This window comes from Kitasatospora sp. NPDC058190, from assembly GCF_042883685.1.
GTDB lineage: Bacteria > Actinomycetota > Actinomycetes > Streptomycetales > Streptomycetaceae > Kitasatospora.
Genome location: NZ_JBHVVI010000052.1, coordinates 1 through 54,657 on the forward strand (window position 1 = coordinate 1; position 54,657 = coordinate 54,657).

At 73.4% G+C, this 54,657-nt stretch carries 54 protein-coding genes (1 of these 54 only partly in view); 32 read left to right on the forward strand and 22 right to left on the reverse strand.

Translation table 11 applies throughout. The features are described 5' to 3' along the window. The first annotated feature begins 238 nt into the window (after window positions 1-238). Together ACFVWU_RS23200 and ACFVWU_RS23205 are read left to right on the forward strand one after the other, a co-directional pair. A complete protein-coding gene (locus ACFVWU_RS23200) occupies window positions 239-628 on the forward strand; it encodes a peptidoglycan-binding protein (RefSeq protein ID WP_387624072.1) in 390 nt (129 codons plus the stop codon). Between the two features lie 103 nt (window positions 629-731). Next, window positions 732-926, forward strand: coding sequence for a peptidoglycan-binding protein (locus ACFVWU_RS23205; protein WP_387624075.1), 195 nt, complete (start codon window positions 732-734; stop codon window positions 924-926). Window positions 927-1,001: 75 nt separating this feature from the next. Here the strand turns inward: ACFVWU_RS23205 and ACFVWU_RS23210 are convergent, their stop codons facing one another. After that, entirely contained in the window at window positions 1,002-1,439 is a 438-nt protein-coding gene (locus tag ACFVWU_RS23210) for a helix-turn-helix domain-containing protein (RefSeq protein WP_387624078.1), read from the reverse strand. Between the two features lie 274 nt (window positions 1,440-1,713). Here ACFVWU_RS23210 and ACFVWU_RS23215 point away from each other — a divergent pair, with 274 nt between their 5' ends. Then, on the forward strand, window positions 1,714-2,709 hold the full coding sequence (locus ACFVWU_RS23215) for a DUF2690 domain-containing protein (protein WP_387624081.1): 996 nt from the start codon (window positions 1,714-1,716) through the stop codon (window positions 2,707-2,709). 84 nt (window positions 2,710-2,793) lie between these two features. Here the strand turns inward: ACFVWU_RS23215 and ACFVWU_RS23220 are convergent, their stop codons facing one another. From ACFVWU_RS23220 to ACFVWU_RS23230, 3 genes are all read right to left on the reverse strand, one after another. Next, entirely contained in the window at window positions 2,794-4,266 is a 1,473-nt protein-coding gene (locus ACFVWU_RS23220) for a SulP family inorganic anion transporter (protein WP_387624083.1), read from the reverse strand. Window positions 4,267-4,371: 105 nt separating this feature from the next. After that, a complete protein-coding gene (locus ACFVWU_RS23225; RefSeq protein WP_387624085.1) occupies window positions 4,372-5,001 on the reverse strand; it encodes a carbonic anhydrase in 630 nt (209 codons plus the stop codon). A gap of 206 nt (window positions 5,002-5,207) precedes the next feature. Further along, on the reverse strand, window positions 5,208-5,609 hold the full coding sequence (locus tag ACFVWU_RS23230) for a hypothetical protein (RefSeq protein WP_387624087.1): 402 nt from the start codon (window positions 5,607-5,609) through the stop codon (window positions 5,208-5,210). Between the two features lie 398 nt (window positions 5,610-6,007). Here ACFVWU_RS23230 and ACFVWU_RS23235 point away from each other — a divergent pair, with 398 nt between their 5' ends. Then, window positions 6,008-6,661 carry a TetR/AcrR family transcriptional regulator gene (locus tag ACFVWU_RS23235; RefSeq protein WP_387624090.1) on the forward strand — a complete coding sequence of 218 codons (654 nt, stop codon included), beginning with the start codon at window positions 6,008-6,010 and terminating at the stop codon, window positions 6,659-6,661. A gap of 206 nt (window positions 6,662-6,867) precedes the next feature. On the opposite strand, the gene ACFVWU_RS23240 is transcribed toward ACFVWU_RS23235, so the two are convergent. Beyond that, window positions 6,868-7,110 carry a hypothetical protein gene (locus ACFVWU_RS23240; RefSeq protein ID WP_387624093.1) on the reverse strand — a complete coding sequence of 81 codons (243 nt, stop codon included), beginning with the start codon at window positions 7,108-7,110 and terminating at the stop codon, window positions 6,868-6,870. A gap of 197 nt (window positions 7,111-7,307) precedes the next feature. Between ACFVWU_RS23240 and ACFVWU_RS23245 the strand changes: the two genes are divergently transcribed. Both ACFVWU_RS23245 and ACFVWU_RS23250 read left to right on the forward strand, forming a co-directional pair. After that, window positions 7,308-8,963, forward strand: a complete 1,656-nt coding sequence (locus ACFVWU_RS23245; protein ID WP_387624096.1) for a serine/threonine-protein kinase — start codon at window positions 7,308-7,310, stop codon at window positions 8,961-8,963. Window positions 8,964-8,977: 14 nt separating this feature from the next. Continuing rightward, on the forward strand, window positions 8,978-10,558 hold the full coding sequence (locus tag ACFVWU_RS23250; protein ID WP_387624099.1) for a protein kinase: 1,581 nt from the start codon (window positions 8,978-8,980) through the stop codon (window positions 10,556-10,558). Window positions 10,559-10,649: 91 nt separating this feature from the next. On the opposite strand, the gene ACFVWU_RS23255 is transcribed toward ACFVWU_RS23250, so the two are convergent. Continuing rightward, on the reverse strand, window positions 10,650-11,204 hold the full coding sequence (locus ACFVWU_RS23255) for a hypothetical protein (RefSeq protein WP_387624102.1): 555 nt from the start codon (window positions 11,202-11,204) through the stop codon (window positions 10,650-10,652). Window positions 11,205-11,380: 176 nt separating this feature from the next. On the opposite strand from ACFVWU_RS23255, the gene ACFVWU_RS23260 reads away from it, so the two are divergent. The 4 genes from ACFVWU_RS23260 to ACFVWU_RS23275 all read left to right on the forward strand — a co-directional run bounded on the left by ACFVWU_RS23260 (window position 11,381) and on the right by ACFVWU_RS23275 (window position 17,730). After that, window positions 11,381-13,762, forward strand: a complete 2,382-nt coding sequence (locus tag ACFVWU_RS23260; protein ID WP_387624105.1) for an ATP-binding protein — start codon at window positions 11,381-11,383, stop codon at window positions 13,760-13,762. Window positions 13,763-14,103: 341 nt separating this feature from the next. Beyond that, window positions 14,104-16,356: a hypothetical protein gene (locus tag ACFVWU_RS23265; protein ID WP_387624108.1), complete on the forward strand. Its 2,253-nt coding sequence runs from the start codon at window positions 14,104-14,106 to the stop codon at window positions 16,354-16,356. A gap of 239 nt (window positions 16,357-16,595) precedes the next feature. Further along, window positions 16,596-16,946: a hypothetical protein gene (locus tag ACFVWU_RS23270; RefSeq protein WP_387624111.1), complete on the forward strand. Its 351-nt coding sequence runs from the start codon at window positions 16,596-16,598 to the stop codon at window positions 16,944-16,946. A gap of 160 nt (window positions 16,947-17,106) precedes the next feature. After that, window positions 17,107-17,730 (forward strand): sigma-70 family RNA polymerase sigma factor, encoded by a 624-nt coding sequence (locus ACFVWU_RS23275; protein WP_387624114.1) that lies wholly within the window; start codon window positions 17,107-17,109, stop codon window positions 17,728-17,730. A 108-nt stretch (window positions 17,731-17,838) separates the two neighbouring features. Here ACFVWU_RS23275 and ACFVWU_RS23280 read toward each other — a convergent pair whose 3' ends face one another. Beyond that, window positions 17,839-19,101, reverse strand: a complete 1,263-nt coding sequence (locus ACFVWU_RS23280) for a serine hydrolase domain-containing protein (RefSeq protein ID WP_387624116.1) — start codon at window positions 19,099-19,101, stop codon at window positions 17,839-17,841. Between the two features lie 296 nt (window positions 19,102-19,397). On the opposite strand from ACFVWU_RS23280, the gene ACFVWU_RS23285 reads away from it, so the two are divergent. Together ACFVWU_RS23285 and ACFVWU_RS23290 are read left to right on the forward strand one after the other, a co-directional pair. Next, entirely contained in the window at window positions 19,398-20,381 is a 984-nt protein-coding gene (locus ACFVWU_RS23285) for a phosphatidylserine/phosphatidylglycerophosphate/cardiolipin synthase family protein (protein ID WP_387624119.1), read from the forward strand. Between the two features lie 82 nt (window positions 20,382-20,463). Continuing rightward, window positions 20,464-21,417: an alkaline phosphatase family protein gene (locus ACFVWU_RS23290; protein ID WP_387624121.1), complete on the forward strand. Its 954-nt coding sequence runs from the start codon at window positions 20,464-20,466 to the stop codon at window positions 21,415-21,417. 10 nt (window positions 21,418-21,427) lie between these two features. On the opposite strand, the gene ACFVWU_RS23295 is transcribed toward ACFVWU_RS23290, so the two are convergent. Then, window positions 21,428-22,675, reverse strand: coding sequence for an MFS transporter (locus tag ACFVWU_RS23295; protein ID WP_387624124.1), 1,248 nt, complete (start codon window positions 22,673-22,675; stop codon window positions 21,428-21,430). A gap of 97 nt (window positions 22,676-22,772) precedes the next feature. Between ACFVWU_RS23295 and ACFVWU_RS23300 the strand changes: the two genes are divergently transcribed. Both ACFVWU_RS23300 and ACFVWU_RS23305 read left to right on the forward strand, forming a co-directional pair. Continuing rightward, on the forward strand, window positions 22,773-23,303 hold the full coding sequence (locus ACFVWU_RS23300) for a MarR family winged helix-turn-helix transcriptional regulator (RefSeq protein ID WP_387624127.1): 531 nt from the start codon (window positions 22,773-22,775) through the stop codon (window positions 23,301-23,303). 48 nt (window positions 23,304-23,351) lie between these two features. Further along, window positions 23,352-23,951, forward strand: a complete 600-nt coding sequence (locus ACFVWU_RS23305) for a hypothetical protein (protein WP_387624130.1) — start codon at window positions 23,352-23,354, stop codon at window positions 23,949-23,951. Here ACFVWU_RS23305 and ACFVWU_RS23310 read toward each other — a convergent pair. Next, the gene (locus ACFVWU_RS23310) at window positions 23,939-24,997 is read right to left on the reverse strand and encodes a hypothetical protein (protein WP_387624132.1); all 1,059 of its coding nucleotides are present in this window, start codon (window positions 24,995-24,997) and stop codon (window positions 23,939-23,941) included. The genes ACFVWU_RS23305 and ACFVWU_RS23310 overlap by 13 nt on opposite strands. A 121-nt stretch (window positions 24,998-25,118) precedes the next feature. Beyond that, window positions 25,119-25,589 carry a DUF1348 family protein gene (locus ACFVWU_RS23315; RefSeq protein ID WP_387624135.1) on the reverse strand — a complete coding sequence of 157 codons (471 nt, stop codon included), beginning with the start codon at window positions 25,587-25,589 and terminating at the stop codon, window positions 25,119-25,121. A 104-nt stretch (window positions 25,590-25,693) separates the two neighbouring features. Here ACFVWU_RS23315 and ACFVWU_RS23320 point away from each other — a divergent pair, with 104 nt between their 5' ends. Then, window positions 25,694-26,290: a TetR/AcrR family transcriptional regulator gene (locus ACFVWU_RS23320; RefSeq protein WP_387624138.1), complete on the forward strand. Its 597-nt coding sequence runs from the start codon at window positions 25,694-25,696 to the stop codon at window positions 26,288-26,290. 33 nt (window positions 26,291-26,323) lie between these two features. On the opposite strand, the gene ACFVWU_RS23325 is transcribed toward ACFVWU_RS23320, so the two are convergent. Further along, window positions 26,324-26,638, reverse strand: a complete 315-nt coding sequence (locus tag ACFVWU_RS23325; RefSeq protein WP_387624141.1) for a hypothetical protein — start codon at window positions 26,636-26,638, stop codon at window positions 26,324-26,326. 336 nt (window positions 26,639-26,974) lie between these two features. On the opposite strand from ACFVWU_RS23325, the gene ACFVWU_RS23330 reads away from it, so the two are divergent. Together ACFVWU_RS23330 and ACFVWU_RS23335 are read left to right on the forward strand one after the other, a co-directional pair. After that, window positions 26,975-27,118 carry a hypothetical protein gene (locus ACFVWU_RS23330; protein ID WP_387624144.1) on the forward strand — a complete coding sequence of 48 codons (144 nt, stop codon included), beginning with the start codon at window positions 26,975-26,977 and terminating at the stop codon, window positions 27,116-27,118. After that, the gene (locus ACFVWU_RS23335) at window positions 27,111-27,263 is read left to right on the forward strand and encodes a hypothetical protein (protein ID WP_387624147.1); all 153 of its coding nucleotides are present in this window, start codon (window positions 27,111-27,113) and stop codon (window positions 27,261-27,263) included. The genes ACFVWU_RS23330 and ACFVWU_RS23335 overlap by 8 nt, the downstream gene beginning before the upstream one ends. A gap of 7 nt (window positions 27,264-27,270) precedes the next feature. Here the strand turns inward: ACFVWU_RS23335 and ACFVWU_RS23340 are convergent, their stop codons facing one another. Then, complete coding sequence (locus tag ACFVWU_RS23340; protein WP_387624149.1) at window positions 27,271-28,575, reverse strand: DUF5685 family protein; 1,305 nt, start codon at window positions 28,573-28,575, stop codon at window positions 27,271-27,273. A 172-nt stretch (window positions 28,576-28,747) separates the two neighbouring features. Here ACFVWU_RS23340 and ACFVWU_RS23345 point away from each other — a divergent pair, with 172 nt between their 5' ends. From ACFVWU_RS23345 to ACFVWU_RS23355, 3 genes are read left to right on the forward strand one after another with little or no spacing between them, the layout of a single operon-like run. Then, on the forward strand, window positions 28,748-29,311 hold the full coding sequence (locus ACFVWU_RS23345) for a helix-turn-helix domain-containing protein (RefSeq protein ID WP_387624151.1): 564 nt from the start codon (window positions 28,748-28,750) through the stop codon (window positions 29,309-29,311). Continuing rightward, window positions 29,308-30,837, forward strand: a complete 1,530-nt coding sequence (locus ACFVWU_RS23350; RefSeq protein ID WP_387624153.1) for an MFS transporter — start codon at window positions 29,308-29,310, stop codon at window positions 30,835-30,837. The genes ACFVWU_RS23345 and ACFVWU_RS23350 overlap by 4 nt, the downstream gene beginning before the upstream one ends. Before the next feature lie 28 nt (window positions 30,838-30,865). Further along, on the forward strand, window positions 30,866-31,552 hold the full coding sequence (locus ACFVWU_RS23355; protein ID WP_387624156.1) for an alpha/beta fold hydrolase: 687 nt from the start codon (window positions 30,866-30,868) through the stop codon (window positions 31,550-31,552). Window position 31,553: 1 nt separating this feature from the next. Here ACFVWU_RS23355 and ACFVWU_RS23360 read toward each other — a convergent pair whose 3' ends face one another. Further along, window positions 31,554-33,011, reverse strand: a complete 1,458-nt coding sequence (locus tag ACFVWU_RS23360; RefSeq protein ID WP_387624159.1) for a DUF2252 domain-containing protein — start codon at window positions 33,009-33,011, stop codon at window positions 31,554-31,556. Window positions 33,012-33,171: 160 nt separating this feature from the next. Here ACFVWU_RS23360 and ACFVWU_RS23365 point away from each other — a divergent pair, with 160 nt between their 5' ends. Further along, complete coding sequence (locus ACFVWU_RS23365; RefSeq protein ID WP_387624161.1) at window positions 33,172-33,585, forward strand: DUF2809 domain-containing protein; 414 nt, start codon at window positions 33,172-33,174, stop codon at window positions 33,583-33,585. 7 nt (window positions 33,586-33,592) lie between these two features. On the opposite strand, the gene ACFVWU_RS23370 is transcribed toward ACFVWU_RS23365, so the two are convergent. Continuing rightward, window positions 33,593-34,375, reverse strand: coding sequence for an SGNH/GDSL hydrolase family protein (locus tag ACFVWU_RS23370; RefSeq protein WP_387624164.1), 783 nt, complete (start codon window positions 34,373-34,375; stop codon window positions 33,593-33,595). A 277-nt stretch (window positions 34,376-34,652) separates the two neighbouring features. Here ACFVWU_RS23370 and ACFVWU_RS23375 point away from each other — a divergent pair, with 277 nt between their 5' ends. Both ACFVWU_RS23375 and ddaH read left to right on the forward strand, forming a co-directional pair. Next, window positions 34,653-35,525, forward strand: a complete 873-nt coding sequence (locus ACFVWU_RS23375; RefSeq protein WP_387624233.1) for a 4Fe-4S domain-containing protein — start codon at window positions 34,653-34,655, stop codon at window positions 35,523-35,525. A gap of 161 nt (window positions 35,526-35,686) precedes the next feature. Next, the gene (gene ddaH / locus ACFVWU_RS23380; protein ID WP_387624167.1) at window positions 35,687-36,514 is read left to right on the forward strand and encodes a dimethylargininase; all 828 of its coding nucleotides are present in this window, start codon (window positions 35,687-35,689) and stop codon (window positions 36,512-36,514) included. Here the strand turns inward: ddaH and ACFVWU_RS23385 are convergent. The 5 genes from ACFVWU_RS23385 to ACFVWU_RS23405 form a co-directional block, all read right to left on the reverse strand. Beyond that, on the reverse strand, window positions 36,501-37,157 hold the full coding sequence (locus ACFVWU_RS23385) for a lactate utilization protein C (protein WP_387624170.1): 657 nt from the start codon (window positions 37,155-37,157) through the stop codon (window positions 36,501-36,503). The two genes, ddaH and ACFVWU_RS23385, sit on opposite strands and share 14 nt — an antisense overlap. After that, on the reverse strand, window positions 37,154-38,569 hold the full coding sequence (locus ACFVWU_RS23390) for a lactate utilization protein B (protein WP_387624173.1): 1,416 nt from the start codon (window positions 38,567-38,569) through the stop codon (window positions 37,154-37,156). Before ACFVWU_RS23390 ends, ACFVWU_RS23385 begins: the two co-directional genes overlap by 4 nt. Then, window positions 38,566-39,327: a (Fe-S)-binding protein gene (locus tag ACFVWU_RS23395; RefSeq protein ID WP_387624236.1), complete on the reverse strand. Its 762-nt coding sequence runs from the start codon at window positions 39,325-39,327 to the stop codon at window positions 38,566-38,568. Before ACFVWU_RS23395 ends, ACFVWU_RS23390 begins: the two co-directional genes overlap by 4 nt. 86 nt (window positions 39,328-39,413) lie before the next feature. Next, the gene (locus ACFVWU_RS23400; protein ID WP_387624175.1) at window positions 39,414-40,595 is read right to left on the reverse strand and encodes a globin domain-containing protein; all 1,182 of its coding nucleotides are present in this window, start codon (window positions 40,593-40,595) and stop codon (window positions 39,414-39,416) included. Window positions 40,596-40,669: 74 nt separating this feature from the next. Further along, window positions 40,670-41,113, reverse strand: a complete 444-nt coding sequence (locus ACFVWU_RS23405) for an RrF2 family transcriptional regulator (RefSeq protein ID WP_387624177.1) — start codon at window positions 41,111-41,113, stop codon at window positions 40,670-40,672. Between the two features lie 272 nt (window positions 41,114-41,385). Here ACFVWU_RS23405 and ACFVWU_RS23410 point away from each other — a divergent pair, with 272 nt between their 5' ends. The 3 genes from ACFVWU_RS23410 (at window position 41,386) to ACFVWU_RS23420 (ending at window position 44,931) form a co-directional block, all read left to right on the forward strand. Beyond that, on the forward strand, window positions 41,386-43,035 hold the full coding sequence (locus tag ACFVWU_RS23410; protein ID WP_387624179.1) for a beta-propeller fold lactonase family protein: 1,650 nt from the start codon (window positions 41,386-41,388) through the stop codon (window positions 43,033-43,035). A 100-nt stretch (window positions 43,036-43,135) separates the two neighbouring features. Beyond that, entirely contained in the window at window positions 43,136-43,795 is a 660-nt protein-coding gene (locus tag ACFVWU_RS23415; protein ID WP_387624181.1) for a transcriptional regulator, read from the forward strand. 5 nt (window positions 43,796-43,800) lie between these two features. Next, entirely contained in the window at window positions 43,801-44,931 is a 1,131-nt protein-coding gene (locus ACFVWU_RS23420) for an aminotransferase class I/II-fold pyridoxal phosphate-dependent enzyme (protein WP_387624183.1), read from the forward strand. Window positions 44,932-44,998: 67 nt separating this feature from the next. On the opposite strand, the gene nagB is transcribed toward ACFVWU_RS23420, so the two are convergent. Both nagB and ACFVWU_RS23430 read right to left on the reverse strand, forming a co-directional pair. Continuing rightward, window positions 44,999-45,781: a glucosamine-6-phosphate deaminase gene (nagB, locus tag ACFVWU_RS23425; protein WP_387624185.1), complete on the reverse strand. Its 783-nt coding sequence runs from the start codon at window positions 45,779-45,781 to the stop codon at window positions 44,999-45,001. Between the two features lie 243 nt (window positions 45,782-46,024). Continuing rightward, window positions 46,025-46,432, reverse strand: coding sequence for a hypothetical protein (locus ACFVWU_RS23430; protein ID WP_387624186.1), 408 nt, complete (start codon window positions 46,430-46,432; stop codon window positions 46,025-46,027). A gap of 303 nt (window positions 46,433-46,735) precedes the next feature. On the opposite strand from ACFVWU_RS23430, the gene ACFVWU_RS23435 reads away from it, so the two are divergent. The 3 genes from ACFVWU_RS23435 (at window position 46,736) to ACFVWU_RS23445 (ending at window position 50,224) form a co-directional block, all read left to right on the forward strand. Then, entirely contained in the window at window positions 46,736-47,497 is a 762-nt protein-coding gene (locus ACFVWU_RS23435; RefSeq protein ID WP_387624188.1) for a serine/threonine protein kinase, read from the forward strand. Then, complete coding sequence (locus ACFVWU_RS23440; RefSeq protein ID WP_387624190.1) at window positions 47,494-49,029, forward strand: serine/threonine-protein kinase; 1,536 nt, start codon at window positions 47,494-47,496, stop codon at window positions 49,027-49,029. Before ACFVWU_RS23435 ends, ACFVWU_RS23440 begins: the two co-directional genes overlap by 4 nt. A gap of 91 nt (window positions 49,030-49,120) precedes the next feature. Continuing rightward, on the forward strand, window positions 49,121-50,224 hold the full coding sequence (locus ACFVWU_RS23445) for a calcium:proton antiporter (protein ID WP_387624193.1): 1,104 nt from the start codon (window positions 49,121-49,123) through the stop codon (window positions 50,222-50,224). Between the two features lie 147 nt (window positions 50,225-50,371). Here the strand turns inward: ACFVWU_RS23445 and ACFVWU_RS23450 are convergent, their stop codons facing one another. Then, window positions 50,372-51,400, reverse strand: a complete 1,029-nt coding sequence (locus ACFVWU_RS23450; RefSeq protein ID WP_387624195.1) for an LPXTG cell wall anchor domain-containing protein — start codon at window positions 51,398-51,400, stop codon at window positions 50,372-50,374. 466 nt (window positions 51,401-51,866) lie between these two features. On the opposite strand from ACFVWU_RS23450, the gene ACFVWU_RS23455 reads away from it, so the two are divergent. From ACFVWU_RS23455 to ACFVWU_RS23465, 3 genes are all read left to right on the forward strand, one after another. After that, window positions 51,867-53,180 (forward strand): geranylgeranyl reductase family protein, encoded by a 1,314-nt coding sequence (locus ACFVWU_RS23455; RefSeq protein WP_387624198.1) that lies wholly within the window; start codon window positions 51,867-51,869, stop codon window positions 53,178-53,180. 210 nt (window positions 53,181-53,390) lie between these two features. Next, window positions 53,391-54,044 (forward strand): TNT domain-containing protein, encoded by a 654-nt coding sequence (locus ACFVWU_RS23460; RefSeq protein ID WP_387624201.1) that lies wholly within the window; start codon window positions 53,391-53,393, stop codon window positions 54,042-54,044. 139 nt (window positions 54,045-54,183) lie between these two features. Continuing rightward, window positions 54,184-54,657, forward strand: the 5' portion of a protein-coding gene (locus ACFVWU_RS23465) for a GNAT family N-acetyltransferase (RefSeq protein ID WP_387624203.1). 135 nt of this gene lie beyond the right edge of the window; only the first 474 of its 609 coding nucleotides appear in the window; its start codon is at window positions 54,184-54,186; its stop codon lies off the right edge, out of view.

Genomic DNA, 54,657 nt, shown 5'->3' on the forward strand with positions numbered 1-54,657 from the left:
AGTCCAAGCACACCTGCTCGAACTCCTCAGCATTGACGAAACCCGACCCCGCTGGCTGGAGACCTAAAACCCCATGTGCGAAGTCCGGGACTAGCCCGGGTCCGGCGGCCCCCGGTGTCCGGGGCGTCCCGGGACGGGGGAGGGACGGGGATGCGTGGTGGTGCGGGCCGGCGGGCTCGTAGCGTGGTGGGCACGTGGTCCGTCGAGGGCGGACCGATGCCTGATATCAAGGAGAACCGTGGCCATTCACCCGTTGGTCAAGCGTGCCGCCGTGGTGGCGGCGGCCGCCGCCGCTGCCGTGCTTCCCGTGGCCGGTACGGCTAGTGCCAACACCGACGCGGGGTACGTCGGTTACGGCCAGGCCAACAACTGGAACGCCGTGTACTGCGTCCAGGCCGAGCTCAACTACTACTTCTACAACCAGGGCGTGCGATTCCCGACCCTCGCGGAGGACGGCTCCTTCGGCCCGGCCACCTACAACGCGGTGCTCGTGTTCCAGAACCGCCTGATCAGCTACACGAAGCACGCCGACGGAGAGGTGGGCCCGCTCACCGGGGACATGCTGATCGCCTACGGAGACCCCTCGATGTACGGCAACTGCCGGAACGCCCTGCCCACCACCTACTGACCGGGCTCCACCTCCGTCCCCGTGCCGTCCTCAGGCGCGGGGACGGGGGCCTTCCGCTCCCCGACCTCGCCGAAGGAACAGGTCGCCCCGGCCGGTGTGGCCGGTGCCGAGCAGTGGCGGCTCGGGCGAGAGCCTGCGGACGCTGCGGTACCTGCTGGTGCGGCACGGCCCGACGCTGACCGTGGACGGGTCGTACGGGCCCGCCACGCAGGGCGCCGTCACGGCCTTCCAGAGCCCGGCCGCGCTGCGGGCCGACGGCGTGGTGGACGCCCGGACCTGGAGGCGGCTGCTCGCCTGACCCCAGCGGGAACGATCCGACCCGGCCCGGGTACCGCGCGCTGCCCGTCAGCGCGGTGCCCGGGCCGTCCATTGCTCAGGAGCCGGGTCGCAGGGGCCGTCGGCCGGCGGTGGCCAGCCCCGCGCCCGCCGCGAGCCCCAGCCCGAGCAGGACCAGACGGCGCAGGATGACGGCCTGCCGGCGGTGCGGACACGCGGACGGCGGGTGGTCCAGCGGCCCGGCCGACAGTGCGTTCGGCGCGCTGATCGTGACGCGGCAGGTGCTGGCGAGGTGCCACAGGGCGAGCAGGTGCTCGGCGTCGCCCTCGCAGACCGAGGCGATGCTCTCCACCGCGTCGCGCGGCGGGAACTGCTTCCCGTTCACCCAGCGCTCCCACGAGGACTTCGCGTAGTGGGTGCGCTCACTGATGCGGGCGTAGGTCAGGCCCGATGAGGACTTCAGCGACTGGAGCTCCTTGGCGAGCTGGTCGACAGCGGACAGGGACGCGATCTCGGACGCGTGCTGACGGCTCATACGGCTTCCCCCCGTGCTTGCTCTGATCCGGCCGGTGTGGTGCGGAGGACGTCCTGACCGCTACCCGGCTGGGCCAACTCTCCGACATGTGACCGCGATCATTCGACTGTCTCCGAACGTTCTGAGACAGACCAATCCTGTCTCACGGTCCGGAGCTGGGGTTTCGGCGGGCGGGCGGGAGACGGTTGAGACGGTGCCCCGGGGAACGGATTAGAATGATCACCCGATAAATGATCAGTTCATGACGTCCGTCGACCCGTCAGAGGGGCCCGCGATGAGCCAGTCCTGGAAGCCGCTTCCTGATGATCTTTCGGAACCCGCCCGGCGGCTGGCCGAAGAGCTGCGTGCGGTCAAGGACGCGCACCGGATCTCGCTGGCCGAGCTCGGCAAGCGGACCTACCTCAGCAAGGCCTCCTGGGAGCGGTGGCTGAACGGGAAGCGGCTGATCACCCCGCAGGCGCTGGCCGGGCTGATCGCGGCGGTGGAGTGCGACGGCGCACTGCTGACCTCCCTCCTGCGGCAGGCCGAGGCCGAGCGGGAGGAGGGCGCTACGGAACCCGCGGCCGACCTCGTGCCGGAGCCGGAGCCGGAGCCCGTCCCGCTACCCGCGCCGTCCGTCGAGGCGCCCGCGCCGTCCGTCGAGCAGCCCCCGTCCGTCGAGGTGCCACTCGTGGAGGTGCCGCCCGTGCCGGCGGCCGAACTGTCGACGGGTATCCCCATGGCGCGCCTCGCCGTCGCCGTGGCGGCCGCCGTCGCCGCCGTGCTCGTCCTGGTCGCGGGCCTGTGGCTGCGCGGCCCACAGGGCAGCGGCAGCGCCGTGGCGGCGATCCTGCCGACCACGACGGCCTCGGAGCCCGCGCCGCTCTGCCAGGGCGTCGGCTGCGCGGGCAAGGACCCGCAGGCCATGGGGTGCGAGACCGACGACCAGACGCTGCTGAAGGGCAACGTCGGCCAGGTGGTCCTGTACCTGCACTACAGCCCGCGATGTCGGGCCGCCTGGGCCGGGATCACCGACGGCTCCCCGGGGGACAGCGCCACCATCACCACCAACACCGGCTGGCAGGAGACCGCCCTGATCCACTGGGGTTACGACAACTACTCGGTGATGGTCGACGCCAGCCCGGGCGACACCACCCTGCGGGTGTGCGGCCACCAGAAGGGCGGCGACGGCTGCACGGGCGTGGTCACCGACCCGGCCGCCCGCGCCGCCGCCGCGCCGTTGCCCGCGCCCCCGACCGTCGTCACGACGCCGACCTCCCGCGCCAGCTGAGCCGGTCGAGCCAGCCGGGACGACCGGGACCGGGGCCCGTCGGGCGGACGGGGGTGCCGCCCCACGGGCCCCGGTGCCAGGCGGTCAGGCGGTCACGGCCGTCCGGTCGGGCTGGACGGTGCGGGCGTTGTGCTGGTCGGACCAGGTCTGCAGGGCGCTCATGCAGGCGTGGTCGAGGTGGCGCAGCGCGGCCAGGTCGAGCTCGATCGGCCGGTCGGTGGGCAGCCGCTCCAGGGTGTCGAGGATGCGGGGCAGGCGCAGGAAGGTGGCGTTGCCGAAGATCCGGACCCGCACCAGGCCCTCGCCCCGGTCCTCCACCTCGATGTGGACCCGCGAGGTCTCCCAGGCAGCCTTGACCACCGCCAGGGCGAGGCCGATCAGCACACCTTCGAACATGTCGGTGACCAGGATCGCCCCGGCGGTGACCACCAGGACCACCGCCTCACCGCGGTGTTCGCGCCACAGCGGCCCGAGTTCCTTGACCGGCAGCAGCTTGAACCCGGCGTGGACCAGCACGCCCGCCAGCGCGGCCACCGGGATCATGCCGAGCGCGGCGGGGAGCAGGGCGGCGAACAGCAGCAGCCAGACGCCGTGCAGCACGCGCGAGACCTTGGTCCTGGCGCCGGCCTGGACGTTGGCGGCGCTGCGCACGATCACCGCGGTCATCGGCAGTGCGCCGAGCAGCCCGCACACGGTGTTGCCCGCGCCCTGGGCCATCAGCTCCTTGTCGTAGTCCGTCTTCGGCCCGTCGTGCAGCCGGTCGACGGCGGCGGCGCTGAACAGGGACTCGGCGGAGGCGATCAGGGTGAAGGCGATGACGGTGGTCAGCAGGCCGACCTCGGTCAGCCGGGCGAAGTCGGCCCCGCCGGGTGGCTGGACGGCCGCCAGCAGGCCCTTCACCTCCACCCGCTTGACCGGCAGGTCGAACAGGACGGTGGTGGCGGTCGCGGCGCCGACCGCGACGAGCGGGCCGGGCAGCAACTGGGCCCGGCCGGGCAGCTTCTTCCACAGCACCATGATCAGGACGGTGCCGGCGCCGATACCGGCGGCGGTGAGCGCGGGGCCGGACCGGGCGACGTCCAGGGCGAGTTGGGGCAGCCCGGCCAGCTTGGCCGGCCCGGTGCCGGGCGCCTTGCCGTCGGCGAGCGCGTAGATCTGCCCGGCGACCAGGACGAGCCCGATGCCGGCCAGCATGCCGTGCACCACGGACAGTGAGATCGCGCGGAAGAAGCGGCCCAACTTGAGCGCACCAAGGGCCAGTTGCAGCAGCCCGGTGGCCAGGACGACCACACCGAGGGTGCTGAGCCCGTAGTCCTGCACCAGGGTGAGGACCAGCACGGTCAGGCCGGCGGCCGGACCGCTGACCTGGAGGCTGCTGCCGGGCAGCAGCCCGGTGATCAGTCCGCCGACGATGCCGGTGATCAGGCCGAGTTCGGCCGGGACGCCGGAGGCGACGGCGACGCCCACGCACAGCGGCAGGGCGACCAGGAAGACGACGAGGGAGGACGTGACGTCGGTGCGCAGCGCGGAGCGCAGCGTGGCGAAGGAGGAAGTCATGGGCGTTCTCTGTTCGAAGGAGGGAACGTCGTGGAGGGGGCACCCGCCGCGCACGGGCGCGGTGGGTGCCGTGGCCGGGAGCGGCCGGAGGGGGCGGGTGGCGGCCTACAGCGCCTGGAACGCGCCGCTGGCGGGCTTCCAGGCCTGGACCGCGCCGGTCTCGACGGTGTAGTACCAGGCGTGCAGCCGCAGCTGGCCGGCCGCCAGGCGGCGGGCGACGAACGGGTAGCTGCGCAGGTGCTCCAGCTGGGTCAGCACGTGCTGCTGGGTGACGGCGACCAGGTCGGGCGCCGAGCCCTGGGCTTCCGCCGGGCCCTGCGCCCGCGCGGTGCCGTCCGCTTCCGGCCGGTGCCCGGCCCAGGCCAGCCAGCGTCCCACCAGGGGCATGCTCGCGACCCCCTGCTCGCGGACCAGGCCCTGGACGGCACCGCAGTGCGAGTGGCCGCACACCACGATGTCCGGCACGCCCAGGGCCTCGACGGCGAACTCCAGGGAGCCCGCGACACCGCAGGCGCCGGCCTGGGTCCGGTAGCGGGGGACGATGTTGCCCGCGGTCCGCAGCTCGAAGAGGTCCCCGGGGCGGGCCCCGGTGAACATCGACGGGATCACCCGGGAGTCGGAGCAGGAGATGAACAGGGCTTGCGGTCGCTGGCCGTTGGCCAGCCGGGCGAACTCCTCCCGCCGCTCGGAGAGCGCGGCGGGGAACGTACGGGCGTGCTCGATGAGGGTCTGCATGAATTCGGCCTCGTGGCTCTTCGTGTGCTCACCGGGCCGGGCGGGGTGGCTCGGTGGGGAGCGGTACAGGGACGCGAAGAGTGCGTGCGGCGTACGCCCGACGGCCAGGCCTCAACCTCGGTCGGTCACGGGTGACCGACCGTCACACCGTGGCGTGGGCACGGTGCGGAGGCCGTCGTGGGAGCGTGCGGGCCACACGCCGCCTGTCAGCAGCGGAAGGTCTGCAGGGTGGTGGCGTCGGGGGTGAGCGCGGAGGCGGGGCTCCAGGCCTCTCTCGCTCTTTGCGGATGGGCGGCGCCGGCCGGGGTGTCGGATTCCGCGGCCGCCGCCGTGACGTCCACCGTCTCGCCGGCGGGGGCCGCTTCGTCGATCAGCTGGGTCCGGCGCGGGGCCAGGACGGGCGCGGCCGCCGCGTCCAGGTGGGACGAGGTGTCGGCCTCCTCCGGTGGCGCGTCGAGCGAGCCGCGCAGCTTGCGCTGCTCGGCCTCCTTCTCGGGGGCCATCGCGCACACCGGGCGCGGGACGGCCGACGCGGCCTTGGGGGTCAGCAGCAGCATGAAGGCGGCAAAGGTCAGCAGAACCACCGCTGCCGCAACTCGCCGTATCACCACTGGACTCCCGACGTCGTACTCGTCGTGCCGACGCCGAAACGTTACCTGCTCTTGGTGAACCCTTGCCCGAACTCCGAACGTGATGTGGGTAACAAAGACATCCGCCCCACTGGACAACTTCCCGAGGGGTGGACTCAGTTGTGGTCAGGTTGTATCGGTGCGGCGGGGGGATGGTGAGATCGAGTGCGAGGATCCCGCCCGGGTGGCCGAAGGCCTCGTCGAGGCAGGTGCGGCCGTGGATCCGGTCGCGCGCTTCGGGCAGGACCACCGAACGGCCCTCGGCGCTGAGGTCCCGTGCCGCGGTGACCCCGGCGAAAGCCGGCACCGGCCGCCACGACGTCATTCGTGTGAGTCATCCGAACCCTCTCCTGGCAGGGGGAGTGAAAGGGCAACTGGTGCGGTCCCGAACCGTGTTCGAGAAGAATCCGACCGACCAGGCGCCGGCCCGTCCGGCGACCCAGCGCCGCGGGGTCGAGCGCAGGCGGGCGATCCTCGACGCCGCCGAGGCGATCCTCGCCGAACAGGGCTACGAGGACACCACCCTGAAGGCGATCGCCGAGCGGGCGGGCATCCCGATCACCTCCGTGTACCACTACTTCTCCGACCGCCTCGCGGTGGAGACCGAGCTGCTGCAGCGTCACCTGGTAGAGCTGCGCGGGCAGATCATCAACCGGTTGCGCGAGCGCGGGCGCAGGACCGTGCGCGAGGTGGTCGACGCCGTCATCGACCCCCTGCTCACCTACGGCCGCGGGAATCCGGGCTTCGTCGAGTTGTGGCGGGAGCGTGCCGGGACGCTGGCGGAGCTGGGGCGCGAGTTCGACGAGTCGCTCTCCGAGCGGACCTGGCGCGCCTCGATCGAGCGCGACCTGATCGAGGTCGACACCCCGTTGCTCGCCGTGCAGCTCGCCTTCGAGGTCGGCGACCGGCTCTTCGACGTCGCGTTCACGCGCTCCCCGGGCGGTGACGAGACCGCGATGGACGAGGGGCGGCGCATCATCACCGCGTACCTGGAGACCTACGCGCCGCCGGCTCCCGCTTCCGGGAGCTGAGGGGGCGGCTCGGGTCAGGACGGGCGGCGGCCGTCCTGACCCGCGACCGGCCGGCGGGGCGGCAGGTCGATCCGCCGGCCGTCGGGGGTGAACTCCGTGAGGCACAGCGGCATGTCGCCGGAGGCGACGACGGTGAGCCCGGCCGTGCGGAAGAGTTCGGCGAAGGCCGCGTCGGCGACCCCGGCGGCCGCGTCACGCGTCCCGCGTCAGGAGGCGCGTCGCGCTCGGCGGGCGCGCTGCGGAGCGGGGCGCGCGGCCGGGCCGGCGGGGCGGGCGGTCGGGCCGGCGGGGCGGGCGGTCGAACGCGGCGCGCCCAGGGCGCCGAGCACCGGGCTGTCCAGCGGGCTGGCCGCCAGCCGCTCCAGCACCGTCGCGAGCGCGGCGCGCAGTCGGCGGGCCCGATGGCGCACGTCGGGGACGTCGGAATGGAACGCGGCGGATACGGACATACGGCTGACCTCCGGAACGACCTGCGGACCTGCAGGTAGGTCGAGCCTGCACCACTTCGCCCGGGTTCGGGCCCGTCTTGGCGGCCTGCTGACGCGGTCCTGACGGTTCGTGAATCCCGGCGGGCGAAGGCGGCCGGTCGGGAGTGAACTCCCCGTCTGTATCATCTGTCGCACGCGGCGGCAGGGGGCATGCACACGTGGAGACGCTGGGGCCGTACGGGCCGGTGCAGGTGGGTCCGTTCCGGGTGCTGGCGGTGCTCGGGCAGGGCGGGATGGGCCGGGTGCTGCTCGGGGTCTCGCCGGACGGGCGGACGGCGGCCGTGAAGCAGGTGCACGCCGAGTTCGCCGATGACGACGGGTTCCGGGTGCGGTTCCGGCGCGAGGTGGAGGCCTCCCGGCGGGTGTCCGGAGCGTACACGGCGGCGGTGATCGCGGCCGATCCGGAGGCCGGAACCCCGTGGCTGGCCTCCCAGTTCGTGCCGGGCCCGGCGTTGAACGAGGCGCTGGCGGCGGCCGGGGTGCTGCCCGAGGAGGCGGTGCGGCGGCTGGCGGCCGGGCTGGCTCAGGCGCTGCTCGACGTGCACGGGGCCGGGCTGATCCACCGCGACCTCAAGCCCTCGAACGTACTGCTCGCCGAGGACGGAGTGCGGGTGATCGACTTCGGGATCGCCCGGGCCGCCGAGGGGCAGGACACCAAGCTCACCCGCACCGGCGCGATGATCGGCTCGCCCGGCTACATGTCGCCCGAGCAGGTCGAGGGGCGTGAACTGACGCCCGCCAGCGACGTGTTCTCGCTCGGCGCGACCCTGGCGGTGGCCTGCACGGGTCGGCCGGCCTTCACTGGGGAGTCGCTGCCGCGGATCCTGTTCAACGTCCTGCACGCCGAGCCTGAGCTGAGTGGGGTGCCAGAGGGCCTGCGGCCGCTGGTCGTGGCCTGTCTGGCCAAGGACCCGGCGGCCCGGCCGACCCCGCAGCAGGTGCTCGCGGCGGTGGGCCGGATCGCGCCCTCGACCCGGCCGTGGCCGGAGGCGGTGCACGGGCTCCTCGCGGCGCAGCGGGCGGAGGTCGCCCGGCTGTTGGGTGCCGCAGCGCCGGCCGGGGGCGCGCCCGCGCCCACGGTGGCCACGGCCGTCGCGCCGACCGATCCCCAGGCGACACCGGTCCGGCGGCGCGGGCGGGGACGGCGGATCGCCCTGGCGGTGGGCGCCGTGGTGCTGGCGCTCGCCGGGCTGGCGGGCGGGCTGGTCGCCACCGGGGTGGTGAACCTGGACTCGGTGTTCCCCGAGCCGGTGCCCACGCCGGGGAACGTGCCGCTCTCGCAGGTCCAGGACCGGTACGCGCGCGTGGTTCCGAGCTGCGCGGACGCCGCCAAGGTGACGGCGCCGCCCGAGTTCTCGAAGCCCTGGGGGAACCCCGGAACCTTTGAGACCACGGACCGCGACGGGAAGCTCCCGGAGCAGGGCTGCGAGTGGAACACCCGTTCGGGCGACCAGATCCAGGTCGACTGGGAGGTCTTCCCGACAGTCCCCGGCGGCAGGACCGGCGCGGAGCGGGCCAAGGAGCACTACGAGGCCCTCTACATGGGCGGCCACACCCGTGACTCCGGCATCACCTTCGCCGAGGAGGCCTTCTGGCTCCCGTCGAAGTACCTGGACGAGTCCAACTGTGTGCTCTACGTCCGGGACGTCAACCTCTACGTGTTCGTCGCGGTGAAGGGAACGACCTATCCGCGCGGGCGGTGCGAAACGATGACCAGGATGCTCGGCGAGTCGGCGGTGAAGCTGGCGCGGACGGTGTCCGCGAACGGCCCGAGCCCCCAGGGCACCGCCACGGCCCCGGTGTTCCCGCAGTGACGGGGATGCCGCGGTTGAGGCCCCGTCGGGAGTCCGATCCGGCCGAGGTCGGCCCGTACCGCGTCCTCGCCGAGCTGGGCCGGGGCGGGATGGGCCGGGTGCTGCTGGGGGCCGGGCCGGACGGGCGGCTGGTGGCGGTCAAGCAGGTGCACGAACGGTTCGCCGCCGACGCCGGGTTCCGGGCCAGGTTCCGGCGGGAGGTCGGCGCCTCGCGCCGGGTCTCCGGCGCCTACACGGCGGCGGTGATGGACGCCGACGTCGAGGCGGTGACGCCCTGGCTGGCCTCGGTGTTCGTGGTCGGCCCCTCGCTGGGCGCCGCCGTGGAGGCCGCCGGGGCGCTGCCCGCGGACGCCGTGCACCGGCTGGCGGTCGGCCTGGCCACGGCCCTGGTGGAGATCCACCGCACCGGGCTGATCCACCGCGACCTCAAGCCGGAGAACGTCCTGCTCGCCGAGGACGGCGTCCGGGTGATCGACTTCGGCATCGCCCGGGCCACCGAGGAGGAGGCCGAACTCACCCACACCGGCGGGGTGATCGGCTCGCCCGCGTACATGTCCCCCGAGCAGGCCGAGGGCCGGGCGCTGACCCCGGCGGGCGACGTGTTCTCGCTCGGCTCGGTGCTGGCCCTCGCCTTGACCGGGCGCAGCCCCTTCGCCGGGGCCTCCACCCTGCAGACGCTCTACAACGTCGTGCACAGCGAGCCGGACCTCACGGCCGTCCCCGCCGTCACCCGCCCGCTCCTGGCGGCCTGCCTGGCCAAGGACCCCGCAGCCCGCCCCACCCCGGCGCGGCTGCTCGAACTCCTCGGCCCGGTCACCCCGGCCGGGCGGCAGTGGCCGGCGGCGGTGCACGCGCTGATCGCGGCGCAGCAGGCGGCGGTGGACGGGCTGCTCGCGCAGCCGCACCGGACGGTGGCGCACCGGACGGTGGTGGTGGAACCGCGGGAGCTCCCCGATCCCACGGCCCTGGCCACCGTCCTGGCGCCCGCACCGGCCGAGGCCCCGCCCGTCCGACGCTCACGCCGCACCGCCGCCCTGGTGACCGCCGGGGCCGTCGCCGCGGCGGGCATCGGTGTCGGCGCCTACCTGCTGCTGAGTGACCCGAACGGCCCGGCGGTCCCGGACAAGTACCTCAAGGCGCCGGTCTGCGCGGAGGCCGCCGCGCAACTGCCGCTGCCGTCCTCGGAACGCAAGCAGGACGCCGACGGCTACCTGGAGCAGTCCACCTTCGCCCGGACCAGTTGCTTCTGGTACGGCTCGACCGTCGTCGCCGGGCAGCGTTACTTGGAACAGACGCCGTCCGCCGCCGTCCAGTGGGAGTTGCAGCGCAGCGCCGGCAGCAGCGACAACGCCACGCAGAAGCAGCGCAAGGACTTCGCCCACGCGGCCAAGGGCAAGCGGCGCGACGACGGGCTCGGGATCGGCGAGGAGGCGTACTGGGACTCGCCGGGGAACGGGGAGGGGTGCTCGCTGGCCGTCCGCGACGGCAATCTGAGCCTGTCCGTCGGCCTGGGCGGCAAGGAGCACCCGGCGGCGGGCTGCGAGGCGGAGGCGGTGAAGGTCGCCCGAGCGGCCCTCGCCGCGATGCCGCGCTGAGCGGATCCGGCCGCGAGCCGCGGTACCCCCGTTGCCGCGGCTCGCGGCCGGTCGACGGACGGCGCCCCGGGGCCGCTCGTCGGTCTGTGGATCAGTTGCTCACATTGATGCAACTGCCGGTGTACACACCGCCATTGGCGTCGCTGAAGCCACACCACCAACCGGCGGTGACGTAGCCGTTCGGCGTGTAGGTCGCGGTGTACCAGGTGCCGCCGGTCACGTGGAAGCTCGTCCCCGTCACGACGGCCCCGGAGGGGCTCTTGATCTGGATGTCGGCCCAGGTGCTCGCACCGTAGTAGGTGCTGTTCTCCATGGTGCGGACGTAGTAGCCGCTGCCGTCGACAGCGAAGCAGACCTTGGGGTTGACGCCGTTGCAGGTGGTGGCCCAGGTGGGCGGCGTGGCGTCGCCGTCGCCCGAGGCGGGGGCGACGGTCTGCGGCCGGCCGGCCGAGCGGTAGACGGTGAGGACCCCGTCTGCGGTCCTGACCTTCTCGACCGGTACGGGGCCGGGACGGGCCGACGTGGTGGCCGGGGCGGCCGAGGAGTCGACCGTGCCGCCCGTGCCGAGCGCCGCGAGGGCGACGGCGAACGCCGTCAACCGGGCCGGACCCCTGGTCGGACGCGAAGCGGCCCTGCGAGCGTTCATGTCTTCCTCCTCGGACGGGGCCGTTCGGCGCTCATCATCGCCGTGGTGGGGCCCGGCCGACCACGACGTTGACCTGACGTTGACCTGACACTTGGGCGTGCGTCGGGCTACTCTCGTTCGCGATCAGCGCCGGCCGAGCAGGCGTCGGCACGGTTCGCAGGGGACCAGGGGGATGAGTGGGGGCTGCTGTTTTCGCCGAGCTGTTGCGGGAGCGACGTCTGTCGGCGGGGTGGAGCCAGGACGAGCTCGCGGAGCGCTCGGGGGTGTCGGCGCGATCGATCAGCGCCCTGGAGGCGGGCGGGCGCCGACCCCGACTGTCCTCGGTGGTGCGGCTCGCCGAGGCCCTCGGCGTCGACCAGGACACCCGTACCCGGTGGCTGGCGGCGGCACGGGACACGGACCCGCAGCGTTCGGCGGGGTCGGACGGACCGGACGCCGCTCCGGCGGCGGAGCCGACCCCCGGAGCCGCGGCTCTCCCGCCCCTTCCACCGGGCCTGTCCTCCGGCCCGGCCGGGTCGAGCAGCCCGCAGCAGCTGCCCATGGCCATCCGGCACTTCACCGGGCGTGCCCGTGAGCTCCAGGCGCTCGACGAGCTGCTGGCCGACGTGACCCCCGGCTGCGGCGCGGTGGTGATCTCGGCGATCGCCGGCACCGCGGGCGTGGGCAAGACCACCTTGGCCGTGCACTTCGCCCACCGGGTGGCCGACCGCTTCCCCGACGGTCAACTCTTCGCCAACCTGCGCGGGTTCGACCCCGACCGTTCCCCGGTCGACGCCGCCGACGTGGCGCGCGGCTTCCTGGACGCGCTGGGCGTTCCCGCCCTGCGCGTCCCCGCCGACCCGGACGGGCAGCTCGCGCTCCTGCGCAGCCGGCTGGCCGGCACCCGGACGCTGATCGTCCTCGACAACGCCCGCGAGGCGGAACAGGTCCGCCCGCTGCTGCCCGGCTCCAACACCTGCCTGGTCGTGGTGACCAGCAGGAACCGGCTGCCCGGGCTGGTCGCCCTGGACGGCGCCGTCCCGCTGGCCCTGGACGTGCTCTCCCGTGCGGAGGCGCGCGAACTGCTCGCCCGCCGCCTGGGCGCCGCGGTGGTCGAGGACCAGCAGGACGCGGCCGACGAGTTGATCGAGCTCTGCGCCCGGCTGCCGCTGGCCCTGAACATCGCCGCCGCACGGGCGGCCGACCACCCCGGCACCCCGCTCGGCGTGTGGGCGCGCGAACTGCGGGACTCCCAGGCGCGCCTGGACCTCCTGTCGGCCGGTGACAGCCACGCCGACGTCCGGGTGGTGCTCTCCTGGTCCTACCGCGCGCTGGCTCCGCAAGCCGCCCGCCTGTTCCGGCTGCTCGGCCTGCACCCGGGCCCGCACGTCAGCGCGGCGGCGGCCGCGAGCCTCGCGGGCCTGCCGTTGTCCGAGACCCGCGCCCTGCTGGAGGACCTGCACCGCGCCCATCTGATCACCGCGCCCGAGCGGGGCCGGTACACCTTCCACGACCTGCTGCGCGTCTACGCCGCCGAGCAGGTGGCCGCCCTGGAGCCGCCGCAGGGGCAGGCCGAGGCGACGCTGCGGATGCTCGACCACTACCTCCACACCGCACACCGCGCCGGCTGCCTCGCCTACGCCGACGACGCCGCCTGGCAGTCGCTCGACCTCGCGGAACCGGCCGCCGGGGTGGCTCCCGAGGACCTCGCCGACCGCCGGCAGGCGCTCGACTGGTACCGGGACGAGCAATCGGTGCTGGAGCGGATCGTCGACTCGGCCCACCGGGCGGGGGCCGACGTCCACGCCTGGCAGCTCGTCGGCGCGCAGGTCGCCTACCTGCTCAAGTCGGGGCTGTGGCAGCAGTGGCAGCGGGCGAGCGAGACGGCACTGGCCGCCGCCGAACGCACCGGGGACCGCCGCCGACAGGCGCACGCGCACCGCTGGCTCGGCCAGGTGCACCGCTCCCAGGGCCGCCAGCCCCAGGCCCAGCGCGAACTGCGCCAGGCCCTCGAACTCTTCGAGGCGCTCGGGGACCGGCCGCGCGAGGGCAGGACCCGGCTCGACCTCGCCATCGCCCACGGCGAGGAGCACGCCGACGCCGAGGCGGTGGCCGAGTCCCGCCGGGCCCTGGAACTGTTCCAGGCCATCGGCGATCCCTCCGGTCAGGCCCTCGCGCTCAACAGCATCGGCTGGTACCTGGCGCAGCAGGGCGAGCTGCGGGAGGCGCTCCCGTACTGCCGGCGTGGACTGGACCTGGCCCGTGACACCGGCAACCTCCCCGGCCAGTCGTCCATCTGGGACAGCATCGGTTTCATCCACCACCACCTGGGCGAGTACCACGAGGCGCTCCCCGCCTACCACGAGTCGCTGCGCCTGCGTCAGGCCGTCGGCGACTACTTCCTCCAGGCCGACATCCACACCCACATCGGCGACACCCATCTCGCCCTCGGCGACGTCGAGGCCGCCCGCGACTCCTGGAACCGGAGCCTCGCCATCCTCGAAGACCTGCAACACCGTGATGCCGACGCCGTTCGGGCCCGGCTGAACGCCAGCACCGGGCCGGGGCGGCTCCGCTGAGCGGCGGACCGGGCGCCGGAATTGACCTGACCGGTATTCCGGTCGTGCGGTGGGGGACGGGAAATCCGCGCGCTCGGGCGGCATTGTCAGGGGCCCGCCAGAATCCCCGGCCGGTGCCGCCCGGCGCGGGGAAATGGCTGGTCAGAGCCGTTCTTCCAGGCCGTCATCAATTGTCGTTAACCCTCACGACATTGACGGGTGCGCATCCTGGCCGAACCTTCTTCCAGTAATTCCCCAGCCCTTGGCAAACCTTGTTCCCAGCCTGCTGCGCGGGCCCTGTCCGGCCGGGCATTATCAGCTCCCATGAGTCGACTCACCGCAATACCGCAGGGGGCTTTCGCGTGAGAGCCTTCCGCTTCCTCCCCGCCGTCGCGCTGGCCGTCGCCACCGCGGTGATCGGGTTGGCCGCCGTCGTCCCGGCCTCGGCCGCGACATCACGGGTGGACCTGAACGTCCTGGTGGTCACCGACGGCAACCCCTGGGTCGAGGGGATCCGGCAGCAGTTGGCCGCCGAGGGCGTGCCCACCACCGTCATCGACCTCACCAGCACCAGTCGGGCCACGATCACGGCCGGCTTCCTGGCCGACACACTGGCCGACGGCACCCCGCACGGGCACTTCGAGGGCGTCGTGCTGCCCAACGACGCCCCGTCCCAGCTCTCCGCGGCCGAGCTGAGCGCCCTGGCCGGCTACGAGCAGGGCTACCAGGTCCGGCAGGTGGACGCCTACGTCTGGCCCGGCACCAACACCGGCCTGAACGCTCCGAGTTGGTCGGGCTCGCTGGACGCCACCAGCGCGACGGCGACCGCCCCCGCCCGTGCGGACGCCTTCCGCTACCTGAACGGCCCGGTCCCCTTCGAGGGCACTCCCGGCGGGAACGGCTCGTACGGCTACCTGACCACCCCGTTGCCCGACAACCCGGCCACCGGCTCGCACTTCGAGCCGTACCTGACCGAGACGGTGCCCGGCACCACCACCCAGGGCACCCTCGCCGGGGTCTACACCTCCGGCGGGCGCCAGCAGTTGGTGCTGACCTTCGCCTACAACTACTACCAGCAGCAGTACCGGCTGCTGGCGCACGGCATCGTGGACTGGGTCACCAAGGGCGTCCACCTGGGGTACTGGCGCAACTACTTCTCGGCCCACATCGACGACCTCTTCAACGCCAACTCCCGGTGGAGCCAGGTCGGCAACTGCACCCCGGGGGAGGGCGACTGCGTCGGCAGCGTGCCGGCCACCACGCCGATCCGGATGACCCCGGCGGACGTCACCGCCACCGTCGCCTGGCAGCAGCAGAACAACTACACCCTGGACTTCCTGTTCAACGGCGGTCCCAGCCTGGACTACGCGGCGGCCGACGGCGGCACCGACCCGCTGACCACCGCCCTGCTGGCGAACAAGAACAGCTTCTGGTGGCTCAACCACACGTACCAACACCCGTTCCTGGGCTGCGTGCAGAACTTCACCGTGATCCCGTGGAAGTGCCAGACCGACTCCACCGGCGCGATCCAGTACGTCGACCAGGCCACCGTCAACAGCCAGATCCAGCAGAACATCCAGTTCGGCCAGGCCAACGGACTGCCGTTCAGGCCGGGCGAGTTGGTGGCCGGTGAGCACTCCGGCACCGTGATGCTGCCGCAACAGCCGAACGACAACCCGAACTTCCTCGCCGCGCTCAGCCAGAACAACATCCAGTGGCTCGGCGTGGACGCCTCCCGGGAGACCGGCCAGCGGCAGATCGCCTCGGCGCTCGGCGTGCCGCGCCACCCGATCAACGTCTTCTACAACGTCTCCACCCAGCCCGACGAGGTGAGCGAGTACAACTGGCTCTACACCTCCAAGGCGAACGGCGGCAGCGGCAACTGCGAGGCCAACCCGACCACCACCACCTGCATCACGCCGCTCGACCTGAACACCGGCTGGGCGAGCTACGTCCTGCCGATGCAGGAGAAGATCACCCTCGGGTACGTGCTCAGCAACGACCCGCGCCCGTTCTTCATGCACCAGTCGAACCTGACCGACGACCGGCTCGCCCTGCAGACCCTGACCGGCATCCTCTCCACCTACCGCGGCTGGTTCACCCCGGACACCCCGGTGGTCAACCAGACCCTCACCGACGCCGGCGCCACCCTGCAGCAGCAGACCGCCTGGCAGCAGACCCTGACCGCCGGCACCGTCAGCGGCTACATCCAGGGCGGCGCCGTCACCGTCCAGGGCCCGGCCGGCAGCACCGTGCCGGTCACCGTCCCGGCCGGCACCACCGTGACCGGGGGCGCCGCCTTCGGCTCGGTGTACGGCGGCGAGCAGTCCGGCTACCTCACCCTCGGCGCCGCGCCGACCGGCCTGACCCTGACCTCCGCCGCCTTCGGCACCGCCACCAGCGCCAGCCCGACCCCGAGCACCGGGATCGCGCTCGCCTCGTACTCGATCGGCTCGCCGCACGAGGTGCGCCGCAACGGCACCGCGATCACGGTCACCGACCCGTACGGCACCCACGTGCTGCCCAAGCTCGCCGGGAAGCCGGACGAGCAGCTGCACGTCGGCGGCACGCACCACCACCCGTACCAGACGCCGGTGGCGCAGACGAAGAAGTAGCCACTACCGCGCACTGACGGCCGGTCGGGGGCACCCGCCCCCGGTCGGCCGTCGGCTGTCGGTGGGCCTGTCCACGCTCGCTCGGCCGGGCGGCGGACGGAACGGTCGCCTCCGTCGTGGTCGTCGGCGGTTTCCGGCCGCACCCGTATTGGCGGGTGACCGCCGCCGCGCCGCGGCTGAACCCCGGTCGACGGAGGCCACGTAGAGCGGGACGGAACGGGACGGGGGAGGAACACGGGATGGATGCGGACGGCGCCGAGGTGCGGGCGTACATCGCGGCCCTGGTGCGGATGGGCGCGCCGGAGGTGCCGGGGCCGCCCGCGCCGGCGGTGCCGGGGGGCACCGCGGTCGAGGTGACGGCCGTCGCCCGGCGGCTGGCGCTGCGGGCACTGCCCGAGCGGCAGCGGCGGCCGGAGCCGACGCCGGGGCTGCTGGCCGTGGCGAGGTCGCTGGTGGTGGACGTGCACCCGTCCGCGCCGGGGTGGACGACGGCCGAGCGGGAACGGCTGGCGGGGTGGGTCGCGGTGCTGATCGAGCACCGGGGCGAGGACGGCGTCCAGGAGCTGGTGCGGGAGCTCGACGAGGGCTGAGCGGTGGCACCCGGCGGCGGGCCCGGTGCCCGCAGGCCGGGGCGTTGGCGGATCGTTGGCGGGTCCTTGGCGGCGCCCGGCAGGCTGCTGTCCGCCCGCCACGGGGGACGTACGGCGGAAGCCCCTGCCATGTGCCCTTGCCCGACCTGAGAGGTAGCGCGTGCCGAAGCCGCCAGTCGCCCAGCCCACGCCCGTCGTCCAGCCGCCCGTCGGCCCGTCGGCCGCCGTGGCGGCGACACCCGAGCCGGGCCCGGCCCGACCGACCCTCGACCCCGACACCCTGGCCGAGATCCACCGGCTGCACGGTGGCTACCTGCTGCGGGCCCTGCTGCGGGCCACCGGCGGTGACCGGGGCAAGGCGGAGGACATCCTGCAGGAGACCCTGCTGCGGGCCTGGCAGCACCCGGAGGCGCTGACCAAAGGCCCCGAGCAGAGCCGCCCCTGGCTGTTCACGGTGGCCCGGCGGATCGCGATCGACCACTACCGGATGGCCGCCGCCCGCGCCAAGGAGGTGATCGGCGAGCCGCTGGAGGACCGGCCGCTCGCCGAGGACCCGTACGAGCAGGTGGTGGTCGCCCGGGACATCGCCCTGGCGCTGCGACGGGTGCAGAGGCACCACCGTGAGGTGCTGGTCGAGCTGCACCTGAAGGACCGCTCGGTGCAGGAGGCTTCGGCCAGGCTGGGAGTGCCGCCGGGGACGGTCAAGTCCCGGAACTTCTACGCGATCCGGGCGCTGCGGCCGGTCCTGGCGGCGGAGCACGGGTACGCGCCGGCCAGCCGGTGACTCCCGGCCGGGCGGCAACCTTCCCGTCCGGGTCCCGCCGTGGTGTCGGCGGCGAGGCCGGTCCGGGGCGGCGGCGCGGGGGTCAGATCCCGGTGTCAGGTCCGGGGGTCAGATCCGGGTGTCCTCGACCACCGGAACGCCCTGGGCGTCGCCGTCCTGCGGCGCGAAGGCGGTGCGCGGCGCGGCGGCCGGCTTCTTCCCGCAGAAGGCCGGCTCCAGCGCGCTCATCAGACCCTGGGTCACCGTGCCGTTGTTGGAAGCGTTGGCGAACACGACCACGCTGCGCTTCCCGTCCGGGGTGGTGAAGGACTGGGTCTGGTAGCCCTGGACGATGCCGCCGTGCCCGTACACGTCGCCGCAGGAGAGCGAGATGCGGCGCAGCCCGAGCCCGTAGCTGATCTTCGCGGTGGGCGTCGGCAGCGCGGCCTCCATCTGCTGCAGCGAGGCGTCCGAGATGAGCCCGCCGTTGCTGCCGGCCATCAGCGCGGTGAGGAAGCGGTCGAGGTCCCCGGCGGAGGAGATGACCCCACCGGCGCTCCACAGCCAGGAGGCGGTCTGCTCGGTGGAGTCCAGCAGCGGCTTGGCGCGGTCGTCGTTGGTGAGGTAGCCGGTGACGTGCGCGCCCTTGATCCGCTGGTCGGGCACGACGAAGGAGGTCTTCTTCAGGCCCAGCGGCTCGATGATCCGCTCGCGCAGCACGTCCGCGTACGGGCGGCCGGTGAGGTGCTCGACGGCGAGGCCCATCAGCACGAAGTCGGTGTTGGAGTAGGAGTAGCGGCTGCCCGGGGTGTACTGCTGGCCGTGCTTGACGGACATCGCGACCAGGTCGGCCGGCTGGTACACGTTGGTGCGGATGCGGGCCTCGAAGGCGCTGGTGGTCTCCTCGCCCGGCTGTTCCAGCAGGTCGTTGGTGTGGTCGTAGACGCCCGCACGGTGCTCCATCACCTGACGGCCCGTCATGGTCCAACTCTCCGGGAGGGTGCCGGCCGGCAGGTAGTCGCGCAGCGGCTTGTCGAGGTCGATCCGGCCCTCCTCCGCCAGCTGCATCACGAGAACGGCCGCGAACATCTTGCTGTTGCTGCCGACCCGGAACCTCCACGAGGAGTTCATCGGGGTCCCGTCCAGGTTGGCCTGGCCGACGGACAGGGAGCGCGTCCTCTCGTCCTCGTCGTGGTCGCGGATGACCGCGAAGGCGCCCGGGGCGCCCGCACCCGTGGTGGCCTGAAGTGCGCCGAGCACCCCGGCGGTGTCCGGGACGGGCAGCGCGGCGCCGTCCCGGTCGGCGGCCAGGGCCGGTACGGTTCCGGTCGCCGCCAGGACGGCAGCGGCGGCGGCCACCGCGAGGGGGCGCAGCAGGCTGGTCTTCGCCATGTTCCTCGGTCCTCTCGTGAACTGACGCGGCGTCCGGTCGCGCCGCTCGAAGATCACTATCACCGGTCCGGGCGGCCGATGGCAACGTGAACCGGACCGCCCGCATCGTCCGTTATGGGCCCGGTTTGGCATGTGCACCATTCGTTTCCCGGCCTGGGGGCAAGGTTTTACCCGCCGTCATCTACCCGCGTTGACTGCCGCGCAGTCATGCTGTTCGGGCGCTTCGTTCGCCTTCCGGTGCGATGCACCGGCCCCCTCGCATCCCCTCGCTCCCCTCACTGACCATGGAGTCCCCCATGTCCCTGGCCACCCTCGCGCGCCGTGCCGGCGCCCTGCTGCTCGCCGGCGCCGGTCTGATATCCGCCACCGGCACCGCCCACGCCGCCGGCACGTACACCGCGGTCGTCTTCCCCGACCAGGACCACTCGGTGGTCTACAACCTGATCAACTCGGCGACCAAGACCGTCGACGTCACCATGTACGAGCTGCGCGACACGACGGCCGTCAACGACCTGATCGCCCGTCAGCGGGCGGGCGTCAAGGTCCGGGTGATCCTGGACGGCCAGCACACCTCGGTCAACGGCTCCGCCTACAGCGCGCTGAAGGCCGCCGGCGTGGGCGTGACGTACTCCTCCTCGGCGTTCGTCTACACCCACCAGAAGACCGTCACCGTGGACGGCGCCAAGTCCCTGATCCTGACCGGGAACCTGGACGCCACCTACTACTCCAGCAGCCGCGACTACGGCGTCTTCGACACCGACGCCAACGACGTCAACGCGATCGAGCAGGTCTTCGCCGCGGACTACGCCAAGACCTCGATCACCCCCTCCGACGGCGACAACCTGGTCTGGTCGCCCACCGACTCGCAGGACCGCCTGCTGGCGGTGATCAACAGCGCGCGGACCTCGCTGGACGTCGAGGAGCTGGAGTTCGGCGACCAGGCTCTGGTGGACGCGATCACCGCCGCCGCCAACCGCGGCGTCACCGTGCGGGTCGTCGGCATGAACCCGAGCTCGTACGGCTCCTACTTCGACCAGGTCACCACGGCCGGTGCCCAGGTCGTCACCTACTCCTCCACCACCGGCCTGTACATCCACGCCAAGGCCATCGTCGCCGACTACGGCACCCCCTCGGCCAAGGTGTTCGCCGGCTCGGAGAACTTCTCCGACAACTCGCTGAACAGCAACCGCGAGCTGGGTCTGATCGTCTCGGACTCCGGGGTGCTCAACACCGTCGAGACGACCTTCAACACCGACTTCGCCAACGGCGCCCCGTACTAGGCCGTTCGCGAGAGCACGACAGTCCGTCACCTCCCCCGAGCCGGGCGGCCCTTCGGGGCCGCCCTCCACCCGAGGATTCGTCATGACTTCGTCCGCGAAGATCCCGAACGACGCCCTGTTGAACGACGCCCCGCTGAACGACGCCCCCCAGGCCGGCGCCCCCCGCCGCCGCTCCCGCCGCACCGCGACCGCGCTCGGCTCGGCCGCCGCCCTGGTCGCCGCCTCCGCCGGCCTCTGGGCGGCGACCGCCACCACCGCGCAGGCCGCCGCGCTGCCCACGCCCGACCACATCGTCGTCGTGGTGATGGAGAACCACTCCTACAGCCAGATCATCGGCAGCAGCAGCGCGCCGTACATCAACAACACCCTGAGGGCGGGCGGCGCCAACCTCACTCAGTCCTTCGCCATCACCCACCCCAGCGAGCCGAACTACTACGCCCTGTTCTCCGGCTCCACCCAGGGCAGGGTCGACGACAGCTGTGTGAGCGTCGGCGGGTTCCAGGCCCCGAACCTGGCCTCCGAGGTGGCCGCCGCCGGGAAGACCTGGGCCAGCTACAACGAGTCCCTGCCCAGCCAGGGAAGCACGGTCTGCAGCAGCGGCAACTACGCGCAGAAGCACAACCCCTGGTTCGGCTTCGGCAACGTCCCGCTGAACACCGCCATGACCTTCGCGCAGTTCCCGACCGACTACACCACCCTGCCGAACGTCTCCTTCGTGGTGCCGAACCTGTGCAGTGACATGCACGACTGCTCGGTCAAGACGGGTGACACCTGGATCCAGAACAACCTGGGCGCGTACGCCACCTGGGCGCAGAGCCACAACAGCCTGCTGATCGTCACCTTCGACGAGGACAACAGCCTGTCCGGCAACCGGATCCCGACCGTGGTCTACGGCGCCCACGTCGCCCCGGGCAGCAGATCGGCCGCCACCTACAACCACTACAACGTGCTGCGCACCCTGGAGGACCTCTCCGGGGCGAGCGGCCACGCGGGCAACGCGGCGAACGCCACGGACATCACCGGCATCTGGAACTGACCTTCCAGTCCTAGGAGTTGACCCGGACCGGCGGCTGCTCGACGGCCGCCGGTGCCGGCGCGTCCCGGTCGGCGCCGAGCCGGCGCACCCCCGGCACCGCCGCCGTGCCCGCGCACACCGCGGTCACCAGCGCGGCCGCGGCCAGCAGCGGCACCCGGCTGCCCCAGGCGTCGGCGGCCAGCGGTGCCAGCACGTACCCGAGCGGTGCGGCGGCCAGCGAGAGCAGCCAGTCGTAGGAGGTGACCCGGGCCAGCACCCGGGCCGGGAAGTCCTGCTGGACCACCGTCTCCCAGACCGGGTTGAGGAAGCCCAGCCCGGCCATCGCCACCCCGTACGCGGTCACCGTCACCGGCGCGGGCGCCGGGACGGCGAGCGCCAGCAGCGGCAGCCCGTACAGGGCGAGGGCGAGGTTGCCGACCAGCACCGGGCGCCGGGGCCGGACCCGCCCGGCGATCAGCGAGCCCAGCAGCAGGCCGACCGCCCCGGCCTGGGTGATCGCCACCCAGGCGCCGTCCCCGCCCAGGCGGGTGGCGGCGATCAGCGGGCCCAGGGTGAGCGCGACGGCGCTCGCGCCGTTCCACACCCCGTGGGCGATCAGACTGGTCCAGTACCAGTCCCGGGAGCGCACCTCGCTCCAGCCCTCGGCGAGGTCCCGGCGCAGCGAGCGCGACCCGGCGGGTACGTGGGCGACGGTGATCCGGGTGAGCAGGGCGGCGCTCAGCAGGAAGGAGACGCCGTCCAGGACGAAGGCCCAGCCCGGCCCGGCGGTGTACACCAGCACCCCGGCGAGCGCCGGGCCGCCGAGCCGGGCGGCGCTGGTGGCCGAGCCGAGCAGGGCGTTGGCGCGCAGCCGGTGCTCGCCCGGGACGGTGCCGGTGACCAGCGGCGAGGTGGTCGGCATGGCGAAGGCGGAGGCGGCGCCGCCGATCGCCTCGGCGACCGCGATGTGGGCGAGGCTGGGGCGGCCCCCGAGGAGTTCGAGGCCGACCAGCAGCTGGGTGGCGGCGCGCAGCAGGTCGGTGGTGAGCGCGACCAGGCGCGGGTTGAGGCGGTCGCCGACCACTCCGCCGAAGGGCAGCAGGAGCAGCCTCGGCACCATCGCGCAGCCCAGGACGAGGGCGAGCGCCCCGGAGGAGCCGGTGGCGCGGGTGATGGCGATGGCCAGGGCGGCGGGCACGACGGCGTCGCCGAGGGTGGAGACCGTCCGGCCGAGGAAGAGCAGGCGGAAGCCGGGTAGGCGCAAGGGGTGTTGGGGCATGCGCGGCACTGTATTTCGGTGCCGAAGTTTTGGCAACGAATATTTTGGCAGCGAATATTTCGACAACGACAGGTCTGGCCCTTTGTAGACTCCTCCCATGCCCGAGCACCCTCCCCAGCAGCCGCCCCCGTCCCCGGCCCGCGACTGGACGGACGGCCACCTCGACCGCTGGCTGCCGGTGCTGTCCGAGCTCGACCCGGACATCGAGGGCGCGGTGACCCGGATGCAGCGCCTCACCCGCCACCTCGGGCGCGTTCGCGAACAGGGCGTCGCCGACTACGGCCTGCACAAGCACGAGTTCGACACCCTTCACGTGCTGGCCGGCCGCGGCGGCCACGCCGCCCCCTCCGACCTGCGCGCCGACCTCAACCTCGCCCCCGCCTCCGTCACCGGCCGCCTGGAGACCCTGGAACGCCGCGGCTTCATCGTTCGCACCCCGTCGACGGAGGACCGCCGGAAGGTCGACATCGTGCTGACGGAGGCCGGCCGCGCCGCCTGGCACGAGGCCCTGGACGTGGTCGGCCGCGAGGAGCACCGGCTGCTGGGCGTGCTGACCGAGGAGGAGCGGCGGACGCTGTCGGACCTGCTGCGGAAGGTGATGCTGCTCCAGGAGGTCACGGAGGGGTAGTGCTGCGCGGGTCGACCGGCGAGGCACCCGCCTGGTATCGATAGGGGCGTGCGATTCGAACTAGTGCCGATGCCGGACGGGGTGGGGGCGCGCCCCAAGGACGGGCGAGGATACCCGGTGCCGGCGATCACGCCGTGGCAGGACGGGCAGCCGCAGTTCGCGCTCACGGACTACGGGCGCAGCGCCGACTGCGCGCTGGAGCGCCGGTGCTCGGTGTGCGGCGAGTTGATGGCGCGCGGACCGGTCTGGCGGGTGGTCGGCGCGGCCGAGAGCGCCGCGATCGCCGAGGCGATCGCGGCGGGGCGGCCGTACCGCAACCTCGCGCCGACGATGGAGGGCCCGGGCCACCGCTCCTGCATGCTGTACGCGTCGATGGTCTGCCCGTACCTGGCAAGGCCCAACGCCCGACGGAAGGTGACCGCCGGGCCCACCGCGGACGGGGTGACCTCGGCCGCCGTCCGCGGTGCGGCGCGCGGCGGGACGGGAGCGGTGGTCGGGTTCGGTGACTACGAGTATGCGGTCACCGAGACCCGGGTGCTGTTCCGCTTCCTCGACGTGGTCGAGTTCCTGCCGCACGAGTCGGCCGACGAGCACCTGGCCGAGCTGCGCGCCGAGCTGGCCCGGGCGACCGGGGCTCAGGGCCGGTAGGAGGGCAGGCCCTTGATGGTGGAGACCTGGGTCGGCGCCGCCGAGCCGTCGGCCGGCAGGGTGCTGACGCCGTCCGGGGTGCGGGCCGCGACGGTCTTGCCGTCGGGGGACCACGCGGGCTCGGTGTAGTCCGTGGTGGCCGAGGGGGTGAGGTCCTTCTCGGTCTTCTGGTCGTACGCGGTGGCGCGGGTGAACAGGTGGTCGTGCCCGTTCACCGAGCGGACGAAGACGAGGTGCTCGCCGTCCGGGGACAGGGCCGGCTGCGAGCCCTTGGCCATCTCCCCGGTCGAGGGCCGGATGTAGTCGTCGTAGATGTACACCTCGTTCGCCGGGGTGTTGGCGTACGCGATCTCGCCGTGCTTGCCGCCCGCGCTGGGCCAGGTGTTGCCGGTCGTCGGCGGCTGCGGGATGCCGCTGTCGGTGCCGCCCTCGGAGCTGCTCGGGGTGAGCACCTGGGGGGTGCCGCCCTTGGCGGGGACGGTCTCCAGCTGCAGCGTGCCGCCCTTGCTGGACGCGAACACGATGTTGTTGAAGCGGTCGGTCTCGTTGGGCACCGCGCCGTCGCTCGGCCCCTTGTCGGCGTGCTGCCAGGTCGGGTGGGACCAGGTCTCGCCGCTGGGCGCCTTGGCGAGGGGCGCCTTGCCGCTGCCGTCCGGGTTGGCGGTCATCAGATCGCCGTCGCCGTTGACGAAGACGACCTTCTTGCCGTCGGGGGACCACGCGAGGTCGCGGACCACCGTGCCGAAGTCGACGGTGGTGCCGTTCATCGCGACGGTCTTGGTGCCCGTGCTGATGACCAGGTGGTTGGCCGCGGAGGTGCCGTTGATCTCCTTGCCGCCCGGCGCGGGGCTGCCGGAGTGCGACCCGCCGCCCGGCGCCGCCGTCCCCGGGGCCGCCGTCCCCGGGGCTGCCGTACCGGGCGCGCTGGGGGCGGCGGTGGAGGCGGGGTCGCTGTTGTCGGGGCCGCAGGCGGAGAGCAGGACGGCTCCGACGGTCGTCATCAGAGCGATCGCGGCGGCGCTGCCGAATCTGTTGCGCACGGACATTTCCAGGTCCCCCTCGGGTGTTGCTGTTCGCTTCCGACAAGGAGGTTCCCAGTCCCGGGTCAGCGCCCGATGCCCGCCGTGTCACAGGCGTGGAACAGAGTGGCCCGACGGCCCGGGCCGCTCAGAGACCGAGCTCGGTCAGACCCGGGTGGTCGTCGGGGCGGCGGCCGAGTGGCCAGTGGAGGAGCCGCTCGGCGGCGGTGATCGGCAGGTCGTTGATCGAGGCGAGCCGACGGGCCATCAGGCCGTCGCCGTCGAACTCCCAGTTCTCGTTGCCGTACGAGCGGTACCACTGCCCGCTGTCGTCGTGCCACTCGTAGGCGAAGCGGACGGCGATGCGGGCGCCGTCGTACGCCCACAGCTCCTTGACGAGGCGGTAGTCGAGTTCGCGCCGCCACTTGCGGGTGAGGAAATCGGCGATCGCCTCGCGGCCGATCAGGAACTCGGCGCGGTTGCGCCACCGGCTGTCGGGTGTGTAGGCGAGCGCGATGCGCTGGGGGTCGCGGGTGTTCCAGGCGTCCTCGGCGGCCCGGACCTTGCGGTGGGCGGTCTCCTCGGTGAACGGGGGCAGGGGAGGGCGCTGTTCGGTCATCGGTCCGGCTCCTTGAGAGCGGTCGTTCCGTCGGCGAGAACGATCGTTCTCGCTTCTCGGGCTACCCTAGGAGAACAATCGTTCTCGCGCAAAGGGCACGGCAGATGGAGCAGGAAGACCCGCGGACCCGCATCCTCGACGCGGCGGAGGAGCTGTTCTACGGACAGGGCGTCCAGGCGGTCGGCATGGACGCCGTCCGGGCCGCCTCCGGGATGACGCTGCGCCGCGTCTACCAGCACTTCCCGTCCAAGAACGAGCTGGTCGAGGCCTATCTGCGGCGCCGGGACGGGCGGTGGCGGGCGAGCCTCGCCGTCCACGTCGCCGGGGCCGGCGGCACCCCCCGGGACCAGGTGCTCGCGGTCTTCGACTGGCTCGGCCGATGGTTCGCCGAGCCGGGCTTCCGCGGCTGCGCCTTCGTGAACGCCTTCGGCGAACTGGGCGCCACCACCCCCGCCGTCGCGGCGGCGGCCCGCCACCACAAGGAGGAGTTCGCCGGCTACCTGGCCGGACTGGTCGAGGCCGCCGGCGCCCCGCCCGCGACCGCCGCCCACCTCGCGCTGCTCGCCGAGGGGGCCATCACCACCGCGGCGATCCACGGCGACCCGGGCGCCGCCGCCGACGCGAAGGAGGCCGCCCGGCTGCTCCTGGACGGCTCCCTGGATGGCGGTATGGACGGCGGTCTGGGCGGCGCCCGACCGTGAGGGGTCCGGTCGGGCGCCGTCAGGCTCGGGACGTCAGCAGCCGCTCAGGCCCTTGAAGTGTCCGAACTGAAAGCCGAGCCTGCTGGTCACGGTCTGGCCCGGCTGGATCGTGTAACACGTCGGGTCGACTCGATCGGTGTAGGCGACCTGGACGCGCTGCCGGGTGGCGCAGTTGTTGGTGACGTCCACCCAGACGGTGCCCATGGCCGTCTCCTGGGCCTGGACGCAGCCGGGCACGGCCGTGGCGGCCGTCGAGCCGGCGGTCGCCGCGCCGGCCACCCCCTGGCCGGCCGTCACCAGGGCCAGTCCACCCAGGGCCGCGCCCGCGGCACTCATGATTCGGCGCATTCTCGCTCCTTTCGATCACGGGAATTCGCGGCGAATGTGCTCGGTCGCCGCGCTGTTCATTGAACGTCGGGAGCGGTCCGCGCGGGTGTGCTCAGCTGTGCTGTTGGCACGTTCCTGCACGGAGGATCAATTCCTGCGTCATTGCCTTGCCTTGTCCGGTCATTGACGTTTCGGCGGAACGGAGCCGGGGGCCGGGCCCCGCACTCCCGGACCCCGGGGCGGGGGCTCAGTCGATGGCGTGGCCGGAGCCGAAGGCGGTGGTGCTGAACGGGCCCCTCCCGTCCCACTGGTCCCTCGTTTATCGCCCGTTGATCGCCTCCGCCTAGCGTCGGACGCATGGACGACAGGACGGCCGAGTGGCCGGGGGTGGCGCCCGAGGGGCGTTTGACGGAGCAGGACGCCGAGCGGTTCCGGCAGTTGCTGGCCGGGCTGGAGAGCTCGCTGGCGGCGGACCGGGAGACGGTGGGGCGTGATGCCTGAGGCCGCCGAGCTGCGGCCGGTGGTGGTGCTGCCGCTCTGGCGAAGAGCCGAGCAGCGTGAGGACGCGGACCGGCCCGGGGTGCTGCGGGGGCACCCCGGGCCGGTGGCGTCCGATCAGCTGGAGGCCGCGCCGAAGGAGAGTTGACGGAGAATCAGCAGTCGCAGCCGCAGTCGCATCCGTCACAACCGCAACTGTCGCACCCGCAGTCCTCGCAGCATTCGCACCCGCAACTGCAGCAGTCGCAGCAGTCCAGGTCGCCGCAGTCACAGCAGTCGTGCCGCTCGCAGAAGCCCTTGCGGCGCTCGCGGCTGAACGGGTCGTTGTGCTCGCAGCAGAGCAGCTGGCAGGTGCAGGCCATCAGCGCCCAGACCGCGCACCCGGCGAGCAGGTTGCGCGGGTGCGGCGGCTTGCCGCCGGGCGGGGTGAAGCCGGGGCCCTGCGGCACCCACGGGGGGATCGGCGCCTGGTTCGGGTCCTGGCCGGGGTACGGCCCGCCCGGGTACCCGGGCGGCACCTGACGCGGCGGCGCGTCCTGCGGGTGCTCGCCGGTGGCACCGTGCTCGCCGTGGGCGCCGCGCCGGCAGCCCGCCCCGTGCGCGGCCGGGCCGAAGACCCGGTCGACCGCGCGCTCGGTCTCGTGCCCGAGCAGGACGTGCACCAGCGCCCGGTCGCCCAGCTCGACCTCGCGCAGCGCGAGCCGGATGCCGTGGACGGCGTCGCGGCAGAGCCGCTCGGCCTCGGCGCGGTCGGTGCCGGTGGCGGTCAGCGGATTCCAGGCGCCCGAGGCGGCGTCGGCGGCCTGGTCCTCGGCGGCGTCGAGGAGGTGGGCGAGCCGGCCGAACAGCCGTCCCGCCTCGGCGAGCGGGGCGGCGTTGCCGGGGCGCGCGGCGATCACGGCGGTGTGCGCGAAGGCGGCCGAGGTGGCGGTCTCGGTGGGCTCGGTGACCAGCAGCACCGAGCCGCCCGGCCGTAGCGAGCGCTCCAACGCGCCCTGCCGGGAGGCGGCGTCGAGCAGCACGGCGGTGTCGAAGCCGACCGTCGAGGCGCTGCCCGCGCTCTGCCGGTCCCAGCGCCGCGTCACCGCCCGGGCCCCGGCGGCCACCGGGCGGCGGGCGAACACGCCGTCCCGGTCCTCGACGTGGTCGCGGATCTTCACCGAGGCGAGCGCGAGCGAGACGGCGGCCGCCAGCCGGGCGCCCTCGCCCTTGGCGACGGAGGCGGTCCGCATGCCGCGCAGCGGGCAGGGCCCGGCGGTGCGTCGCCAGGAGGAGTCCTCCCGGGCGGCCTGGGCCTCGACCAGGACGGAGATGATCAGCCCGTCGTAGTTGGTGGCGGTGCGGGCGAGTTGTCCGTGGTCGTCGCGCAGGGCGAGGCAGAGCCCGCACAGGTGCGCCATCCAGGAGGTCTGGAGCCGTTCGGACAGTCGGTGCCTGCACGGTCTGATGATGCCGAACACGATCGTGGTCCCCCTTGCCCGATGGGCCGCTGACCGGCCACTTTGTCGGCGGACATCATATGATCACCGGCTCGCCGGGGCCGAGGGGGAGGAGGCGAGCTGCCGTCAGGCCTTCACCAGGCCCTCGAAAAGCCGGAGAAGGTGATCTCATATCCGGGATAGCATCGCGAATATGGGAATCGATACGGCCGCCGACGAGCGGCTGGCACAACGGCTCGCCGAGCTGCGGGTCGAACGCGGTTGGACGCTGGAGGAGTTGGCGCGGCAGGCGGACGTCAGCCGGTCCACGCTGTCCCGGGTGGAGCGGGCCGAGGTCAGCCCGACCGCCGCGCTGCTGGGGCGGCTCTGCGCCGTGTACGGGCGGACGATGTCCCGGCTGCTCGCCGAAGTGGAGTCCGAACCGGCCCGGCTGGTGCGCGCCGGGGAGCAGCAGGTCTGGCGCGACGAGGCGACGGGCTTCGTCCGCCGCTCGGTCTCACCGCCGCACGGCTCGCTGCGCGGGGAGATCATCGAGGGCCGGCTGCCGGCCGGCGCCGACATCGCCTACGACCGCCCCTGTCTGCCCGGGCTGGAGCACCATCTCTGGGTGTTCGAGGGGCGGTTGGAACTGACCCTGGACGGCGAGGCACAGCTGCTCGGCCCCGGCGACTGCCTGCGCTACGGCTCCGGCACCAGCCGCTTCCGCAGCCTCGGCCCGGGCGAGGCCCGCTACGCGCTCGTGGTGGTCGAACCGTGAGCGCCGCCGCCACCGGGCCGACGGGCGAGGGCCCGACAGCCGACGGCCCGATAGGTGAGGGCACGGCAGCCAAGCCGCCCAGGGAGCGCTTCGACGCCGCCGGGCGCCGCGTCCTGCTGGTCTGCGTCGCGGGCGGGTTCACCACGCTGCTCGACCAGTCCGTCCTGAACACCTCCATCCCCGCCCTGCGCGAGGCCCTGCACGCCCAGCCCGCCCACCTGCAGTGGATCGTCGCCGGGTACTCGCTCGCCTTCGGCCTCGCGCTGATCCCCGGCGGCCGGCTCGGCGACGTCAAGGGCCGCAAGTGGTTCTTCGTCACCGGACTCGCCCTGTTCACCCTGGTCAGCCTGGTCTCCGCGACCGCCACCGACCCCGGGGTGCTGATCGCCGCCCGGCTGCTCCAGGGGGCGGGCGCCGGGCTGGTCAACTCCCAGATGATCGGCACCCTCCAGGACGTCTTCGACGGCCAGCTGCGGGCCCGGGCCCTCGGCATGTACGCCGTCACCGGCAGCCTCGCCTTCGCCCTCGGCCCGCCGATCGGCGGCATGGTGCTGGCCGCGGCCGGCCCCGAACTCGGCTGGCGGCTGACCTTCCTGCTGAACGTCCCGTTCGGCGTGGCCACCGTCGCCCTGGCCGCGCGCCACCTGCCCAGGCCCCGCCCGGCCGCCCGGCACGCCGATCTCGACCTGGTCGGCCTGCTGCTGGTCGGCGCGCTCACCCTCGCCCTGATGGTGCCCTTCGTCCAGCCGCCCGGCTGGACCGGCTGGCTCGGCTTCACGGCCGCCGCCCTGCTGCTGCTCGGCACGCTCGCCTGGTGGCAGCGCCGCTACGCCGGACGCGGCGGGCACCCGCTGATCCACCCGGCGCTCACCCGCTCCGCGCCGTACGCGCTCGGCACGGCCACCGCGATGGCCCAGTTCGGCTCCTCGCTGGCCGCCTCGCTCGTCCTCACCATGTTCCTCCAGGACGGCCTGGGCCTGTCCCCGCTGGGCGCCGCCCTGGTGGCGCTGCCCTCCGCGCTGGCCATGGCCACCGCCTCCGCGCTCGCCTGGCGGGTGGTGCAGCGCTTCGGCCGACGCACCATCACCATCGGCATGATCGGCTCCGCCCTGGCCATGCTGGGCAGCGGACTGGTCGCCCACTGGGCCCCGGCCGCCGTACTGCCCTGGCTGCTGGCGATGCTGCAGCTCCTCAGCGGAGCCTCGGTCGGCCTGATGGGCTCCACCAACCAGGCGTTCGTGCTGCGCCACGCGCCCGCCGAGGCGGCCGGGGTGAGCGGGGCGATCCTGCAGATGACCCAGCGGATCGCCGCCGCCGTCGCGGTCTCGGCGCTGTCCGGCGTCTACCTGCGGGCGACCGCCGGGGGCGGCGGCCACCGCTCCGCCTACCTGGCCGCCAGCGTGGTCTGCGCCGCGGTTGCCGGACTCGCCGTGCTGGCCTCGGTGTTCGCCGGCCGGGCGAGCGGGCGGGAGCAGCGTGAGCAGGAACCGGTCGCGATGAGCCGAGGGCGAACACCCGTCCGGTGAGGCTCCGTCGGCACGTACGGTGGAGGACATGTCGAAGGTACGGACGGTTGAACTCCCCGAGGTCGTGCTCGCCTACCGCGAGAGCGGACGGCCCGACGGCCCGCCGCTGGTGCTGCTGCACGCCCTCGGCGAGCGCGCCGCGGACTGGGACGTCGTGCTGCCCGACCTCGCCCCCGGCCACCACGTCTACGCGCCCGACCTGCGCGGCCACGGCGACAGCGGGCGCACCGCCGGGTACAGCCTGGAGGCGATGCGCGACGACGTCCTGGCCTTCCTCGACGCGCTCGGCCTGGGCCGGATCGACCTGGTCGGCCACTCGATGGGCGGCGCGGTCGCCTACCTGGTCGCCCAGGCGGTGCCCGAGCGGATCGACCGGCTGGTCCTGGAGGAGATCCCCGCGCTCCACCCGCGCCCGGCCAGCGGGCCGGCCGAAGGAACGGAGGAGCCGGCGCACTTCGACTGGGCGATGGTCCGGGCCGTCAAGGCACAGTTCGACACCCCCGACCCGGCCTGGCGGGAGGGGCTGACCCGGATCACCGCCCGCACCCTGGCGGTCGCGGGCGCGGGGGACAGCCACGTCCCGCAGGAGCGGATCGCCGAACTCGCCCGGCTGATCCCGGACTGCCGGCTGGTCACGATCGAGGCCGGGCACCTGGTGCACAGTGCCCGGCCGGGCGAGTTCGTCGCCGCCGTCGCGCCGTTCCTCGCCACCTGAGTCAGACGCCCTGCTCGGCGGGCAGCCGTCCGCTGTGTATCGCCGTGACCAGCTCGGCGTGGTCCGCCTCGGTGCGGTCCGCGTACGCGACGGCGAAGGCGGCGACCGCCTCGTCCAGCGCCTCGCTCTTGCCGCAGTACCCGGCCAGCAGGCCCGGGTCGGCGGTGTGGGCGTGCGCCCGGGCGAGCAGCGCGCCGGTGATCCGCGCGTAGTCGTCCAGTTGGGCCGGCAGCAGCGCGGCCGGGTCGACGCTGCCCTTGCGGTTGCGGAACTGCCGGACCTGGTACGGAAGTCCGTCGACGGTCGTCCAGCCGAGCAGGGTGTCGCTGACCACTTGCATGTGCTTCTGGCCGAGCACGACCCGCTTGCCCTCGTGCTCCTGCGGCTGTTCGCGTCGCAGGTACGGCAGCAGCGCGGACGGCCTGGCCTCCTTCACCTGCAGCACCAGCGGCTGGTCCCGGTGGTCGGTGAGCAGGACCACGTACGAGCGGGTGCCGACGCTGCCGGTGCCCACCACCCGGAACGCCACATCCTGTACCCGGTGGCGGGACAACAGGGTGCGCACCTCGGGGGCCACCGTCGCCACGTACGGGCCGAGCGCCTCGGCCACCGCGCGGGCGGTCGCGTCGGTCACCTCGGTGAGCACCGGGGGCGCGGCGGTGAACCGCCAACCGCCGTCCGCCGTACGGGTGGTGCTGCGGGCGGCGAACCGGGCGCTGGTGTTGCCGAGCGCCTTCGCGCCGACCTTCTGCAGCACGTCGGCGAGGTCGTGCGCCTCGGCGAAGGACACCAACTGCTCGTCCGCCACGGCGTTCCAGGCGTCCAGCGCGGGCAGTTTGGCGAGCGTGCGCATGGTCCGGCGGTAGGAGCCCGCCGCGTGCTGGGCGGCCGCCCGGGCGGTGGTCTCGCTCGCCCCGGTCTCCCGGCCGGCCAGCACCAGGCTGGTCGCGAGGCGCTTGAGGTCCCACTCCCAGGGGCCGGGCACGGTCTCGTCGAAGTCGTTGATGTCCATCACGAGTCGGCCGCGTGCGTCGCCGTACAGCCCGAAGTTCGCCGCGTGGGCGTCCCCGCACAGCTGCGCGTCCACCCCGGTCACGGGGGCGCCCGCGAGGTCGGCGGCCATCAGCCCGGCCGACCCGCGCAGGAACGCGAACGGCGTGGCGGCCATCCGGCCCACTCTGATCGGCACCAGCCCCGGGATCCGGCCCGCGTTGGACGCCTCCAGCGCGGCCACGGCGGTCGGCCGGTCGGTGGCGGCCGCGAACTCCGCATGCCGCTCCCGGGGGACCCGTTGCCGCAGTGCCTTCCCGCGCTCCCGTGCCCGCTGGGCCCGGCCGTCCGGCCCGGCCGCGAACCCGTCCACCGTGAACTGCCGTCGCGCCTTGGTGTCTTCGCCGTCTGTCACTGCTCCCCGCCCGTACGTTCCGTTCGAATCGTGCCCGTGACCTGCACGGATCATCCCATCGGGGGGAGTGACGTCCGGCGCGGCGCGGTGGTTCCTGAACGATGGTTCCTGATTGGCGCTTCCTGAACGGTGGTTGTTGAACGGCGGCTGCTGAACGGTGCTTCCGGAACGGGGGCGCGGCGGCCGGAGGGCCCCGGGGCGTAGCGTGGGGCAGGTGGATGATCTTCGGAGGGGGCTGGCCCGACGCGTTCCGGCCGCGGCGGCCGCCGCGCTGACAGTGGCCGCGGGCCTGGGCGTGCGCGCCGCACTGGACGGCGACATCGCCAAGTACGCCGGTGACGCGCTCTACACGGTGCTGGTGTACGTCCTGGTGGTGCTGGTCGCGCCGAGCGTGCGCCCGGTGCGGGCGGCGGCACTGGCGTCAGCGGTGAGCTGGGCGGTGGAGCTGTTCCAGGCCACCGGGCTGCCGGACGCCTGGGCCCGGCGCAGTGCGCTGGTCCACCTGGTGCTCGGGTCGACGTTCAATCCGCCGGACCTCGCCTGGTACCTGGTCGGCGCGGCCGGCGCCGCCCTGCTGCACCGGGTGCTGCGGGCCGGTCACGCCACAGCACCCGGTGTCAGGAATTGACGGACCGTCAGAGCGGCAGCAGCTCCGGCCGCTTGGGCTCGACGTGGTCGCCCGAGGACTCGCCGCGCAGTCGGCGTCCGACCCACGGGAGCAGGTACTCGCGGGCCCACTGGATGTCCGCCCGCCGCTGGTCGGCCGGGGACAGGACCGGTGCGGCCGGCCACGGGTCCTCCGGGTCCTGCGCGGTGGCCAGGCCCAGCGAGCGGGCGGCCAGCAGGGCGACCCGCTGGTGGCCCTCGGGGGAGAGGTGCAACCGGTCCTCGCTCCAGGCGCGGCGGTCCTGCACGGCGCGCAGGGACCACAGGTCGGCCACCTTGCAGCCGTAGCGGTCGGCGACCGCCCGCATGTGCCCGTTGTAGGTGGCGATCTTGCCGCGCAGGTGCTTGAGCAGCGGCACGTCCTTGGTGTCGAAGCCGGTGCAGATCAGCACCGTCCCGGCGGATTCGGCGAGTTGGGCGACGGCGGCCTCGAAGCGCTCGGCCACCTCGTCCGGGTCGCTGCCGGGCCGCAGGATGTCGTTGCCGCCTGCGCAGAAGGTGACCAGGTCGGGCCGGAGCCGGCGGACCTGCGGCACCTGCTCGGCCGCGATCTGGTCCAGCAGTCGCCCGCGCACCGCCAGGTTCGCGTAGCGGAACCCGCCCGGCGGTCGCCCGTCGGCGAGCATCCCGGCCAGGCGGTCCGCCCAGCCGGTGAAGGCGTCGCCCGCACCGGGGTCGTTCAGGCCCTCGGTGAAGCTGTCCCCGAGGGCGACATACGAACTGAGGTCAAGGGTCTCCTGGAGGTTCGGCATGAAAGAGATAGTTCACCGAATCAAGTGACCTACGCCACCGTAGGTGACCGTGTGGGCACGTGAGATGGGCCACGTAGCCTCAGGACCCACCCGCGCCCCCGCAGAGCGGCGCAGTCTGAAAACCACAAGATCCTTGCCTCCTTTCCGTTTTGGGGGCGAACGGACGATGCTCGAGGTGTGCGGCCGACCCGGCCGCCGTCCTTCCAGGGGGAAGCCTGCCGTGAATCGCTCCGAGAACCCGACCGCCGACGAAGACCCGACCGCCGACCAGAACCCGATCGCCGGCCAGAGCTGGACCATCGACGACCGCTGCACCAACTGCGACGTCGCCCGGCAGCTCGCGCCCGACCTGATCATCGAGCGCGACCGCAGGTCCGAACTGATCCGCCAGCCGCGTGACGAGGCCGAGCGGCGGCAGCTGCTCGCCGCCGCCCACGCCTGCCCGACCCGCTCGATCCGGCAGGGCAACGGCCGGCTCGACCCGGCCACCGACCCGTTCCCGCTCACCCTGGACGACGGGGTGCTGCTGCTCGGCCACAACTCCCGGCGCAACGCGGGCGCCAACTCCTACCTCTGCCGTCGCCCGGGTGGTTGGGTGATGATCGACACGCCCCGTTTCAGCGAGGGCCTCGCCGCCCGCTACGAGGCGCTCGGCCCGGTCACCGACATCCTGCTCACCCACCGCGACCACGCCGTGCACGGACGTGCGTACGCCGACCGGCTGGGCGCCCGGCTCTGGATCCACGAGGGCGACCTCGAGTCCGCGCCCGACGCCGACCGGGTGCTGCGCGGCATCGAGCCGGTGGAGATCTCCCCGGGCCTGGTCGCCCACCCCTTCCCCGGCCACACCCTCGGCAGCGTGCTGTACGTCGCCGACGAGCGCTACTGCTTCAGCGGCGACAGCCTGTACTGGTCCCGCACCCACCAGGACATCGAGGTGCAGGAGGCGGTGACCTGGTACTCGATCGAGGAGCAGTCCGCCTCGCTGGACCGCAGCCTGGGCGCGCTGCGCTTCGAGTGGCTGCTGCCCGGCCACGGCGACAAGCGCCGGATGCCCGCCGAGGAGGCCGACCGCCGCCTGCGCGCCCTCGCCGTGCGGGCCCGGGCGCTGCGCACCGCGCCGGTGGACTTCGCCGCGGTGCGCTGGTAGCCGCCGGACACCAGGGCCCGTGCGCCGGGGCTCGCGCCGTGTGCGCGGGGGGTTGCGCCCGGCGGGGGCGCCCGCGCGGGTGTGCGAACGGGAGCGGCGGGGCAGCCGCCTCTGGAACGAGGTGTACCCCCGACTTCCCGAGATCCGAGGACGGTTGAGCCATGCCCACGCAGACCCCGGCACGCACGGCGCGGCCGCGCCGCTACCTGATGTGCCGGCCGACGTACTTCACGGTGGACTACGCGATCAATCCGTGGATGGACCCGACGCAACCCACCGACACCGCGCTGGCCGTCCGCCAGTGGGAGCGGCTCTACCGGACGTACCGCCGCCTCGGCCACACCGTCGAGCTGATCGACCCGGTGCCCGGGCTGCCCGACATGGTGTACGCCGCGAACGGCGCGACCGTGCTGGACGGCCGGGCCCTGGTGGCGACCTTCCGCTACCCGGAGCGGGCCGCCGAGTCCGGGGCCTACCAGGCCTGGTTCCGCTCGCGCGGCTACCGCGCGGTGTGGCGCGCCGAGCACGTCAACGAGGGCGAGGGCGACCACCTGGTGGTCGGCCGCCGGGTGCTCGCCGGGACGGGCTTCCGCACCTCGCGGGCCGCGCACGCCGAGGCGGAGGAGCTGTTCGGCGTGCCGGTGGTCAGCCTCACCCTGGTCGACCCGCGTTTCTACCACCTGGACACCGCGCTGGCCGTCCTCGCCGACGACCACGTCATGTACTACCCGGAGGCCTTCGACGCCCGCAGCCGCTCGGTACTGCGCTCGCTCTACCCGGACGCGATCCTCGCCGACCGGGCCGACGCCGAGGTGTTCGGGCTGAACGCGGTGTCGGACGGCCGCCGGGTGCTGCTGCCGGAGGCCGCCAAGAACCTGGCGGGCCGGCTCACCGAGCACGGCTACGAGCCGATCCCGGTGGACGTCTCGGAGCTGCTCAAGGGCGGCGGCGGGGCGAAGTGCTGCACCCTGGAGCTCAGGCCCCGGTGACGTCCGGCGCTGTGAGCAGCACCTCCAGGGTGCGCGGCCCGTGCACCCCCTCGACCCGGTCCAGCTCGATGTCGCTGGTCGCCGAGGGCCCGGAGATCCAGGTCTGCGGGCGTGCCGGGTCGAGCCGGGGCAGCGCGAGCGGCACCGAGGCGACGACCTGCTCGGGCACCCGGACCACGCAGATGTGGTGATCCGGGACGAGCGAGAGCAGCCGCCGGCCCTGACCGGGTCCGGCGTCCAGCACGATCGTCCCGGTCTCGGCGATCGCCAGCGCGCAGCCGGTGACCACGCTGTCCACGGCGTCCAGCCGGGCGGCGGTGAGGCCGCCGCCGTCCGGCAGCAGCTCGACGTCACCGGCCGCGGAGAGCCACGAGGCCGGCAGGCCGTCCGGTACGGCGACCGTGCGGCTGCCGCGCTCGGCGAGCAACTCGGCGACAAGGCCGGGAAGTTCGGCGGCGGAGCAGCGGTGCACCAGCGCCCGGTAGTCGGCCAGGTTACGGTGCAGCAGGTCGACCAGCGCCGCCGGATCGTCCGTCGCCACGTGCGCGCTCCGGTACCCGCGCGGCAGCGGCTGCTCGGCCACCTCGGCGGCGTCCCCGAGTGCGGCCCGGATCCGGCCGAGGATCAACTCCCTCGAGTTCACGCCCGGTTCCTCCTCCACCAGTCGCGGAACGGTTCGGCCGGCACCTGGGGCAGGTCCCGGGTGTCGGTCCAGGCCCGCCCCGGTCCGGGCAGCCGGCGCGGGTGCAGCGCCCGGGTGCGCCCGGCCAGCCGTTCGGCGGCCGCCAGCGCCGCCGGGTGGTCCAGCACGTACCCGGCGGCCGCCATCGCCGCCCGCTCCAGCGGGTGCCCGCCCTGTTCGGCGACCCGCTCGCGCAGGTGCACCAGCACCTCGGGGATGTCGATCGCCACCGGACACACCTCGTAGCAGGCCCCGCAGAGCGAGGAGGCGTACGGCAGCGAGGCGTCCAGCGGGCTGGTGGTGCCGCGCAGTTGGGGCGTCAGAATGGCGCCGATCGGGCCCGGGTAGACCGAGCCGTAGGCGTGCCCGCCGGCCCGCTCGTACACCGGGCAGACGTTGAGGCAGGCCGAGCAGCGGATGCAGCGCAGCGCCTGGCGGCCGACCTGGTCGGCCAGCGCGGCGGTGCGTCCGTTGTCCAGCAGCACCAGGTGGAAATCGGAGGGTCCGTCGCCCTCGGTCGTCCCGGTCCAGAGCGAGGTGTACGGGTTCATCCGCTCGGCGGTGGAGGAGCGGGGGAGCAGTTGGAGGAAGACCTCCAGGTCCCGCCAGCTCGGCACGACCTTCTCGATGCCGACCACGGAGATCAGGGTGCGGGGGAGGGTGAGGCACATCCGGCCGTTGCCCTCGGACTCGACCACCACCAGGGTGCCGGTCTCGGCGACCATGAAGTTGGCGCCGGAGATCGCCACTCGGGCCCGCAGGAACTTCTCCCGCAGGTGCAGCCGGGCGGCCTCGGCGAGTTCGGCGGGGCGGTCGGTCAGCCCCTCGGGCGCGGGGCGTCCCCAGGCGGCCATCCGCTCGGCGAAGATCTCCCGGATCTCGGCCCGGTTGCGGTGGATCGCCGGGACCAGGATGTGCGAGGGCCGGTCCTCTCCCAACTGCACGATCAGCTCGGCGAGATCGGTCTCGTAGGCGGTGATCCCCTCGGCGGCCAGCGCCTCGTTGAGCCCGATCTCCTGGGTGGCCATCGACTTGACCTTGACCACATGGGTCTCTCCGGTGGCCCGGACCAGCGCGGCGACGATCCGGTTGGCCTCCTCGGCGTCCGCCGCCCAGTGCACGGTGCCGCCCGCCGCCGTGACGGACTCCTCCAACTGCACCAGGTAGCGGTCGAGATGGCGCAGCGTGTGGTCCTTGATCGCCTTCCCGGCGGCGCGCAGCTCGCCCCAGTCGTCGAGTTCGGCGACGGCCCGGGCGCGCTTGTCGCGGATGGTGTGGGTGGCGCGCCGCAGGTTGGCGCGCAGTTGCCCGTCCCGTACCGCCCGGGCGGCGGCCTGTGGGAAGGCGGGCATGCCCACGAAAGTGCTGCTCACGAAGGCCTCCAGGGGTGCTCCTCGGTGCTGGCCAGGATCTCCGCGAGGTGCAGCGGCCGCAGCGGCTCGCCCCGGCGGCGCAGGGTGCCGCCGAGGTGCAGCAGGCAGGAGTTGTCGGCGCCGCAGAGCACCTGGGCGCCGGTGCCGAGGGCGTTGGCGAGTTTGTCCTCGGCCATCGCCGCCGACACCGCCGCGTTCTTCACCGCGAAGGTCCCGCCGAAGCCGCAGCACTCCTCCGCGCCGGGCAGCTCCACCAGTTCCAGGCCCTTGACGGCGCGCAGCAGTCGCAGCGGCCGCTCGGCCAGGCCGAGCATCCGCAGGCCGTGGCAGGAGGGGTGGTAGGTGACGGTGTACGGGAAGTGGGCGCCGACGTCCTCGACGCCCAGCACGTCGGTGAGGAACTCGGTGAGCTCGACCACCCGGGGTGCCAGGTCGACGGCGGCGTCCGTGAGTTCGCTGCCCCGGCCCTCGGCGGCGGCTCGGGCGCCGATCCGCGGGTAGTTGTCCCGGACCATCGCCACGCAGGAGCCCGAGGGCGTCACCACGTGGTCGTACCCGGCGAACGCCCGGGCCGTGCGTCGCACCAGCGGTTCGCAGGCCCGGCGGTAGCCGGTGTTGTACTGCGGCTGCCCGCAGCAGGTCTGCCCGGCGGGGAAGTCCACCGTCACCCCGAGCCGCTCCAGCAGCCGGACGGTGGCGACCGCCGTGGCGGGGAACAGCGCGTCGTTGACGCAGGTGGCGAACAGCGCGACCCGCAACCCGGACTCCTTCGGTCGAAGCGGCACCGGTCCGCCCGTGATCGTAGCGGGCGGACCGGCGCTGACGAAGGATCTGACGGAGGATCTCAGGCACCGAGCCAGAGGTCCGGTCCGAACACCTCGTAGTGGATGTCCGCCGCCGCGACGCCCGCCGCGAGCAGCTGGCCGCGGACGGCGCGCAGGAAGGGCAGCGGGCCGCACAGGTAGGCGGTGGTGCCGGCCGGGATCTCGACGGTGGCGAGGTCGACCAGCCCGGTGCGCTCGGCCGGCCACTCGCCGAGCGGCCGCTCGTAGAAGACGTGGGCGGTGGCGCCCGGCAGCTTGGCGGTCAGTTGCTCCAGGTCGGCGCGGAAGGCGTGGCTGAGCTGGTCGTGGTCGCCGTGCACCGAGATGACCTGCCGGCTGGAGCCGGTCGCGGCGAGGTGGTCGAGCATCGCGGTCATCGGGGTGTTGCCGATGCCGGCGGAGGCGAGCAGGACCGGGCCGTCGCCGTCGGCCAGGAAGATGTCGCCCATCGGGGGCGCCAGCTCGACGGTGTCGCCGGTCCTCAGGTGGTCGTGCAGGTGGCCGGAGACCTCGCCGCCGTCCTCGCGCTTGACGCTGAAGCGCAGCGCGCCGTCGGCGCCGCCGGACAGGCTGTACTGGCGGATCTGGTGGGCGCCGTCGGGCAGTTCGGTGCGGACCGAGACGTACTGGCCGGGGCGGGAGGCCGGGACGGGGCGGCCGTCGGCGGGGCGGACCAGGTAGCTGGTGACGGTCGAGGTCTCCTGGTACCGGGTGACCACGGTGTAGGGCCGCCACAGGTCGGCCGGGTCGCCGCCGGCGGCGGCCTCGTCGCGCAGCCGGTCCTCGACCGCCATCAGCGCGTTGGCCATCAGCCAGTAGACCTCGTCCCAGGCGGCGGCGACCTCGGGGGTGACGGCCGCGCCGAGCACCTCGACGATCGCGGCGAACAGGTGCTCGTGGACGACCTTGTACTGCTCGTTGTCGATGCCGACCGAGACGTGCTTGTGCGCGATCCGCGCGAGCATCGCGTCCGGCCGCTGGTCGGGGTTGGCGATCAGGGCGGAGGCGAAGGCGGCTATCGAGCCCGCCAGGGCCTCGCGCTGGGTGCCGTTGGCCTGGTTGCCCCGGTTGAACAGGTCGCGCAGCAGCTCCGGGTGCGCGGCGAACAGCCGGTCGTAGAAGCGCGGGGTGATGTCACCGATCGCGGCGCCCACGACGGGCAGGGTGGCCTCGACGACCTCGGCGGACTTCGCGGACAGCATCAGAGGAGCTCCTAACTGGTATCTGGGATTCGCATTAAAGGCCGTGGGTGTCGACTGGTCCCGGAGGGGTGGGATCAGTCGGCGGGCCTCGTGGTGAGGCTGAGCAGCACCGGCCCGGTGGGCGAGGCCACCAGGTCGTCGATGCTGAGCTGGTCGAGCGCGGCGAAGAAGGCCTCCTGGGCGCCTCGCAGCGCCCCGCGCAGCCGGCACGCGGCCCGCAGCGGACACGGCGGGTCGTCCTCGCAGCCGACCACGTCCCCGACGCCCTCCAGCTCGCGCAGCAGCAGACCGAGCGAACCGGTCCGCCCGGCGAAGGTGATCATCAACCCGCCGCCGCGTCCGCGCCGGGCCTCCACCACCCCGAGGTGCTGCAGCCTGCTGACCACCTTCGCCGCGTGGGTGTACGGCACGCCGACCGACTCGGCCACCTCCCGGGTGGTCGGGTTCTCGCCCTCGCCGAGTACGGCGAGCCGCATGGCGATGCGCAGGGCGATGTCGGTGCTCTTGGTCAGCCTCACGTTCGAAACGTTATCGAATGCGACTCTCCAACTCCAATTTCCTGCACGCTTCCGACCGAGACCCTGGTCACGTGTCCCAGGTGGGGGCGGTGGCGCGGCGTGCGCCCCGCGGCCCGGTGCGGCCGCCGAAACCACATCCAGTCGAATCTGAACAGTTGGCGACATTACCGATCAGCTCCTGACGTGCCATCAGCAGGCCTTCTACGCTTCCTGCGGCTCCGGAGCCACGTCATTCACCGCACCCCCTCGAACCGTCCCCCTGGAGGGATTCCGTGAGAGCACGTCGCGCACCCCGGCGCACCTGGACGGCGCTGGTGGCGATATCCGCAGCCACGGCCGCACTGCTGTCCCAGCCCGTGACCGCCGAGGCGGCCGCACCACCGCCGACCGTGGCCGCCCACGTGCCGGTGGCGCCCTACCCGGCCGGGGTGGCGCTCACGCCGGACGGCACCCGGGCGTACGTGACCAGCCAGAGCAGCGGCACGGTGAGCGTGCTGGACACCACGAGCAAGGCCGTGACCGGCAGCTTCACCGCCGGCACCGGCTCGTACGCGGTCGTCCTCTCGCCCGACGGGCACCGGGCCTACCTGACCCATCACCTGGACAACGCGGTCAGCGTGGTGGACACCGCGAGCAACACCGTCACCGCCACCGTCCCGGTCGGCGCCCAGCCCTGGGGCCTGGCGCTGTCGCCGGACGGCACGCGCGCCTACGTCAGCAACGCCGGGGCCGGCACCGTGAGCGTGCTGGACACTTCGTCCAGCACCGTCACGGCCACCGTCCCGGTCGGCGCCGAGCCGCACGGGCTGGCCGTCTCGCCGGACGGAAAGCGGCTGTACGTCGCGGCCTCCGGCGGCAAGGCGGTGAACGTGGTCGACACCGCGAGCGGCACGGTGAGCGCCACCGTGGCCGTCGGCCGCAGCGCCTTCGGCCTGGCGCTCAGCCCGGACGGCAGCCGACTGTGGGTCGCCGACGGGGACGACAGCACCGCCGCGGTGATCGACACCGGCGCCAACACGCTGCTCGGCACCGTCGCGGTCGGCAACGGCCCGTACGCCGTCGCCCTCGCCCCGGACGGCTCCGCCGCGTACGTCTCCAACTACAACGACAACACCCTGAGCGTGGTCGACACCGCGAGCCGGACGGTCACCGCGACCGTGCCGGTCGGCGCCAGCCCGTACACCCTGGCACTGAGCGCCGACGGGCGGCGCGGCTACCTCGCCGACTTCACCGGCAACGCCGTCGACCTGCTGAACTTCCCGCTGCCGGTGCCCGTGGTGACCGGGATCAGCCCGAGCGGCGGCTCCGGGGTGGGCGGCACCACGGTGACCGTCACCGGGACCGACCTCAACGGCGCCACCGCCGTCACCTTCGGCGCGGCCGGCGCGGCCACCTCCTTCAGCTGCACCAGCACCAGTTGCACCGCGACGGCCCCGGCCACCACGGTGACCGGCCCGGTGGACGTCCAGGTCACCACGCCCGGCGGCACCAGCGCCGCCGTCGCCGCCGACCGCTTCACCTACACCGCGCCCAGCGCCCACCTGGGCGTCGCGCTCACCGCGACCCCGGTCACCGACCTGTTCGCCAGCCGGGTCGACTACACCGTCACCCTCACCGGCCAGGGCCCCGACCCGGTGGCCTCGGCCACCGTCTCGGCCGACCTGCCCGCCGGCCTGGCCGCGAGCTCCGGCGACTGCACCGTCGCCGCCGGCAAGCTCACGTGCACCCTGAGCGCCCCGCTCGCCAAGGGCGCCAGCACCACCCGGCACTTCTCCCTCGGCGTCGGCCTGCTGAACCTGGTCAGCAGCTGGGACGTCACGGTGGCCCGCACCGCCGGCGCCCCCGCCGACCCGTCGCCCGCCACCAGCAAGGACACCCGCAGCTGCACCGCCGTGCTCGGACTGCTGATCACCTGCCGCTGAGCGACACCCGCTCCCCGGAGGCCCTGCCCGCACCCGTGGGCGGGGCCTCTTCCGCAAGCAGCCCTGGACGAAGTGTCCGGTCCGGACGTACAGTCCATTCATGCCTGCTGAAGACCCCGACCCGCGCGTCCGGACCTGGTCACCGGTCTGCCGCGCGGTGGCCCTGCTGCTCGGCCCCTACGCCGAGGTGGTGCTGCACGACACCGCCACCGACCGGGTGCTCGCCATCTGGAACCCGATGACCACCCGCGCCCCCGGCGACCCCTCCCTGCTCGGCGAACTGGACCAGCTGGGCCCGTCCGCACCCGATGTCTACGGCCCCTACGAGAAGCTGCTGCCGGACGGCCGGCGGCTCTCCTCGGTCAGCGCCGTCCTGCGCGACCAGGCCGGACACCCCTCCGCGGTGCTCTGCGTCAACCTCGACCGCGGCCCGCTGGAACAGGCCGCCGCCCTGCTGGCGAACTTCGCCGCGCCCACCGCGCCCCGCCCCGAGCCGCTGTTCGAACGCGACTGGACCGAGCGGATGAACGACGTGATCGGCGGCCACGTCCGCGCCCAGGGCCGCCCGCTGGAACGCTTCACCCGCGAGGACCGGCTCACCGTGCTGCGCGAGCTGGACGAGGCCGGGGTCTTCGCCGTCCGCCGCGCCGTCCCCGCCGTCGCCACCGCCCTGCGGATCTCCCGCTCCACCGCCTACGCCCTGCTCGCCGAGCTCAAGCACCCGGCAGGCCCCGCTGCCCCCAGCCCCGAGAAGGACTGAGACCGATGACCAGACTGCCCGACTTCCGGCTCGAAACCTACTTCTCGCGCTGGGAGTTCACCGCCCGCCACCACCTCACCGCCTCCGACGCCCAGACCATGACGATGGCCGAGCTGCTTGCCCTGGCCGGCCCCGGGGACCGCGAGGCCTGGGACACCCTCGCGCTCGGCTACACCGAGACCTACGGCGACCCGGGCCTGCGCCGGGCCATCGCCGGGATGTACGAGCGGGTCGAGGCGGACGACGTGATCTGCTTCGGCGGCGCCCAGGAGGGGATCAACCTCGCCATGCAGGTGCTGCTCGAACCGGGCGACCACGCCGTGGTGCTGACCCCCAACTACCAGTCCGCCGAGACGATCCCGCTCTCGCTCTGCGAGGTCACCGGCGTCGCGCTGGACGAGCGGCAGGACTGGGCGCTCGACCTGGACGCGGTCGAGGCGGCGCTGCGCCCCAACACCAAGCTGCTCTCGGTCAACTTCCCCAACAACCCGACCGGCACGCTGATCGACGCCGCCGACTTCACCCGCCTCGTCGACCTGTGCGAGGAGCGCGGCATCCGGCTGTTCTCGGACGAGGTCTACCGCGGGCTGGAGCGCGACCCGGCCCGCATCCTGCCGCAGGCCGCCGACCTGTCGGCGACGGCGCTCTCGCTCAACGTCACCTCCAAGTCGCTCGGCCTGCCCGGGTTGCGGATCGGCTGGATCGCCTGCCGGGACCGCGAGCTGCGCACCCGGCTGGAGCGGGCCAAGCACTACACCACCATCTGCAACTCGGCGCCCAGCGAGGTGCTGGCCCGGATCGCGATCACCGCCCGGGACCGGATCCTGGCCCGCAACCGGGGCATCATCGCGGAGAACCTGCCGCGGTTCGACGCCTTCTTCGCCGAGTTCCCGGAGCTCTTCGACTGGCGCGCCCCGGACGGCGGCTGCGTCGCCTACCCGCGCTACCTCGGCGCGGACGGGGTGGAGGACTTCTGCACGGCGCTCGTCGAGCAGGCGGGCGTGCTGCTGATGCCCGCGAGCATGTTCCGCTCCGAGCTCACCCCCACCCCGACCGACCGCTTCCGGATCGGCGTCGGCCGCAGCGACCCGGGCCCGGCGCTGGAGGCCTTCGCCGACTGGCTCCGCAAGCGGTAGCGGACGCGAACGGCCGGGGCGGGCCGACCCTGAGGATCGGCGCCCCGGCTGCTGTGGCTGCTCCAGGTCAGAGCTTCTGCCAGGACGGCTTGGCCGCGTAGGTGTCGCGGAAGTAGTCGGCCAGCCTGAGGCGGGAGGCGGCGGCCTCGTCCACCACCACGGTGGCGTGCGGGTGCAGCTGCAGCGCCGAGGCGGGGACGGCGGCGGCGAGCGGGCCCTCGACGGCCAGCGCGACGGCGTCGGCCTTGGCCTCGCCGGTGGCGAGCAGCACCAGGTGGCGGGCCTCCAGGATGGTGCCGATGCCCTGGGTGATGACGTGGTGCGGGACCTCGTCGATGCTGTCGAAGAAGCGGGCGTTGTCCACCCGGGTCTGCCGGGTCAGGGTCTTGATCCGGGTCCGGGAGGCGAGCGAGGAGCAGGGCTCGTTGAAGCCGATGTGGCCGTCGGTGCCGATGCCGAGCAGCTGCAGGTCGACGCCGCCGGCCTCCGCCAGCGCGCGGTCGTAGGCGGTGGCGGCCGCGGCGATGTCGGCGGCGTTGCCGTCCGGGCCCAGGAAGGACTCCTCGGTCAGACCGAGCGGCTCCACGACCTCGCGCAGCACGACCGATCGGTAGGACTCCGGGTGGCCGGCGGGCAGGCCGACGTACTCGTCCAGCTGGCAGACGCGCGCCCGGGAGGCGTCCAGACGGCCGTCCCGGACCCGGGCGGCGAGGGCCTGGTAGATCGGCAGCGGGGTCGAGCCGGTCGCGACGCCGAGCAGGGCCTCGGGCTTGTCGGTCAGCAGATCGGTGATCGCCGCGGCGATGAGTTCGCCGGCCGCGGTGGCGTCAGGGACGATCACGATTTCCATACTGGGTCCACCGTTCTGAGGCGAGTCTGAGGTCTAGACCTCCGAGGTCTAGACCAGTTTGCCGTGAACGGGGCCTCCAGGTCCACCCGGGGCCGGTGCGGACCTGTTCGGTGTCGTGCCTGGTGGGGGCCCTTGGGGCGGGTGTGGAGGGAGCCGGGGCGCGAACGCCCCGGCTCCCGGTGCCCTGTCCTACGGATGCCGCCTCGCCGTGCGGAACGGGTGGCGCGTCGGGGCGGCCCCCGGTCAGAACGGGTTGGTACAGGTGGTGACCTGCTTGCTCGCGTCCAGCGCCGGACCGGCGGTGGCGCAGATGATGCGCGGGGCGGTGGCGGTCACGCGGGGGGTGACGGCCTGGGCCGAGCCGAGTCGCACGGTGGTGGCGCTGGCGACCGGCTCCCACGGGCTGCCCCAGGCCTGCTGGGTGCGGACCTCGACCTGAACCATCGTCAACTGGTTCGGGTCGGCGCTGACCTGGGCGACGCCGACGATGCCCTCGCCGTCGATCTGGTGCGATATGCAGGGACGGTTGAGCACCGTGGCGCAGGCCGCGGTGCCGGTCTCGGACGTCGCCGTGGCGGCCATGGCGGGACCGGCCGTCAGGGTCGCGATCCCTGCCACCGTCATCATCACAGCTGCGATCCGAGTGCGCATGATACGAACCTCCTTGGAAAGTAAGGGAATCTCACTCCTTGAGATGAGTCTTGCACAAATCATGGACATGTTGCGTGTGCGTTGCGTCACACTCATGGTGACCGTTCAACTACTGGCTGCAATCGTTCGCCGAATGTTCGGTGCGCGGACGAACTGCGGTCTGATGGATGATCAGTTCATGGGTGGACAACCCCCTGCCGGCCGGCCCGGGTTGGCGGTGTTCCTTCACCCGTCCGAGTGGCGCCTTGCCGCTGCGGCGAATCGGACGGATAGCATCGGACCGACCCCAGCGGAGGTGGCTGCGTGGACACGGTCATCGTGCAACTGCCCGGCCCGGGACCGGACATGGCGCCCGGAGCGGCGCCCGGACTGCTGCGGATGGGCCCGGGGGAGACGGCGGTGTTCGGGCGCGGCGAACCCGGTCGGCCGGTCGCCGTCCCGCTGAGCGACCAGGGTGTCTCCCGCCGCGCCGGCGAGGTGGCCGCCGCCGAGGACTACTGGCGGCTGTCCAACTTCAGCACCACCGCCACCTATGTGGTGGAGAACCTGGAGGGCGCGGGGGAGCACGTCAAGGTGGCCCCCGGGCGGCTCGGCGCACCCGTCCCCTTCGAGCTCTCCCGGGTACTCCTGCCGGCCCTCGGCGCACCCGCCACCTTCAAGGTCTTCGCCCCGCAGCACGCCTACCTGGACGGCGGCCCGAGCGGCGCCGACGGCGAGCGCACCGTCAGCCCCTTCGCCCTGGACCCGACCGCCAAGTACTTCCTCGTCCTGCTCGCGCTCTGCGAACCCCGGCTGCGCTCGCCCTCCACCGCCGCCGTCCCCGGCGTGACGGAGGTGCTGGCCCGGTTGCGCGCCCTGCCCTCCTGCCGTGGGCTGACCCGCTCGGCGGTGAACTACCACATCGACTACCTGGTGTGCACCAAACTGCGGCTGCGTGAGCCGTACGAACAGGGCCCGGCCGGCGGCAAGCGCGAGGAACTCGTCGCCCTGGCCCTGAAGTTCGACCTCGTCCGGGAGGAGCACCTGACCCTGCTCCCGCCCCGGCGCCCGATCGCCCGGCCGTGACCCCTTCCGATCGACCGGGCGCCGCCCGGCCCGACCCCCAGCCGCCCGAGGAGCGGCGCCCTGCGCGGGCCCGCCCGCCCTTCGAGGTCCCCGAGGGCTACCCGCTGGCCGGCTACCGCACCGGCTCCTTCCTCGGCGCGGGTGCCTGGGGCAGCGTCTACGCCGCCGAGGGCCCGGACGGCACCCCGGCCGCCGTCAAGATCCTCGGTCCGGCCCGGTTCAGCCCCGGCCAGCGCCGCACCGCGGCCCAGATGGCCCACAGCGAGCTGCGGTTCAGCCGCCGTGCCGACCACCCCCACCTGATCCGCACCCTCGCCGTGGTCACCGTCGAGGACCCCGACCACCCCGACCTGGACGGCGCCGTGGCCCTGGTGATGGAACGCGCCGCCCGCAGCCTGCAGGACCTCCTCGCCACCGCCCGCCCCGGCACGGCGGTGCCCGGCGCCGAGCGCATCCTCGCCCAGGTCTGCGCAGGACTGACCCACATGCACCGGGGCGGCTGGGTCCACGGGGACCTCAAACCGGCCAACATCCTGCTGATGCCCGACGGCACCGCCAAGATCGCCGACTTCGGCCTCACCGCCGAACTGGAGGGCACCCACGCGTACGCCCCGCCACTGGGCTCGCCCGACCACGTCCCGCCCGAGTGGTGGTCCCAGCGCACCGGCGCGCGCGGGGTCGCGCTGCGCCCCAGCGCCGACATCTGGGCCTTCGGGGTGATCGCCCACCAGCTGCTCACCGGCGGGCTGCACCCCTTCCTCGGCGCCACCGCCCGGGCCCGCTCGCTGGCCGCCCAGGCGTACGCCCGCGGCGCGGCCCCGCTGCGGCCGGACCAGGCGCTGCCCGCGCCCTGGCGCGCCGTGGTGGCCGCCTGTCTGACCGCCGACCGGGACCAGCGCGCCCGCACCGACCTCGCCGCGCTGGTCGCCCGTGCAACCGTCCGTCCGACCGGGCGCCACCGTGCCGCCGCCCGGGCCGGCCTCGGCCTGCTGACCTGCGCCGGCGTCGTGCTCGCGCTGGCCGGCGGCCCCGAGCCCGCCGGGTCGCACGCCCACCGGGCCGCGCCGCCGCCCGGGGCGATCCCGGCCGGCTCGGACGTCCCGACGGCCTACCGCGGCATGATCGAGGAGACGGCCCGGCGCTGCCCCGAGCCGGAGGTCACGCCGGTCCTGCTGGCCGCGATGCTCAAGGCCGAGAGCGGCTTCGACCCGAACGCGGCCCGTCCGGAGACCGGCGAGTACGGCATCGCGATGTGGACGCCCGCCGTCTTCGACGCGTGGTCCAAGGCCGCCAACCACCCCGGCCCCAAGTCCTACCTGGACCCGGGCGACGCGATCGCCGCGATGGGCAACTACGTCTGCTGGCTGGACCAGCAGCTCAAGCGACGCGGCTTCAGCCGCGACCTGCCCGCCCTGGTCACCGCCGCCTACCGCACCAGCGACAAGACCGTGGCGGCGGCCGGGGGCGTCCCGGAGCGGATCCGGCCGCATGTCGACAAGGTGCTCAGGTACCTTGCCGACTACGGCGGGTGACGGCCCGTACCGGGACGAGTTGTGCCACATCCATACGTATCCCGGCGCGGGCGCCCGGGTGACCGGCCCGTGGTCTGGGATCCTCGGCCGCATGATCACGAAGCTCCGCGCGGTCACCGCGCAATGGACCGTCGTCGTCCCCGTGGTGGCGTTCGTCGTCCTCGCCCTGACCTGGCACGAGAACCTGCCCGGCTGGGTGGTGGGCGTGGTCGCGTGCTTCCTGGTCGGTGCCGTGCTGGCCGCCGTGCACCATGCCGAGGTCATCGCGCACTGGACCGGGGAGCCGTTCGGATCGCTCGTGCTCGCGGTGGCGGTCACCGTGATCGAGGTCGCGCTGATCGTGACGCTGATGGTCGACGGCGGGGAGAAGTCCTCCACCCTGGCCCGGGACACCGTGTTCGCCGCCGTGATGATCACCTGCAACGGGATCCTCGGCCTGTCCATCCTGGTGGCCGCGATCAGGTATCGCACCGCCGTCTTCAACGCCGAGGGCACCGGCGCCGCGCTCGCCTGCGTCGCGACCCTCGCCACGCTCAGCATGGTGCTGCCGACCTTCACCACCAGCGCGCCGGGCCCGCAGTTCTCCACCACCCAGCTGAGCTACGCGGCCACCGCCTCGCTGGTGGTGTACGGGCTGTACGTGACCACCCAGACGCTGCGGCACCGGGACTACTTCCTGCCGGTCACCGCCGAGGGCAAGATCCGGGTGGACGACGACGAGCACGCGAGCTCGCCCACCCTCCGGGCCGCCGGGCTCAGCCTGTTGCTGCTGGGCGTCGCGCTGGTCGCGGTGGTGGGCCTGGCCAAGGGCGTCTCGCCGACCATCGAGTCCGCGGTGGAGGCCGCCGGGCTGCCGCACGCCGTGGTCGGCGTGGCGATCGCCATGATGGTGCTGCTGCCGGAGACCATCGCGGCGCTGCGCGCGGCCCTGCGCAACCGGGTGCAGACCAGCCTCAACCTGGCCCTGGGTTCGGCGCTCGCCAGCATCGGCCTGACCATCCCGGCGGTCGCGATCGCCTCCGCCTGGCTCTCCGGCCCGCTCGTCCTCGGCCTGGAACCGGCGCACATGGTGCTGCTGACGCTGACCGTCGTGCTCGGCACCCTGACGGTCATCCCGCGCCGGGCGACCATGCTCCAGGGGGCGGTGCACCTGGGGGTGCTGGCGGAATTCGTGGTGCTGGCGGTGAACCCCTGAGGACCCGTCCGCCGTACCCCTGAGTGGAAGCCCCTGGCCCGTCCCCCCGTACGGGCCAGGGGCTTCCCTGCTGCCGCGGCTCAGACGCGGCGTGCGGCCTCCGGAGGGCTCAGACCCCCGGAGGCCGCGGCCTCAGGCTCGGACGCCTCAGGAGGTGCGGCGACGGCGGGTGTAGACCACCGCGCCCGCGCCGGCGACCAGCAGGGCGGTGCCGGCGCCCGCGTACAGCAGGGTGCCGTCGCTACCGGTGGTGGCCAGCTTCTTGCCGTCCGAGGTGGCGCCCGGGATCGGGGTCGGGACGCTGACCTTGGCGGGCACGACCAGCGGCTGGTCCGGGCTGACCTTGGTGCCGGTCCCGGGGTGCACCGGCACGGTGGCGGTCGGCGCGGTCGACGGGCCGGCGCTCGGGGCGGTGCTGGGCGCGCCGCTCGGGGCGTCGGTCGGAACGTCGGCGGCCGGGGTGGTCGGCGCGGGGGTCGCCGGGGTCGTCGCCGGCGGCTGGGTGGCCGGGGTGGTCGGCGGGACCGGCGCCGGGGTGGTGGTCGGGGTGGCCGAGTGGGTCGGCTCGGGGGTGTGGGTCGGCGCCGGGGTGTGCGACGGCGTCGGCGTGGCGGTGTGCGAGGGGGTGGTGCTCGGCACGGCGGTCGGGCTGGCCGACGGGGCCTTGGTCGGGGTGGCGGTCGGCGAGGGCTTGCCGGTCGGGGCCGGGGTCTTGCCGCCGCAGTCGACCTTGAAGACCTTGTGCTTGGGGTTGCTGACGTCCGGGTTCTCCGGCAGCTCGCCGTTGACCAGCGGGACGGCCTTCCAGAACAGCTTGTAGTGGCCGTCCGGCAGGTTGATGTCCTCGGTGCGGACGTGGCCGTGGTCGTCGACCGGGATGTCGCCGTAGACGACCGGCTCGGACATGTCGTTCATGTCGAAGATCGCCCAGAGCACGTCCTGGTTCGGGTCGAAGCCGAAGGAGTCCAGGTAGAACGTGCAGACCTTGGGCTCGTTGCGCACGTCTTCCTGGCCGGTGGCGGCGTCGTGGATCTTCACGGTGCCGTTGTTGCCGGGGGCGCCGTTGCCGTTGCCGTTGCCGCCGGCGACGGCGTGCGCGGCGGGGGCGAGCAGCATCAGGGCGGCGGCGGTCGGGACGGCCACCAGGGTGCGCGCGGCGGTGGAGCGGATGTGCATGCGTGTTCCATCGGGTACGGCAGGTCGGGACGAACCTGCGCAGTGGGAGGGAGCCCTCGGGTCGGCCGCCGGACCAGAGGCCGGTGCCGTACGAGCGGGAGGGGACAAAAGTTCCGCAGTGAGAAACGTGACGCAAGGGAGGTTTGGCCGAAATGCATCGCTGAGAGCGATAGATCCGATTAGTCCGTTACAACAATCCGATCACCTGGTTGTGTTCAACTCGTGCGTGCCGCAGGTGGTCGAGGTGCCGGTCAATGGCGGGTTCCGCGTCGACGGGTGAACCGACGGGCCGCGCGGGTGGCCGGTTTCGGCCGGTCGGCGGGCCGGGGTCGCGTGTCGGGGCGGCGGGCCGGTGCCGAGGTTCTCTATCGTCCGTCTGGAGCCGCCCAGTCCGCTCGTTCCGTTGGGTGATCTGGTGTGTGTTCCGTTGTCATGCGCAGCCGATCCGACTCAGGGGGAATGCACGATGCCCGGCCCAGAGCAGCAGGTGCGACCGGACCGACAGGCGGTCGGCCCGACCGAGGACAGCGCCGACGTCATCGTGGTCGGCGCCGGACCGTCCGGCTCCACCGCGGCCTACCACCTCGCCCGTACCGGCCTGGACGTCCTGCTGCTGGAGAAGTCCGCCTTCCCGCGCGAGAAGGTCTGCGGGGACGGCCTCACCCCGCGCACCGTCAAGCAACTGGTCGACATGGGCATCGACGTGTCCGAGGAGGCCGGCTGGCTGCACAACCGGGGCCTGCGGCTGATCACCGGGCGGCGCTCACTGGAGTTCGACTGGCCCGAGCTGTCCGCCTTCCCCGGCTACGGACTGGTCCGGCGCCGCGCCGACTTCGACGAACTGCTCGCCCGCAAGGCCGCCTCGGCCGGCGCCCGGCTGGTCGAACGCGCCAACGTGGCGGGCCCGTTGACGGACGAGCGGACCGGCCGGATCACCGGCGTCACCGCCAGGCTGGGCGAGGACCGCAGGCCCGTCGAGTACCGGGCCCCGATCGTGGTCGCCGCCGACGGCAACTCCACCCGGCTCTCCGTCGCGATGAAGCGCCACCGGCGCACCGACCGCGCGATGGGCGTGGCCTACCGGACCTACTTCACCACCCCGCGCCACCAGGACCGCTACCTGGAGGCCTGGCTCGACCTGCGCGACCCCAACGACCCCGCGCGCCGTCTCCTGCCCGGCTACGCCTGGGTGTTCGGCATGGGCGACGGCACCGCCAACGTCGGCCTCGGCGTCCTGGACACCTCGAAGACCGACGTCGACTGGCGGGAGCTGCTGCGCCGCTGGTGCGCCGACCTCCCGCCCGGCTACGGCTACACCCCCGAGGCCGTCACCGAGCCCATCCGCGGCTCCGCCCTCCCGATGGGCCTCAACCGCCAACCCCACTACGCCGACGGCCTGTTGCTGATCGGCGACGCCGGCGGCACAGTCAGCCCCGGCACCGGTGAGGGCATCGCCTACGCGATGGAGTCCGGCCGCTACGCCGCCGAGACCATCGTCCAGGCCCACGCCCGCCGCACCGACCGCGGCCGCGAACTCGCCCTGCGCGCCTACCCGCAGGCGCTGCACTCCGCGTACGCGGGCTACTTCGCGCTCGGTCGGCTGGCAGCCGACCTGCTCGGCCGTCCCAAGCTGCTGGGTGCGGCGGGGGTGGCCGGACTCGGCAATCCGGCGCTGTTGAAGATCGCGTTCCGGCTGATGGTCAACCTGACCGAGCCCAACTCCAGGGACGCCCTCGACCGGCTGCTCCACCTGCTCGGGCGGGTCGTGCCGGGGCGGTGAGGCGGTGTCGGACCGCTCATTCCTTCGGGTGAGCGGACCCGGCGCCCCGGTCTTGGCCGAAACCGGGGAATTCGGTCGGCTGGCGGCCAAGTCGTGTTGACGAACGATCAGTGAATCCGCTTGCCTGGTGTCGAACCGGCCACGGAGGGTGAGCAGAACGCCCCCTCCGTGGCTCCCTTTTTCCACCGATCCTCGTCCGACGGAGACACCGTGCGCCTTCGCCTGCTTGTCGCGCCCCTCGCCGCAGCCGCCGCCCTGACCGCCGTGAGCATTCCCGCCGCTGCCGCCGGCACGAGGGCGGCCACCCCGTCCGACCAGTGCTCCGCGACGTTCTTCGACGGCGACTCGCGCCTCGGCCCCGAGGACCTCCCGAGCACCGGCCCGGTCGGCCGGGAGCTCATCGGCTACCAGCGCACCGGCGGCGCCGGCGACCAGGACTTCCTGGCCAAGTACTACGACCCGACCGCCAACGGCGGCAAGGGCGGCTGGATCTACCCGCCGTCCGACGGCTACGCCACCCTGCCCGACGGCACCCCCATCGAGTTCGACATCATGCTCTACCCGAACCAGAACATCGACCGGTACGGCAGCGAGTACGGCGCCTTCCTCGCCCCCGAGGGCCTGCCCTACGCCAACCGCGCCATCCCGCCGCAGAGCCTCGACAGCGTCCCGGCGGCCGGCTGCAACTACCACGACTACAAGGTGGTCAAGCCGTTCAAGGTGCACGCCGGCCCGATCGCGCCCTGGTTCAACCAGCCCGGCTGGGGCCTGCAGTACCAGCTCGACGCCTCCCTGCTGCCCGGCGGCCCGGCCAGGCTGAACGTGCTGTGGCTGGTGGAGAACGGCTACCTGGCCCGGATCTGACCGGGCGCCGCGCGCGGCCCCCGTCGCCCGTGCGGGCCGTCAGCGGCTCGACCACGGCCCGATCCCCGCACGCGGGGAGCCCGTCCGGAACCGGGTAAATCGCTGGCGGGCGCGGGCGGACAGGGGATAGGAAGGCCGGGTGACCCTCAGCGACACCGCGACCGACCAGCGCCTCTTCCGCCCCGCCGTCGTCGACCTGGGCGACGTCCAGCTGCGCCCGTGGGGCCGCGCCCTGGACCTGACCGGCGGCACCGTCGCCGCTGTGATCGCGGCCGCGGTCGACCCGGAGATCGCCCGCTGGAACCCGCTGCGGGACGCCACCGACCCGGCCGGCGCCGAGGCCTACCTCGAGCGCTCCGACGCCCGCTGGGCCGAGGGCAGCACGGCCTCCTTCGCCATCACCGACACGGCCGACGGCACCCTCTGCGGCAACGTCGCCCTGCTCTGGACCGACCAGGCCGACGGCGTCGCCATGGTCGGCTACTGGCTGCTCCGCGCCGCCCGCGGCCGCGGCCTGGCCACCCGCGCCACCACCGCCGTCACCCGCTGGGGCGTGCGCACCGCCGGCCTGCGCCGGATCGAGCTCTACCACGACGTCGACAACCAGGCCTCC

Bases quoted from the DNA above. Each gene is read 5' to 3' on its own strand.
- ACFVWU_RS23210 (WP_387624078.1), bottom strand. From the start codon at position 1,439: ATGAGCCGTCAGCACGCGTCCGAGATCGCGTCCCTGTCCGCTGTCGAC.
- ACFVWU_RS23215 (WP_387624081.1), top strand. From the start codon at position 1,714: ATGAGCCAGTCCTGGAAGCCGCTTCCTGATGATCTTTCGGAACCCGCC.
- ACFVWU_RS23220 (WP_387624083.1), bottom strand. From the start codon at position 4,266: ATGACTTCCTCCTTCGCCACGCTGCGCTCCGCGCTGCGCACCGACGTC.
- ACFVWU_RS23225 (WP_387624085.1), bottom strand. From the start codon at position 5,001: ATGCAGACCCTCATCGAGCACGCCCGTACGTTCCCCGCCGCGCTCTCC.
- ACFVWU_RS23240 (WP_387624093.1), bottom strand. From the start codon at position 7,110: ATGTCCGTATCCGCCGCGTTCCATTCCGACGTCCCCGACGTGCGCCAT.
- ACFVWU_RS23255 (WP_387624102.1), bottom strand. From the start codon at position 11,204: ATGAACGCTCGCAGGGCCGCTTCGCGTCCGACCAGGGGTCCGGCCCGG.
- ACFVWU_RS23270 (WP_387624111.1), top strand. From the start codon at position 16,596: ATGGATGCGGACGGCGCCGAGGTGCGGGCGTACATCGCGGCCCTGGTG.
- ACFVWU_RS23280 (WP_387624116.1), bottom strand. From the start codon at position 19,101: ATGGCGAAGACCAGCCTGCTGCGCCCCCTCGCGGTGGCCGCCGCCGCT.
- ACFVWU_RS23285 (WP_387624119.1), top strand. From the start codon at position 19,398: ATGTCCCTGGCCACCCTCGCGCGCCGTGCCGGCGCCCTGCTGCTCGCC.
- ACFVWU_RS23290 (WP_387624121.1), top strand. From the start codon at position 20,464: ATGACTTCGTCCGCGAAGATCCCGAACGACGCCCTGTTGAACGACGCC.
- ACFVWU_RS23295 (WP_387624124.1), bottom strand. From the start codon at position 22,675: ATGCCCCAACACCCCTTGCGCCTACCCGGCTTCCGCCTGCTCTTCCTC.
- ACFVWU_RS23300 (WP_387624127.1), top strand. From the start codon at position 22,773: ATGCCCGAGCACCCTCCCCAGCAGCCGCCCCCGTCCCCGGCCCGCGAC.
- ACFVWU_RS23310 (WP_387624132.1), bottom strand. From the start codon at position 24,997: ATGTCCGTGCGCAACAGATTCGGCAGCGCCGCCGCGATCGCTCTGATG.
- ACFVWU_RS23315 (WP_387624135.1), bottom strand. From the start codon at position 25,589: ATGACCGAACAGCGCCCTCCCCTGCCCCCGTTCACCGAGGAGACCGCC.
- ACFVWU_RS23320 (WP_387624138.1), top strand. From the start codon at position 25,694: ATGGAGCAGGAAGACCCGCGGACCCGCATCCTCGACGCGGCGGAGGAG.
- ACFVWU_RS23325 (WP_387624141.1), bottom strand. From the start codon at position 26,638: ATGCGCCGAATCATGAGTGCCGCGGGCGCGGCCCTGGGTGGACTGGCC.
- ACFVWU_RS23330 (WP_387624144.1), top strand. From the start codon at position 26,975: ATGGACGACAGGACGGCCGAGTGGCCGGGGGTGGCGCCCGAGGGGCGT.
- ACFVWU_RS23335 (WP_387624147.1), top strand. From the start codon at position 27,111: ATGCCTGAGGCCGCCGAGCTGCGGCCGGTGGTGGTGCTGCCGCTCTGG.
- ACFVWU_RS23345 (WP_387624151.1), top strand. From the start codon at position 28,748: ATGGGAATCGATACGGCCGCCGACGAGCGGCTGGCACAACGGCTCGCC.
- ACFVWU_RS23355 (WP_387624156.1), top strand. From the start codon at position 30,866: ATGTCGAAGGTACGGACGGTTGAACTCCCCGAGGTCGTGCTCGCCTAC.
- ACFVWU_RS23360 (WP_387624159.1), bottom strand. From the start codon at position 33,011: ATGATCCGTGCAGGTCACGGGCACGATTCGAACGGAACGTACGGGCGG.
- ACFVWU_RS23370 (WP_387624164.1), bottom strand. From the start codon at position 34,375: ATGCCGAACCTCCAGGAGACCCTTGACCTCAGTTCGTATGTCGCCCTC.
- ddaH (WP_387624167.1), top strand. From the start codon at position 35,687: ATGCCCACGCAGACCCCGGCACGCACGGCGCGGCCGCGCCGCTACCTG.
- ACFVWU_RS23400 (WP_387624175.1), bottom strand. From the start codon at position 40,595: ATGCTGTCCGCGAAGTCCGCCGAGGTCGTCGAGGCCACCCTGCCCGTC.
- ACFVWU_RS23415 (WP_387624181.1), top strand. From the start codon at position 43,136: ATGCCTGCTGAAGACCCCGACCCGCGCGTCCGGACCTGGTCACCGGTC.
- ACFVWU_RS23420 (WP_387624183.1), top strand. From the start codon at position 43,801: ATGACCAGACTGCCCGACTTCCGGCTCGAAACCTACTTCTCGCGCTGG.
- nagB (WP_387624185.1), bottom strand. From the start codon at position 45,781: ATGGAAATCGTGATCGTCCCTGACGCCACCGCGGCCGGCGAACTCATC.
- ACFVWU_RS23430 (WP_387624186.1), bottom strand. From the start codon at position 46,432: ATGCGCACTCGGATCGCAGCTGTGATGATGACGGTGGCAGGGATCGCG.
- ACFVWU_RS23445 (WP_387624193.1), top strand. From the start codon at position 49,121: ATGATCACGAAGCTCCGCGCGGTCACCGCGCAATGGACCGTCGTCGTC.
- ACFVWU_RS23450 (WP_387624195.1), bottom strand. From the start codon at position 51,400: ATGCACATCCGCTCCACCGCCGCGCGCACCCTGGTGGCCGTCCCGACC.
- ACFVWU_RS23455 (WP_387624198.1), top strand. From the start codon at position 51,867: ATGCCCGGCCCAGAGCAGCAGGTGCGACCGGACCGACAGGCGGTCGGC.